52 protein-coding genes (2 of these 52 only partly in view) are annotated in these 57,039 nt (G+C 64.5%); 21 read left to right on the top strand and 31 right to left on the bottom strand.

The features are described 5' to 3' along the window. Window positions 1–642 carry the 5' end (the start) of a fatty acid cis/trans isomerase gene (locus tag CLAM6_RS01585; RefSeq protein ID WP_052384484.1) on the bottom strand. Its footprint begins 1,857 nt before the window's first position, so the window shows 642 of its 2,499 coding nt (coding positions 1–642); the start codon lies at window positions 640–642; its stop codon lies beyond the left edge, outside the window. Between the two features lie 269 nt (window positions 643–911). Between CLAM6_RS01585 and bufA2 the strand changes: the two genes are divergently transcribed. The 8 genes from bufA2 to CLAM6_RS01545 all read left to right on the top strand — a co-directional run bounded on the left by bufA2 (window position 912) and on the right by CLAM6_RS01545 (window position 7,569). Continuing rightward, entirely contained in the window at window positions 912–1,178 is a 267-nt protein-coding gene (gene bufA2 / locus CLAM6_RS01580) for a BufA2 family periplasmic bufferin-type metallophore (protein WP_197738697.1), read from the top strand. Between the two features lie 213 nt (window positions 1,179–1,391). After that, window positions 1,392–2,381 (top strand): MNIO family bufferin maturase, encoded by a 990-nt coding sequence (gene bufB, locus CLAM6_RS01575; RefSeq protein ID WP_052384485.1) that lies wholly within the window; start codon window positions 1,392–1,394, stop codon window positions 2,379–2,381. Continuing rightward, complete coding sequence (locus CLAM6_RS01570; RefSeq protein ID WP_043333191.1) at window positions 2,378–3,214, top strand: HvfC/BufC N-terminal domain-containing protein; 837 nt, start codon at window positions 2,378–2,380, stop codon at window positions 3,212–3,214. Before bufB (CLAM6_RS01575) ends, CLAM6_RS01570 begins: the two co-directional genes overlap by 4 nt. 120 nt (window positions 3,215–3,334) lie before the next feature. Continuing rightward, entirely contained in the window at window positions 3,335–4,273 is a 939-nt protein-coding gene (locus tag CLAM6_RS01565; protein WP_225347492.1) for a pseudouridine synthase, read from the top strand. Window positions 4,274–4,488: 215 nt separating this feature from the next. Then, window positions 4,489–5,373: a tRNA cyclic N6-threonylcarbamoyladenosine(37) synthase TcdA gene (gene tcdA, locus CLAM6_RS01560; protein ID WP_043333192.1), complete on the top strand. Its 885-nt coding sequence runs from the start codon at window positions 4,489–4,491 to the stop codon at window positions 5,371–5,373. A 73-nt stretch (window positions 5,374–5,446) separates the two neighbouring features. Beyond that, window positions 5,447–5,704: a DUF1653 domain-containing protein gene (locus CLAM6_RS01555; protein WP_225347491.1), complete on the top strand. Its 258-nt coding sequence runs from the start codon at window positions 5,447–5,449 to the stop codon at window positions 5,702–5,704. 221 nt (window positions 5,705–5,925) lie between these two features. After that, window positions 5,926–6,444, top strand: a complete 519-nt coding sequence (gene purE, locus CLAM6_RS01550) for a 5-(carboxyamino)imidazole ribonucleotide mutase (RefSeq protein ID WP_043333193.1) — start codon at window positions 5,926–5,928, stop codon at window positions 6,442–6,444. A 3-nt stretch (window positions 6,445–6,447) separates the two neighbouring features. Continuing rightward, entirely contained in the window at window positions 6,448–7,569 is a 1,122-nt protein-coding gene (locus CLAM6_RS01545; protein ID WP_043333194.1) for a 5-(carboxyamino)imidazole ribonucleotide synthase, read from the top strand. Window positions 7,570–7,662: 93 nt separating this feature from the next. Here the strand turns inward: CLAM6_RS01545 and bfr are convergent, their stop codons facing one another. Next, the gene (gene bfr / locus CLAM6_RS01540; protein WP_043333195.1) at window positions 7,663–8,142 is read right to left on the bottom strand and encodes a bacterioferritin; all 480 of its coding nucleotides are present in this window, start codon (window positions 8,140–8,142) and stop codon (window positions 7,663–7,665) included. Here bfr and CLAM6_RS01535 point away from each other — a divergent pair. Beyond that, window positions 8,113–8,319: a hypothetical protein gene (locus CLAM6_RS01535; RefSeq protein WP_152965315.1), complete on the top strand. Its 207-nt coding sequence runs from the start codon at window positions 8,113–8,115 to the stop codon at window positions 8,317–8,319. The genes bfr and CLAM6_RS01535 overlap by 30 nt on opposite strands. 231 nt (window positions 8,320–8,550) lie before the next feature. On the opposite strand, the gene CLAM6_RS01530 is transcribed toward CLAM6_RS01535, so the two are convergent. Then, window positions 8,551–8,754 carry a bacterioferritin-associated ferredoxin gene (locus CLAM6_RS01530; protein WP_043333196.1) on the bottom strand — a complete coding sequence of 68 codons (204 nt, stop codon included), beginning with the start codon at window positions 8,752–8,754 and terminating at the stop codon, window positions 8,551–8,553. 617 nt (window positions 8,755–9,371) lie between these two features. On the opposite strand from CLAM6_RS01530, the gene CLAM6_RS01525 reads away from it, so the two are divergent. Beyond that, window positions 9,372–10,196: a hypothetical protein gene (locus CLAM6_RS01525; protein ID WP_043333197.1), complete on the top strand. Its 825-nt coding sequence runs from the start codon at window positions 9,372–9,374 to the stop codon at window positions 10,194–10,196. A 115-nt stretch (window positions 10,197–10,311) separates the two neighbouring features. On the opposite strand, the gene CLAM6_RS01520 is transcribed toward CLAM6_RS01525, so the two are convergent. From CLAM6_RS01520 to lptF, 3 genes are read right to left on the bottom strand one after another with little or no spacing between them, the layout of a single operon-like run. Next, on the bottom strand, window positions 10,312–10,776 hold the full coding sequence (locus tag CLAM6_RS01520) for an RDD family protein (RefSeq protein WP_043333199.1): 465 nt from the start codon (window positions 10,774–10,776) through the stop codon (window positions 10,312–10,314). Beyond that, window positions 10,769–11,851, bottom strand: coding sequence for an LPS export ABC transporter permease LptG (lptG, locus tag CLAM6_RS01515; RefSeq protein WP_043333200.1), 1,083 nt, complete (start codon window positions 11,849–11,851; stop codon window positions 10,769–10,771). Before lptG ends, CLAM6_RS01520 begins: the two co-directional genes overlap by 8 nt. Then, a complete protein-coding gene (gene lptF, locus CLAM6_RS01510) occupies window positions 11,851–12,945 on the bottom strand; it encodes an LPS export ABC transporter permease LptF (RefSeq protein WP_082388186.1) in 1,095 nt (364 codons plus the stop codon). Before lptF ends, lptG begins: the two co-directional genes overlap by 1 nt. Before the next feature lie 412 nt (window positions 12,946–13,357). Between lptF and CLAM6_RS01505 the strand changes: the two genes are divergently transcribed. From CLAM6_RS01505 to CLAM6_RS01495, 3 genes are all read left to right on the top strand, one after another. Further along, window positions 13,358–14,878: a leucyl aminopeptidase gene (locus tag CLAM6_RS01505; RefSeq protein ID WP_043333204.1), complete on the top strand. Its 1,521-nt coding sequence runs from the start codon at window positions 13,358–13,360 to the stop codon at window positions 14,876–14,878. 145 nt (window positions 14,879–15,023) lie between these two features. Then, window positions 15,024–16,118: a branched-chain amino acid aminotransferase gene (locus tag CLAM6_RS01500; RefSeq protein WP_043333205.1), complete on the top strand. Its 1,095-nt coding sequence runs from the start codon at window positions 15,024–15,026 to the stop codon at window positions 16,116–16,118. A gap of 234 nt (window positions 16,119–16,352) precedes the next feature. Then, window positions 16,353–16,823: a DNA polymerase III subunit chi gene (locus CLAM6_RS01495; protein WP_043333207.1), complete on the top strand. Its 471-nt coding sequence runs from the start codon at window positions 16,353–16,355 to the stop codon at window positions 16,821–16,823. A gap of 15 nt (window positions 16,824–16,838) precedes the next feature. Here the strand turns inward: CLAM6_RS01495 and CLAM6_RS01490 are convergent, their stop codons facing one another. After that, window positions 16,839–19,793: a cache domain-containing sensor histidine kinase gene (locus CLAM6_RS01490; RefSeq protein WP_153635081.1), complete on the bottom strand. Its 2,955-nt coding sequence runs from the start codon at window positions 19,791–19,793 to the stop codon at window positions 16,839–16,841. 262 nt (window positions 19,794–20,055) lie between these two features. Between CLAM6_RS01490 and CLAM6_RS01485 the strand changes: the two genes are divergently transcribed. After that, window positions 20,056–22,899, top strand: coding sequence for a valine--tRNA ligase (locus tag CLAM6_RS01485; RefSeq protein ID WP_043333211.1), 2,844 nt, complete (start codon window positions 20,056–20,058; stop codon window positions 22,897–22,899). Window positions 22,900–23,050: 151 nt separating this feature from the next. Here the strand turns inward: CLAM6_RS01485 and CLAM6_RS01480 are convergent, their stop codons facing one another. Beyond that, complete coding sequence (locus CLAM6_RS01480; protein WP_043333213.1) at window positions 23,051–23,557, bottom strand: META domain-containing protein; 507 nt, start codon at window positions 23,555–23,557, stop codon at window positions 23,051–23,053. A 532-nt stretch (window positions 23,558–24,089) separates the two neighbouring features. Between CLAM6_RS01480 and CLAM6_RS01475 the strand changes: the two genes are divergently transcribed. Then, window positions 24,090–24,773: a phosphatase PAP2 family protein gene (locus CLAM6_RS01475; RefSeq protein ID WP_225347490.1), complete on the top strand. Its 684-nt coding sequence runs from the start codon at window positions 24,090–24,092 to the stop codon at window positions 24,771–24,773. A 41-nt stretch (window positions 24,774–24,814) separates the two neighbouring features. On the opposite strand, the gene CLAM6_RS01470 is transcribed toward CLAM6_RS01475, so the two are convergent. The 4 genes from CLAM6_RS01470 to CLAM6_RS01455 form a co-directional block, all read right to left on the bottom strand. Continuing rightward, window positions 24,815–26,041, bottom strand: coding sequence for a GGDEF domain-containing protein (locus CLAM6_RS01470; RefSeq protein WP_167333688.1), 1,227 nt, complete (start codon window positions 26,039–26,041; stop codon window positions 24,815–24,817). 285 nt (window positions 26,042–26,326) lie between these two features. Next, entirely contained in the window at window positions 26,327–26,767 is a 441-nt protein-coding gene (locus tag CLAM6_RS01465; RefSeq protein ID WP_043333215.1) for a VOC family protein, read from the bottom strand. Window positions 26,768–26,941: 174 nt separating this feature from the next. After that, window positions 26,942–29,329 (bottom strand): FdhF/YdeP family oxidoreductase, encoded by a 2,388-nt coding sequence (locus tag CLAM6_RS01460; protein ID WP_084589344.1) that lies wholly within the window; start codon window positions 29,327–29,329, stop codon window positions 26,942–26,944. A gap of 15 nt (window positions 29,330–29,344) precedes the next feature. Then, window positions 29,345–30,136, bottom strand: coding sequence for a formate dehydrogenase accessory sulfurtransferase FdhD (locus CLAM6_RS01455; RefSeq protein WP_052384488.1), 792 nt, complete (start codon window positions 30,134–30,136; stop codon window positions 29,345–29,347). 336 nt (window positions 30,137–30,472) lie between these two features. Here CLAM6_RS01455 and trhO point away from each other — a divergent pair, with 336 nt between their 5' ends. Next, complete coding sequence (trhO, locus tag CLAM6_RS01450; protein ID WP_084589345.1) at window positions 30,473–31,567, top strand: oxygen-dependent tRNA uridine(34) hydroxylase TrhO; 1,095 nt, start codon at window positions 30,473–30,475, stop codon at window positions 31,565–31,567. A 69-nt stretch (window positions 31,568–31,636) separates the two neighbouring features. Here trhO and CLAM6_RS01445 read toward each other — a convergent pair whose 3' ends face one another. From CLAM6_RS01445 to CLAM6_RS01410, 8 genes are all read right to left on the bottom strand, one after another. Continuing rightward, complete coding sequence (locus CLAM6_RS01445; protein WP_084589346.1) at window positions 31,637–32,524, bottom strand: LysR family transcriptional regulator; 888 nt, start codon at window positions 32,522–32,524, stop codon at window positions 31,637–31,639. Window positions 32,525–32,691: 167 nt separating this feature from the next. Then, entirely contained in the window at window positions 32,692–32,823 is a 132-nt protein-coding gene (locus CLAM6_RS01440) for an entericidin A/B family lipoprotein (protein ID WP_043333217.1), read from the bottom strand. A 151-nt stretch (window positions 32,824–32,974) separates the two neighbouring features. Further along, window positions 32,975–33,106, bottom strand: a complete 132-nt coding sequence (locus tag CLAM6_RS01435; RefSeq protein ID WP_107335644.1) for an entericidin A/B family lipoprotein — start codon at window positions 33,104–33,106, stop codon at window positions 32,975–32,977. 23 nt (window positions 33,107–33,129) lie between these two features. Beyond that, window positions 33,130–33,261, bottom strand: coding sequence for an entericidin A/B family lipoprotein (locus CLAM6_RS01430; protein ID WP_084589348.1), 132 nt, complete (start codon window positions 33,259–33,261; stop codon window positions 33,130–33,132). Window positions 33,262–33,326: 65 nt separating this feature from the next. Further along, window positions 33,327–34,322 (bottom strand): zinc-dependent alcohol dehydrogenase family protein, encoded by a 996-nt coding sequence (locus CLAM6_RS01425; RefSeq protein ID WP_043333218.1) that lies wholly within the window; start codon window positions 34,320–34,322, stop codon window positions 33,327–33,329. Window positions 34,323–34,502: 180 nt separating this feature from the next. Next, window positions 34,503–35,282 carry a sulfite exporter TauE/SafE family protein gene (locus CLAM6_RS01420; protein WP_225347489.1) on the bottom strand — a complete coding sequence of 260 codons (780 nt, stop codon included), beginning with the start codon at window positions 35,280–35,282 and terminating at the stop codon, window positions 34,503–34,505. Window positions 35,283–35,486: 204 nt separating this feature from the next. Next, a complete protein-coding gene (locus tag CLAM6_RS01415; RefSeq protein WP_152965327.1) occupies window positions 35,487–37,559 on the bottom strand; it encodes a TRAP transporter permease in 2,073 nt (690 codons plus the stop codon). 363 nt (window positions 37,560–37,922) lie between these two features. Continuing rightward, window positions 37,923–38,930, bottom strand: coding sequence for a TAXI family TRAP transporter solute-binding subunit (locus tag CLAM6_RS01410; protein WP_043333219.1), 1,008 nt, complete (start codon window positions 38,928–38,930; stop codon window positions 37,923–37,925). Between the two features lie 404 nt (window positions 38,931–39,334). On the opposite strand from CLAM6_RS01410, the gene CLAM6_RS01405 reads away from it, so the two are divergent. Further along, window positions 39,335–39,763, top strand: coding sequence for an HIT domain-containing protein (locus tag CLAM6_RS01405; protein WP_043333221.1), 429 nt, complete (start codon window positions 39,335–39,337; stop codon window positions 39,761–39,763). Window positions 39,764–39,952: 189 nt separating this feature from the next. On the opposite strand, the gene CLAM6_RS01400 is transcribed toward CLAM6_RS01405, so the two are convergent. From CLAM6_RS01400 to CLAM6_RS01375, 6 genes are all read right to left on the bottom strand, one after another. Continuing rightward, window positions 39,953–41,167 carry a nickel/cobalt transporter gene (locus CLAM6_RS01400; protein WP_052384491.1) on the bottom strand — a complete coding sequence of 405 codons (1,215 nt, stop codon included), beginning with the start codon at window positions 41,165–41,167 and terminating at the stop codon, window positions 39,953–39,955. Further along, window positions 41,157–41,918, bottom strand: a complete 762-nt coding sequence (locus CLAM6_RS01395; RefSeq protein WP_084589350.1) for a DUF1007 family protein — start codon at window positions 41,916–41,918, stop codon at window positions 41,157–41,159. Before CLAM6_RS01395 ends, CLAM6_RS01400 begins: the two co-directional genes overlap by 11 nt. A 122-nt stretch (window positions 41,919–42,040) precedes the next feature. Beyond that, entirely contained in the window at window positions 42,041–43,570 is a 1,530-nt protein-coding gene (locus tag CLAM6_RS01390; RefSeq protein ID WP_084589351.1) for a sigma-54-dependent transcriptional regulator, read from the bottom strand. A 16-nt stretch (window positions 43,571–43,586) separates the two neighbouring features. Next, window positions 43,587–45,671, bottom strand: a complete 2,085-nt coding sequence (locus CLAM6_RS01385; protein ID WP_052384492.1) for a sensor histidine kinase — start codon at window positions 45,669–45,671, stop codon at window positions 43,587–43,589. 139 nt (window positions 45,672–45,810) lie between these two features. Next, window positions 45,811–46,248, bottom strand: a complete 438-nt coding sequence (locus tag CLAM6_RS01380; protein ID WP_043333222.1) for a hypothetical protein — start codon at window positions 46,246–46,248, stop codon at window positions 45,811–45,813. Then, window positions 46,248–46,871 carry a hypothetical protein gene (locus CLAM6_RS01375; protein WP_043333224.1) on the bottom strand — a complete coding sequence of 208 codons (624 nt, stop codon included), beginning with the start codon at window positions 46,869–46,871 and terminating at the stop codon, window positions 46,248–46,250. Before CLAM6_RS01375 ends, CLAM6_RS01380 begins: the two co-directional genes overlap by 1 nt. Window positions 46,872–47,283: 412 nt before the next feature. Between CLAM6_RS01375 and CLAM6_RS01370 the strand changes: the two genes are divergently transcribed. From CLAM6_RS01370 to CLAM6_RS01360, 3 genes are all read left to right on the top strand, one after another. Further along, entirely contained in the window at window positions 47,284–49,281 is a 1,998-nt protein-coding gene (locus CLAM6_RS01370; RefSeq protein ID WP_043333226.1) for a BCCT family transporter, read from the top strand. Window positions 49,282–49,645: 364 nt separating this feature from the next. Beyond that, window positions 49,646–50,125 carry a Dps family protein gene (locus CLAM6_RS01365; RefSeq protein ID WP_043333228.1) on the top strand — a complete coding sequence of 160 codons (480 nt, stop codon included), beginning with the start codon at window positions 49,646–49,648 and terminating at the stop codon, window positions 50,123–50,125. Window positions 50,126–50,324: 199 nt separating this feature from the next. Beyond that, entirely contained in the window at window positions 50,325–51,437 is a 1,113-nt protein-coding gene (locus CLAM6_RS01360) for an App1 family protein (RefSeq protein ID WP_043333229.1), read from the top strand. A gap of 135 nt (window positions 51,438–51,572) precedes the next feature. Here the strand turns inward: CLAM6_RS01360 and CLAM6_RS01355 are convergent, their stop codons facing one another. From CLAM6_RS01355 to rmuC, 5 genes are all read right to left on the bottom strand, one after another. Beyond that, window positions 51,573–52,046 (bottom strand): DoxX family protein, encoded by a 474-nt coding sequence (locus CLAM6_RS01355; protein WP_043333231.1) that lies wholly within the window; start codon window positions 52,044–52,046, stop codon window positions 51,573–51,575. A gap of 78 nt (window positions 52,047–52,124) precedes the next feature. After that, a complete protein-coding gene (locus tag CLAM6_RS01350) occupies window positions 52,125–52,931 on the bottom strand; it encodes an HvfC/BufC N-terminal domain-containing protein (protein ID WP_052384493.1) in 807 nt (268 codons plus the stop codon). Next, window positions 52,928–53,854 (bottom strand): MNIO family bufferin maturase, encoded by a 927-nt coding sequence (gene bufB / locus CLAM6_RS01345; RefSeq protein ID WP_225347488.1) that lies wholly within the window; start codon window positions 53,852–53,854, stop codon window positions 52,928–52,930. The genes CLAM6_RS01350 and bufB (CLAM6_RS01345) overlap by 4 nt, the downstream gene beginning before the upstream one ends. 109 nt (window positions 53,855–53,963) lie before the next feature. Then, entirely contained in the window at window positions 53,964–54,260 is a 297-nt protein-coding gene (locus CLAM6_RS01340) for a BufA1 family periplasmic bufferin-type metallophore (RefSeq protein ID WP_043333233.1), read from the bottom strand. 347 nt (window positions 54,261–54,607) lie between these two features. Then, complete coding sequence (rmuC, locus tag CLAM6_RS01335) at window positions 54,608–56,548, bottom strand: DNA recombination protein RmuC (RefSeq protein ID WP_242007728.1); 1,941 nt, start codon at window positions 56,546–56,548, stop codon at window positions 54,608–54,610. 217 nt (window positions 56,549–56,765) lie between these two features. Between rmuC and CLAM6_RS01330 the strand changes: the two genes are divergently transcribed. Continuing rightward, a protein-coding gene (locus tag CLAM6_RS01330; RefSeq protein ID WP_043333235.1) for a type 1 glutamine amidotransferase domain-containing protein crosses the window boundary here: on the top strand, window positions 56,766–57,039 show its 5' portion. 314 nt of this gene lie beyond the right edge of the window; the window shows 274 of its 588 coding nt (coding positions 1–274); its start codon is at window positions 56,766–56,768; its stop codon lies beyond the right edge, outside the window.

The raw sequence follows: 57,039 nt of genomic DNA, 5'->3' as shown, positions 1-57,039 counted from the left end.
CTCTTCATCGCTGACCTGTGGCAGGGCGTAGGGCATGCCCCAGTCAGGATGGTCTTCGGCGAACTTGTCGTAGCCCTCGACGGGGGCACACACCTGACTGCGATTGAGCGACAGGTCGAAGCGGTCTTCCGGCAGCAGGCCATCTTCCGTCACCGGCAGCGGCGCCTTGCGCTTCTGGCTGAGCGCACGGAACAGCACACTGCCCTCCAGATTGGCGGCCGGAGAGTCGAAGCGCTCATTGAGCACCGGCGAGAAGTCCATGCTGCGCCACTGTTCGGTGGTGTCCGCGTCCTCGAACATGCGCGTCAGATTGGCCGCCAGCAAGCGCGTGCCATCGTAGACCGGCGCCGGATTCATGCCGCGATCGATCCCGGCGGCCGATGACATCTTGAGCTGACAGGGAGCGTCGTAGCAGCCATGACAGACCACGCAGCGCGTCTCGATCACCGGCTTGACCTCATCCTCCCACTGGCGCCCGGCAAGACTGTCGTGTGACACCACCCGCTCACGCGGTGACGCGGGGCCGAAACGCTCATCGAGCTGATGAATCGCGACGGCACTGCAGCCCCCCAACAGTAGAACGAGCACGATGCTCCAGCGCCAGCGCGGTATGCGCCACAGGCGTCGAAGTAGGTCCGGCATGGGGAACTCCAGCAAGAGGAAGGGATATCGGCAATCGGGCAGATGATGGCGAAAGCGTACCATAAGCAGGCTCACTAATTCGGCAAGACTGCCTTTCCAAGCATAGTGAACAATGATGTCAGATTTTTTTGGCGTTTCCGCATCCAACTGTATTTTGACGGCGTATGACTTCATGACCCGCCTGAACGAGCTGTCTGACGCAAGCGGGTGCCACGATGTTCCTGATCCATAATTCAAAAAATACGGGCCCTGCCCGATAGGAAGCCATCATGACCATGAAGAAGACCGTTACTGCTGCCACCTTCGCCGCCGCTGCCGCCGCGCTGTTCTCCACTGCCGCCCTGACCTCGCTGCCGGTGCACGCCGGTGACAATGCCGTGAAGTGCTCCGGCATCAACTCCTGCAAGGGCACCTCCGAATGCGCGACCGCCAACAGCGCCTGCAAGGGCCACAACGCCTGCAAGGGCCAGGGCTGGTCGTACACTGCCAGCGCTGAATCCTGTGTCGGCGAAGGTGGTACTGTCGTCGAGGGCTGATCCTCAGGCACGCAGAGGCGTCTGCCCTGGCAGGCGCCTCTGGCGAATTACCGACGGGAGGACGGCACACCGTCCTCCCGTTCCTGATTCTGGTTCTGGCTCTGGCTCGGTTTCTGTCCGGGAAGCCTGGCGGGTGTCTTTCAGCTCTCCTGACTCGCCCTCTGCCTCGCCCTTTTCCGCACCCTCTGCCTTCGCTCAGAAGAGGACTCACGCATGACGACAGCTGTCACCGCTCGCCTGCCCACGCCCGCCAGCGCCGGCATCGGCCAAGGGCTGGGCCTGCGCCCCGAGTACTATCACGAGATTCTGACGACGCTGCCGGACATCGACTGGTTCGAGGCCATCAGCGAGAACTACATGGGCCACGGCGCCAGAGAATACGGTGGCCTGAGTACTGGTGGCCTGAGTACTGGTGGCCTGAGTACCGGTGGTCTGAGTGCCGGCGGCAAGCCACTTCATCATCTCGAGCGAGTCCGCGAGCACTACCCCATCGCCTTGCATGGCGTCTCACTGTCCATCGGTGGCAGCCACCCCATCGACAGCCGTTACCTGCGCGAGCTGCGCGCCCTGTGCGAGCGCATCGAACCGCTGTGGGTCTCCGACCACCTGTGCTGGACGCGTACCGGCGCGCATCAGTTCCACGACCTGCTGCCGCTGCCTTATACCGATGCCACCATCGACCATCTGGCCGAACGCATCGATCAGGTCCAGAACGCGCTCGGCCGTCAATTATTGCTGGAAAATGTCTCCAGCTATCTGACCTGGCGCCCTGACGAGATGAGCGAATGGGAGTTTCTGGCCGAGGTCAGCCGCCGCGCCGACTGCCTGATCCTGCTCGACCTGAACAACGTCATCGTCTCGAGCCACAACCATGGCTTCGACCCGCTGACCTATCTGGACGCCATGCCGGCAGAGCGCGTCTGGCAGCACCATCTGGCCGGGCATATCCGGCAGGAGGTCTCCGGCGGCGAGCTATGCATCGACACCCATGACCAGCCCGTCCCGGACACCGTGTGGACGCTGTATGACGCCGCGCGGGAGCGCTTCGGCGATGTCGCCACCATGATCGAGCGTGACGACAACTTCCCGCCCTGGTCGGAGTTGATGCAGGAGTACGCCGAGCTGCGCCGCCGCAGTGGTCGTCCGCTGGCGGATGCTGCGCGCGAGAACCAGACGCCAGACCACGGAGGGCTGCGCGCATGACGCAAGCGAGCCCTGCAGGCGGTGCTGATCGCAGCGCCTTGATGCAACTGCAGGAGACCACGGGCGCCTACCTCGCGACACCGAGCCCTGACACCCGCAGCGCGGCGGCCGAGGCCGTCATCAGTGATCAGCTTGCCAGCGCCGAGGAGCGCCTCGACATCTACGCGATGGCCTATCGGCTGCGGCTCTTCGAGGTCTTCGGCGGGGATTTCGAGGCCGTGCACACCCTGATCGGCGATGACGCCTTCGGGCTGCTGTGTCGTGACTACCTCGCGGCCCACCCGCCGAGTCATTATTCGATTCGCTGGGCAGGCCAGCATTTCCCGGCCTTCGTCGCGGCGCGCGAACCCGAGCGCTCCCTGGTCACCGAGATGGCCGCCTTCGAGTGGGCTTTGGGGCTGGCGCTGGATGTGGTGGACAGCACCCCGCTGAGTGTCGAGCCCCTGCAGACGCTGGCCCCCGAGGAGTGGCCCGAGCTGGCCCTGGCAGCGCACCCGTCCCTCAAGCGCTTCTTGTTCCACTTCGATACGCCGGCCATCTGGAAGGCCATCGACAACGATGAGCCACCACGCGCGCCGGTCGAGTCGGACGCGCCCACGCCCTGGATCGTCTGGCGCCAGCCCACCGCTGGCGCGCCCGAGGTGCACTATCGCTCTCTCGAACCGCTGGAAGACCTGGCTCTCGGCGCCATCCTCGCGGCCGGTGCCGAGGGCCTGAGCTTCGGCCGGCTAGGGAAGCTGCTGACGCCGCAGGTGGGGGCAGAGCAAGCCCCGGGTATCGCGGTCAACCTGCTGGTGCAGTGGCTCGCCGCCGGCCTGCTGATCAGGCCCTGACATCAGGCATCCGCGCGCCCAACACCACGCCGGACATGACAGCCAGCGGCGAAAGCCGGACAATACACGCCGACCCTCATTGCGATGGTCGGCTTTCGTCTTCCTGCTGCCGTGATGCCCATGCCCTCTTCTTCTGATGCTCCGCACTCCGAGGCGCCGACGGCGCCTCAGACACCTGCGCCGATGGCGGACGCCACGCCCACGTCTCTCGAGGCCAAGTCTGCTGAGGTGACTGAGCCGGCTGAGCCTGTTGAGCTGACTGAACCCGCCGAGCCACTCGACATCCTGTTCCAGGATGAGGTGCTGGTGGTGGTCCACAAGCCATCGGGCCTGCTGGTGCACCGCAGCCCCATAGACAAGCACGAGACCGAGTTTCTGCTTCAGCGTCTGCGCGACCAGATCGGCCAGCATGTCTTCCCCGTGCATCGCCTCGATCGTCCGACATCAGGGCTGATGGTGTTCGGCCTCTCGCCCCAGGCGGCGCGCAAGCTGAGCACCGCCTTCGAGGAGCAGCAGGTCAGCAAGCGCTATCTGGCGATAGTGCGCGGTGTCGCGCCCGAGCAGCAACGCCTCGATTACGGCCTGCGCAAGGAAGATGGCAAGCTGCCCAAGGCCGAGATGCCGGAGCAGGAAGCCATCACCGACACGCGCCGCCTGGCACAGGTCGAGCTGCCCATCGCCATCGATCGCTACCCGCAGTCGCGCTTCTCGCTGGTCGAGGCCCATCCGCTGACCGGTCGCCGCCACCAGATTCGCCGTCACCTGTCACGCCGTGGCTACCCGATCATCGGCGACGCCAAGCATGGCAAGGGCAACTACAATCGCTACTTCGCCACGACACTGGAATGCCCCCGCCTGCTGCTGGCGGCTGTCGGGCTTGAGCTTCCTCATCCCGAAGGTGGCTGGCTGAGCCTGTCGTGTCCGCCAGAAGGTGCCTACGCGGCACTGATGGAGCGCTTCGGCTGGCTGGGCCATCTGCCCGAACGCTACGCTGAACATCTGGCAGAGCGCCCGACCAGACACTGGCTCGATGCATCCGCCGACGACCCGGCTGACTGAGCGCGTCCCTGCCGACTGCCACCCGTTCCCCCGAGATTCGCGAGCTGCGCATGACCACCTCTTCCGACACCCCGGACTCGACCGACATGAGCCCAGAACAGCAGAGCTCTGAAAATAAAAGCTCTGAAAGCAAAAGCTCTGAAGAACAGAGCCCTGACCGCAAGCCCTCAGGCGAGCCGTCAACCCACGACAGCACGCCCTCCGCCAGCGAACGGATGCTGGAGAGCTTCTTTGCGGCCGGCGCTGCCAGCCAGGCCCCTGCAGAAGACGACTACGACTTCCGCTTCGGTGGCATCCGCCGCCTTTACGGTGCCAGCGCCTTCGCCCACTTCCGCCACGCGCATGTCGCGGTGATCGGGGTCGGCGGTGTCGGCAGCTGGAGCGCCGAGGCACTGGCTCGCTCCGGCATCGGTGAGATGACGCTGATCGATCTCGATGATGTCTGCGTCTCCAACGTCAATCGTCAGCTGCATGCGCTGGATGGCCAGATCGGTCGTCCCAAGGTCGAGGTGCTGGCCGAGCGCTGCCAGCTGATCGCGCCGCAGATGAAGATCCACGCCATCTCGGCCTTCGTCACGCCGGACAACCTCGCCGAGCTGATCCACGACGACCTCGATCACGTCATCGACGCCATCGACAGCGTGCCCGCCAAGACAGCGCTGATCGCCTGGTGCAAGCGGCGCAAGCTGGGCCTGACCGTGACGGGCGGCGCCGGTGGCCAGCTCGACCCGACGCGCATCCAGATCGGTGATCTCGCCCGCACCGAGCAGGACCCGCTGCTGGCGCGCGTTCGCTCACTGCTGCGTCGCGACTACAATTTCAGTCGCAACCTGAAGCGCCGGTTCGATGTCGAGTGCGTCTATTCCGACGAGCAGCTGACCTACCCCGGCGCCGACGGCGAGGTGTGTGCCACCAAGCCCGGCGACAGCGCCACGCGCCTGGATTGCGCTGGCGGCTTCGGCGCGGCTACCTTCGTCACCGGCAGCTTCGGCTTCACCGCCGCTGCCCGCGTGCTGGCGCGCATCGCACGCCGCGGTGCCAAGGCCACGCCTGTCGCTGATGAAACGTCTGTGGCTGATACGCCGAACGCTGCCGACTGATACGCCTGCTTCTCGCTGTTGGCTTCACCGCTTCTTGCTTCTCGCTTTTGGCTTCACCCTCAAGGAAATCGCCATGACTGACCTGCCTGCCATGCCGCCGCTGCCGGAAAATCGTCCCGTGCCGGGCCTCTACCGCCACTACAAGGGCGCGCAGTACGAAGTGATCGGCACCAGTCGCCACAGCGAGACCGAAGAGCTGCTGGTGGTCTATCGTGCTCTTTATGGTGAATGCGGGCTGTGGGTGCGTCCGCTGAGCATGTTCATGGAGAACGTCGAGATCCAGGGCGAGCCGGTGCCACGCTTCGCGCTGATCTCGGCTTGGTCCTGCTGATCCGCGGCCTTGCCGCGCCCACATCCTGACCGACCAGACAGGTACATGCCGCCTGTCGGTCGCGGTGCTATACTGCGCCGCTTGTTTTTCCAGACATACGCATTGAGCCGCTTGCGGGCATGATCTGCCCGCGCGGCTCGGCCACGCCCACACAGCGCACTGCCCGGCACGTCTGGCAGGCACTGTGAGCTGGTTCATACCACGTCAAGAGCGGAGGAAGCATGAGCGCACTGGTTGGTGTCATCATGGGATCAAAATCGGATTGGGCGACCATGTGCCATACGGTCGAAACCCTGGAAGCGCTGGGGATCGAACACGAGGTCAAGGTCGTCTCTGCCCATCGCACGCCCGACCTGCTGTTCGACTATGCCGATACCGCTGCCGAGCGTGGCCTCGAGGTCATCATCGCCGGTGCCGGTGGCGCGGCGCATCTGCCGGGCATGTGTGCCGCCAAGACCTGGCTGCCGGTGCTGGGCGTGCCGGTGCAGTCCAGCATGCTGTCAGGTGTCGATTCCCTGCTCTCCATCGTGCAGATGCCCGCCGGCATCCCCACCGGCACGCTGGCCATCGGCCGCGCCGGCGCCGTGAATGCCGCGCTGCTGGCCGCCAGCCAGCTGGCCAACAAGTACCCGGCCATCCGCACCGCGCTGATCAACTTCCGTGCCGAGCAGACCGACCGTGTGCTCGACAACCCGGACCCGCGCCCCGACGCACCCAGCCTGTCCCACGGAGGCGAGTAAGCCATGAGCCAGCCGTTCCGCTTCGGTATCGTCGGCGGCGGTCAGCTGGGCCGCATGTTGGCTCAGGCCGGCGCCGCCCTGAATGCCCGCTTCACCTTCCTTGATCCTTCGGATTCGCCCTGCGGTCGCGTCCACGGTCATCATCTCTGTGCCGATTGGCAGGATGATGCGGCCCTGACGCAGCTGGTGGCGGCCTCTGATGCCATCACCTTCGAGTTCGAGAACGTGCCGGCGGACGCCGTCGCGCGTCTGGCGGCCGAGCGCCCGACCTTCCCACCGGCTGGCGCACTGGATACCGCGCGTGACCGCTGGAGCGAGAAGTCGCTGTTCATGCGTCTTGGCATCGAGGTGCCGCCGCTGGCGCTGGTCGACAGCCAGGCTGACCTTGAAGCGGGCGTCGCGACCATCGGTCTGCCCGCCGTGCTCAAGACACGCACGCTGGGCTATGACGGCAAGGGCCAGAAAGTGCTGCGCGAGATGGCCGACGTCGCCGACACCTTCGCCGAACTCGGCAGCGTGCCGCTGATCCTGGAAGGCTTCATCGCCTTCGATCACGAAGTCTCGGTGATCGCGGTACGCGGTCGCGATGGCGAGACACGCGCCTGGCCGCTGTCACGCAATGAACATCGCAGCGGCATCCTGCACTGCTCAACGCCGCTCGACTCCCACGGCCTGCAGGCCGAAGCCGAGGCGGCTGCCTTCAAGGTGATGCACGAGCTCGACTATGTCGGCGTGATGGCCTTCGAGTTCTTCGTCGTCAGAAACGACGATGGCAGCGAGCGCCTGCTGGCCAACGAGATCGCACCGCGTGTGCACAACTCGGGTCACTGGAGCATCGAAGGCGCCGTCACCAGCCAGTTCGAGAATCACCTGCGTGCCGTCGCCGGCATGCCGCTGGGCGAGACCACACTGCTCACACCCTGCGCGATGCTCAACATCATCGGCCGCATGCCGGAACGTGACGCCGTGCTCGCCATCCCCGGCGCGCGTCTGCACGACTACGGCAAGGCGCCGCGTGCGGGGCGCAAGATCGGCCACATCACGGTTCTGGCCGCCGACAAGGCGAGCCTCGACGCCCGCATCGCGGCTGTCGAAGCGCTGCTGGTCAATGAACTGGGCAAGTAAGCCGGTTCTGCGCCACTGAAGACAAAACGCCCCCGCTGCCATCGGCAGCGGGGGCGTTTTCGTTTCTGCACGACTCAGCGAGCCGCCACGGAATCAGTCGATCTCGTGGTGGATCTGCTTCTGCAGGTAGAGCTCGATGCCGACCTTCTCGATCAGGCCCAGCTCGGTCTCCAGGTGATCGATGTGCTCTTCCTCGTCGTCGAGGATCTTGCGGAACAGGTCACGCGAGGTGTAATCGCGAACCTGTTCGGCGTAGGCGATCGCTTCCTTCAGATCACCATGTGCCTGGTGCTCCAGCGCCAGATCGCACTCGAGCATTTCCTTGGTGTTCTCGCCGATGCGCAGCTTGCCGAGGTCCTGCAGGTTGGGCAGACCTTCCAGGAACAGGATGCGCTCGATCAGGGTGTCGGCGTGACGCATCTCTTCGATGGACTCGTCGTATTCCCACTTGGCCAGGCGCTTGAGGCCCCAGTCCTTGTACATGCGCGCATGCAGGAAGTACTGATTTATGGCGACCAGTTCGTTGGCCAGTATGGTGTTGAGATGCTCGATGATCTTGGGATCGCCTTTCATGTCGCCATTCCTCTCTTGTCAGGGTTGCTGCTTGCGTCAGGTTCTGTGCTGCGCCTGATGACGGCATGCATCAGCCGCAGCGCGGGCACGTCAGGCGTGCCCTATCGATCAGGTGCGGCAAGTATGGCGCAAAAACATGAATTTTTCGAGACATACCAACAAGTTATCGACTTTTAGGCGCAAATGGGAAGGATTGGTATCCGCGTTGTCATGTGGCGACCGACACCGGATTGCCTGGCGCCCATACGAAAACACCCGCCACCCGGTCTTGAGACCAGATGGCGGGCGTCAGGCAAGCGAGCACTTGCCGGGAGTCGACGAGAACAGATCACGCAGCTGGGCAGCGCGGCGACTGGGCGGCGACTGGAGTGTCAGTCGCCGGCAGGCGAGCCTCGGCTCGAGCCTGCATCACACCGCGTAGGCGAGATCCTCTGCCGGCATCATTTCACGCGCAACCGCTTCGCGAGTGATGGTCTTGGCCATGCAGGCACATTTGCCGCACTGGGTCGCGCAGCCGGTCTGCTCACGGACTTCGCGGAAGCTGCGCGCTCCCTGTTCCACGACTTCGCGGATCTTGTGGTCTGACACACCTTTGCACAGACAGACGTACATGGCTCACCTCGCTCACTCCAAGTGAGACAAATGTAAATGATTCGCAGAAACATGCGCAACACCTGACTGCAAAAAATTCTCATTCACACGTTATATCAAATACTTAGCGAGGCGATTTCTGGCCGGTTTGCGGTTGCGGAACACACGATGTCATAAGCAAGCCATATCAGCCTCACAAAGCGATTGCCGTGGGGAAAGCCAGCACCGTATAAAGAATGATGGCCCGTGGCTGACAGAAAGCTAGGGTTGCGATTTCACACGAGGCCGCTAGTATGTATAACGATTTTTTATGCAATTCGAAAAACAATCGCACCAAAACATAATGAGTCATCGCTAGCCGATCACTCAGGCGGGTCACTCGAACGCAGCCCAGCTCCTCGCTCACGGGAAGCGCCGCGTCACGATGAAGGCAAATGACTGCCACGCCCCGCCAGGCAATCAGGAAAGAACATGAACAGGACACTGCAAGAGATTCCGTCGCTCCGCCTCCTCATGGCCATGACCCGCATCGGCATGCCGATGATGGGCGCCATGCTGAAGCCGTGACCGGCCTGAATCCGTCTGCTGTTGCCCTATCTGCCGATTTCCGAACGCCAATCCGCAAGGAGCCCGATATCATGTCAGTACAACTCGCCACCGCCGATCATCACGCCACGTCCCACCTGCCACTTGATCTGGACGCCGTCCGCGACGCCGGCAGCTGCTTCGGTGACCACCACCGTCTGCCGCTGACCCCGCTGCTGCGCAATCTCTATCGTGAAGCCCGCCGTGAAGGCCTGGTGGATGAGCATTGCAACGCGCGTGAACTGATGAGCCATATCGCTCTGCCCCATGACCACGTGGTCACCCAGGAAATTTCCGACCGTGTCTGGCGCTACAACGTCGGTTACTCCAACACCGGCGAGAGCACGGAACAGGGCGACCTGAGCGCGGCGCTGGACTCCCTCAATGAGCGCACCCTGGATGAGCCGCTGCCGGGCGCCCTGCAGCGCCTGACCGAATCCTGGCTGTACCTGCCGGGCGAGCTGGAAAGCCCGCGCCAAGCCAGCGCCGACGTGCTGTGGCTCGACAAGCAGGGCCGTGCTCGCTACCGCCTGGATCAGGCGCGTCACTGGTTCGCCACCCTGCGCGATGAAGCCGTCGACATCGATGGCTGGCTGGCATGGCGCCTGACGCACCTGCCGCTGACCAGCGCGCCGGTGCTCGATACCGTCAGTGCCTTCACGCGTCTGGCGCGCCTCGATCACGATGGCCAGCGTCCGATCGGTCAGCTGTCCTTCGTGCGCTATCGCGAGGGCGTGCGTCTGGAAGGCATGGGTACCGCGGTGATCGACCTGCCGCGCGAGCTGCCCGAGACGGCGGCACAGGAAGACAGCCTGGTGGTGTCACGCACCAGCGTGGAACGCATCATCACGCGCCTGGATGGCCTGCTGGGCGTCTGATCACGCCCTGCACTCGCGGAAAACACAACGCCCCGCCAGTCATCGACTGGCGGGGCGTTTTTTTATCTGGCTGAGATCACGTCTGGCTGAGGTCACTGTCTTCATGCACGGTGCCTCACTCGCGCCGCAGCTTGGGCACCACCACCACACGAGTGCCGGAGGCGATGTCCTGCCAGCTGCGCTGCTCAGGGTCCCACAGCTGCCAGACGTACCCCAGCCCGCAGGCGCCCAATGACAGCCCGGCAACCACGAAGCGTATCAGGCACTGCTGCAGCGTCGGGACATGACCCTGTGGCGTCTCGATGCGCAGCCGCCAGGCCTGCATGCCCAGCGTCATGCCACTGCGGCTCCAGCAGCCGCCGAAGAAGGCGAACATCGCCACCAGCAACAGACTGCGGAACAGCGGTGACTGATTGGCCTCACCGCCATTGACGGCAACCCCGATGAAACCCAGCACGATCAACAACGCCATCACGAGGAAGGCGTCATAGACCACGCCGCCCAGACGCCGCATCAGGCCCGCAGGGCGCGCACCCTGCGGGTCGAGACGGCGGCGAGAGTGCGGGGCGCCCTTAGCCACTGCGCCGGATCAGCAGCAGGCCGATCACATAACAGGCCAGCATCGGCGCCAGCACCGCCCAGATGGGCGCGAAGCCGAACACCACCGAAGCCGGGGCGAGCAGGTCCTGCAGATACTTGAACAGCAGGCCGACCACGATGCCGTAGAAGACCCGTGTCCCCGCCGCCACCGTGCGCAAGGGCCCGAAGACGAAGGAGGCGGCCACCAGCACCAGCGCCGCCAGCGTCAGCGGCTGCAGAATCTTCTGCCAGAAGTAGAGCAGCGGCTGATTGGCCGACAGCCCCTGGTCCTGCAGGTAGCGGGAATAGCGCCACAAGTCGGAGGCTGACTGCTGCTTGGGGTCGCTGATGACCAGCTTGAGCAGGTCCGGCGTCAGCTGGGTGTCCCACTCGCGGGTCTCCTGCTGAGCCACCGTGGTGGCGCTCGGCTCGCCATTCTGGGACTCGAAGGTGGTGGTCTGCACCGCCTCCAGCGTCCAGCCATCGTCCTGCCAGACGGCGCGCCTGGCGTAGAGCGCCTGGGTCAGATGGCGCTCGTCATCGAAGCGATAGCGGGTGACGTTGAGCACCACATCATCGCTGCGTATCGAGCCGAATCGGTAGTAGTCGTTGCCCTCGCGCTGCCAGCCGCCACCCTCGGCATAGACGGCGCCTGCGCCCTGCTGCTTCTCGGCGCGCCAGGCGTCGGCCTGCAGTTCGGTAACGGGGGCGACATATTCACCGACCGCCATGGTGATGGCGATGACCAGCCCCAGCGGCTTCATCACGCCCCACAGAATGCGCGTCAGTGAACGACCGGCGGCGCGCATGATGGTCAGCTCATTGCTCGAGGCCATGCTGCCCAGCCCGATCAGGGCGCCCAGCAGTACGCCAACCGGCACGAATTCGTAGAAGCGCGATGGCAGACGCATCAGCAGATAGAGGAGTACTTCAAAGGCGCCGTAGTCGCCTTTCACGTCCCCCAGATCATTGATGTAGGTGATCATCAGGTCGAGCCCGAGAATCAGTACCTGCACCACCAGCATGGCCACCAGCACATTGCGGGCGATGTAACGGTCGAGACGATCAAGCAGCATCAGCGGCCACCTCCGCGGTTGTCGCGCCAGCTCAGCCAGATGCCGAGCGCCAGATAGACGCCGTGAATGGGCCACAGGCCGATGGCGGCCGGGTACTTCTCGGATGCGACGGCATTCTGCGCCGCGATCAACAGGCTGAGATAGGTGATGTGCACGAAGATGGCCGGCAGCAGACGCGCGAAACGCCCCTGACGCGGATTGACGCGTGCCAGCGGCAGGCCGATCAGCATCAGGATCGGCACCATCAACGGCAGCGAGATGCGCCACTGCAGCTGGGCCTTGGCCTCCGGGAGATCGGAAGCCCAGAGCTGCGCCGTGGTCGCAAGCTCGATGTCCTCCTTGAGGGCCGCGGCGTCCTGCCCCTCGGTGATGCGCACGCCGTAACGATCAAAGCCCAGTCGCTGGGCGATCGCCTTGCCCGGCTCCACCCCGTAGCGCGTGCCGTCGCTCAACACCAGATAGCGGCTGCCGGTCTCGGGGCTGACTTCCTGGAAGGCACGCTCGGCGCGCACCACCGATTGGCTCGGTTCGCTATCGGGCGTGCTGGCGGCATTGCTGTCACCTGCCTCGGCGATGAAGACGTTTTCCAGCTCGCTGTTGTCATCGCTCATGCTCTCGGCATAGACGGTGCGATTGCCGATCTCCTGGAAGCGTCCCGCGCCGAGAATCGAGAAGTCGGTCTTCTGCTTCTGCTGCTCGAGCAACAGCTCATTCTTGAGTGCGCCGGCAGGCGTCAGATAGAGGCTGCAGGCCGCGACCAGCGCCGTGATCAACAGCGCCGGCAGCAGGGTGACACGCAGCAGGCGCTCCGGGCCGACGCCACAGGCGACCAACACGGTGATCTCGCTGTTCATGTACAGCTGACCGAAGGCCAGCAACACGGCGAGGAAGAAGGACAGCGGCAGCAGCAGTTCAAAGAAACCCGGCAGGTGATAGAGCATCAGGCTGCCGAGTATCGACGCCGGGAAATCCCCCTCCGCCGCATCACTGAAATAGCGGATGAATCGGCTGCCCATGATGACAAGCATCAGCACCCCGGCCACGGCGGCCATGGTGGTGAGTATCTCGCGTGTCAGGTAGCGGAAGATGATCAAGTGGAACTCCTGTTTCCCGCTCGCAAGCGAGCGTGTTGACCAGATCGATGATAGCCGGTGGAGGAATGGTCGTGATCACATGAAGGCATCATCCCCCTCATGCATGGTGCGCAGCCTTTGCGTACACTGGCGGCACGGGTCTGAAGACTGGACGGGAGCGGCTCCCCCTCATGCAGCAGCATTATCCAGAAAGGATGCTGCCTTGTCGCGGCTCCAGGCATTGCACGTGGACAGCCTGACATGATGGACTGCCCTCACTCGTGCATGCCAGCTCAGCTTGTCATGAGCGGTCTGCGCCCCCATCCAGACCATGACCCCGATGTCGCCGCGAGCCGGGCACGCCTGGCCTGACGACATCCTTCATCCTTGTACTGTTCATCTTCGTACCCTCACTCGCGCGCGTGGAGTTGCCATGGAATTTCCTGTAGTCACTGCCAATCCGGCCCAGCTTGAAACCGCCTGCATCGTGGTACCTGTCATCGAGGGCGACCTCACCGGTGCTGCGGCACGACTCGACGATGCCAGCGAGAAGCTGATTTCCCAGCTGATCGAGCGCGGCGACTTCAAGCCCGAGCTCGGCAATACCCTGCTGGTGCCCTTCGCTCCGGGCCTCGGCGCTCAGCGCCTGCTGCTGGCCGGTTTCGGCAGTGAGGAAAAGCTCGACGAAAGCCGTTACAAGCGTGGCCTCGACGCCGCCATGACCGCTCTGCTCAAGCTGCCCATCGAAGACGCGGCCTTCGCTGGCCTCGAGCTGAATCTCGAGCTGCGCGAGGCTGACTGGATGGCGCGCATGATCGCCGAGAGCGCGCTGCGCACTGCCTATCGCTTCACCGAGATGAAGAGCAAGCCGGGCGAGCCCGTCTCTCTGACCCGCCTGAGCGTGGTTAGTGCCGACAAGCAGCGTCAGGCCGAACTGGAAGCCGGCCTGCGCGTCGGTGCCGCCATCGGCATGGGCGTCAATGAAGCGCGCACGCTGGGCAATCTGCCGGGCAACATCTGCACGCCGCGCTACCTCGGCGAGCGTGCCGAGCAACTGGGTGCTGCCTCCGATGGCGCCCTGAAAGTGACCGTGCTCGGCGAGGAAGAGCTCGAGGAGCTCGGCGCCCTGTCCCTGCTGTCGGTCGGCCGCGGCAGTGAAGAGCCGAGCCGCCTGATCGTGATGGAATACCGCGGCGCGGAAGACGAGAACGAAGCCCCGCACGTGCTGGTCGGCAAGGGCATCACCTTCGATACCGGCGGCATCTCGCTCAAGCCGGGCGCCGGCATGGACGAGATGAAGTACGACATGGGCGGCGCGGCCAGCGTGTTCGGCACCATGCGCACCGTGCTGGAACTCAAGCCCAAGCTCAACGTGGTGGCCATCGTGGCCAGCGCCGAGAACATGCCGGACGGCCGCGCTACCAAGCCGGGCGACATCATCAAGACCCTGAAGGGCCTGACCGTCGAAGTCCTCAACACCGACGCCGAAGGCCGTCTGGTGCTGTGTGATGCGCTGACCTACGCCGAGCGCTTCGAGCCGGCCAGCGTCGTCGACATCGCCACCCTGACCGGCGCCTGCGTCATCGCGCTGGGCAATCACGCCACCGGTCTGATCTCCAACGATGATGACCTGGCGCTCGACCTGCTCGACGCCGGCGAAGAAGCCTGGGACCGCGCCTGGCACATGCCGCTGTGGGACGAGTATCAGACGCAGCTGGATTCCAACTTCGCCGACATCGCCAACATCGGCGGTCGCGAAGCCGGCATGATCACCGCAGGTTGCTTCCTGTCCCGCTTCGCGGACACATTCCCGTGGGCGCATCTGGACATCGCCGGCACCGCCTGGATGTCCGGCAAGCAGAAAGGCGCCAGCGGCCGCCCGGTGGGCCTTCTGACCCAATACCTGCTGGATCGCGAAGCGGAACTCAGCGCCCCGCAGGAAGAGACCGTCTGAGGCTTCGCATGCTCTCGATAGCGTGCTAGCGTTGAGACACGCGGGTCGCGACGCCACTCGGCACCGCTGACCCGAGAGGTCCTATAAAAATGATTCGACCCCCGGCGTTCCGCGTCGGGGGTCTCGCTGCTACGGAGACACCCACGTGACCAAAGGCTTCGACGTCCGCGCGTCCACGCAACCGGCGGATGCTGCCGTTCGTGACACCATTCTGGCCAATCCCGGCTTCGGCCGTCACTTCAGCGATCACATGGCCCATGTACGCTGGACCGCCGACGGCGGCTGGCACGGCCATGAAGTCCGCCCCTACGGCCCGCTGAGCCTCGACCCCGCCGCCTCGGTACTGCACTACGCCCAGGAAATCTTCGAAGGCATCAAGGCCTACCGTCATGAAGACGGCTCGGTGTGGACCTTCCGCCCCGAGAAGAACGCCGCACGTTTCCGCAACTCCGCCCGCCGTCTGGCACTGCCGGAGCTGTCCGACGAGGACTTCGTCGGCTCGCTCAAGGCCCTGCTCGCGCAGGACAGCGCCTGGGTGCCGACTCCGGCCAGCGTCAGTGACGAATGCAGCCTCTATCTGCGCCCGTTCATGATCGCCAGTGAAGCCTTCCTCGGCGTGCGTCCGTCGCGTGAAGTCGATTACTACGTGATCGCCTCACCGGTGGCGGCCTACTTCAAGGGCGGCATCAAGCCGGTCTCCATCTGGCTGTCCTCGCACTACAACCGTGCGGCCGCCGGCGGTACCGGTTTCGCCAAGTGCGGCGGCAACTACGCGGGCTCACTGGCCGCGCAGAGCGAAGCTTCCGCCAATGGCTGTGACCAGGTCGTGTTCCTGGACGCCGCCGAGAACAAGTGGGTCGAGGAATTGGGCGGCATGAACCTGTTCTTCGTCTTCAAGGACGGCCGTCTGGTCACGCCGCGCCTGACCGGCACCATTCTGGAAGGTGTCACCCGTGACTCCATCCTGACCATGGCGACCGATCTGGGCCTGACGCCGGAAGAGCGCCCTATCAGCATCGACGAGTGGCGTGAAGGCATCGCCTCCGGCGAGATCACCGAGGTGTTCGCCTGCGGTACCGCTGCCGTCATCACGCCGGTGGGCGAGCTGGTCAGTGAAGAAGGCCGCCTCGACCTGACCGCCAACGCCGGTGATGTCGCCATGCGTCTGCGCAGCCAGCTGCTGGATCTGCAATACGGTCGCGCCGAAGACACGCGTGGCTGGATGACGCGCCTGGCATAGGTGGCTGAAATAAGTGCTCTGGTATCAGTGCACGGGAACAAGCCCTCGAGCCTGCCCCTGTGGCTTGAAGGATGACCAAAACCCCAAGGCCCGCCTCGAAAGAGGCGGGCCTTGGGGTTTCTGGCGCACGGATATCTGACTGCGGAAAAATGTCACGGGAGGCAGGCTGCATCGAAGCCGCGCGGCGAGTGCGGTATCCTGAGCGCTCGAGAATTCCTTGCCCGAGCGGTGCCCATGACCCAGATCGACTTCTACATCCTGCCCGACACCACGCTGGAAGCCCGGCTGGAATTCGCCTGCCGGCTGGCCGAGACCATCCACGCCAAGGGCTTTCGCCTGCATGTGCATGTCGAGGACGAGGCGATGGCGCGTCAGTTCGATGAGCATCTGTGGCAGTTCCGCCCGGAAAGCTTCGTGCCCCATGCGCTGGATATCGATCTCGACATGGCCGCCCGCGAGGCCGAACACGCCGATGACGTGCCGCGCCCGCCGGTCACCATCGGCTGGCAGGACGCCCCGGCGCCGGGTATCGAGGCGCTGCTCAACCTGCACCCCGAGATTCCCGAGTGGTTCTCACGCTTCGAGCGCGTCGCCGAGATCATCAATCAGCATCAGGATGTTCTGGTCACCAAACGCGAATGCTGGCGCACCTACAAGTCACGCGGCTATGCCGTGCGCTCGCATCAGCTCAAGGGCGTCAGCTGAGCGGACCGGCTTTCGTTACATTCCCAGAGCCTGGGCAAGCTTGAAGTTATCCTGCAGATGCGAAAGCCAGCGCTCGATATCGGCCATGCTCGGCGGGCTCTCACCGCTGTCGAAGAAGGCCTCGGGCAGGCCGCCTGCGGTCTCGCTGGCGTCACGCTCCCCGATACGCACGGCCCACAAAGGCAGTTCGCGCGGCATGCGCTGGATTTCGGCGAACAGCGCTACCACGTTCATGTCCGGCACATCGCCGAAGATGACCAGACACGGGCTGACATCTCGCACCAGGCGCAACGCCTGGGCCGCACTGCTGGCGATGATGATCTCCAGATTGGCGACGTGACTGCCGATCACCTCGAGGCGCAGACGGTCCTGCGCCCGCGTGCTGATCACCAGCCAGCGACAGGGCACCGGCAGCACCTTCTCCGCCGACCACGCCGCCTGGACAACGCGCTCATGGGCGCTGACATCCGCCAGCGGCAACCAGACCCGGAAGCTGGCGCCCTCGCCCAGCTCGCCCCGCGCCGTGATGTCACCGCCCATGCGGCGGGCGAGCTCCCGCGACAGCGCCAGCCCGAGCCCGGTGCCCTCGATGCCTGAATCTTCTCGTCCCAGACGCGAGAACGGCTGGAACAGCTGGACCGCCTGCGCGGAATCAAAGCCGAAGCCGCCATCGGTGATTTCCACCCAGCCCATCTCCACTCCGCTGGCATTGCGCTCCTGGCCGATGGCCAGGCGGATCCAGCCCCCCTCGCGGTTGTACTTGATGGCGTTGCCCATCAGGTTGCCGAGAATCTGATCCAGGCGACGCTGGTCGGCATTCAGCCACAGTGACTCGCCTTCCAGTGCCAGCGATAGCGTCAGGTTGGCGCTCTCCAGACGCGGCTGATATTGCCCTGCCAGCCGGATCAGCTTCTGGCCCACCGAGAGAGGTTGGCAGTCCAGCGGCAGATCACCGGCTTCCAGACTCGACATCTGCAGCACGTCCTCGATCAGCGCCGACAGCTGTGCCGCCGCATGACTGGCCTCATCCACGTAGCGGCGCTGCTCGCGGGTCAGATCGGCTTCCTCGCAGAGCAGATCCGTGAAGCCCATGATGGCGTTGAGCGGCGTGCGAATCTCGTGACTGAAACTCGAGAAGAAACGCGACTTGGACTGGCTGGCCTCGGTGGCACTGTCGCGGGCCGCCTCCAGCAGCTTGAGTGACTGCTTGTGGCGCTGGATATCCAGCGCAAGCCCGGTGGCGCGCTGTGGCCGCCCCTCATGATCACGCCGGGTGATCTGGCCGCGAATCTGCACCCAGACCCAGTGACCACGCGCATGCCGATAGCGCACGTCACGTGCCTCGGCCCAGCTCTCACCGTGCATGACTCGCCAGCGCGCCTCGAGCAGGCCGACGAGGTCTTCCGGGTGCGTCATGGCGTCAAGGTCCGCCAGATGCATGCTGGCGCGGACCGGCAGCCCCAGCATCAGGAAGAAATTCTCGTGCAGGTAGAGATCGTCCTGATCGAAGTCATAGCGCCAGGTGGCATCGCCGGAGGCCGCCATCACCATCTCGACGTGCCGCGCACCTTCGGCGCGTTCAAGCTCGATCTGGTCGCGCCGCTGAGCCGCTTCGCGCAGCGCCTCACCGGCCTGATCCAGCTCCTGCAGCTGGAAGCGCTCGCGCACCACGGGCTGACCGCGACCGATGCGCAGCGCCATGTCGCTGAGGCGTGCCAGTGATTCGGACAGGGTGGCCGCCATGGCCTCGGCCCGCCACCGCATCACTACCAGCAGGGCGAAGAAGAACAGAATCAGTCCCACCAGCATCACGTAGCCCAGCTGATTGAAGCGTTCATTCCAGATATCGATGCCGCTGTTGACCTGCTGCGCATCCACCACCGCCAACAACCGCCAGTCGGTGCCCGGCACCGATTGCCAGCCGACCAGCCGCTCACCGGCGAGCAAGGAAACGCTGCGCACGCCCTGCGCCTCATCCGAGATGCTGCGCAGCAGGTGCGCCATGGCCGGGGAGTTCTCGACATCATGCGCCGTATCGAGGAAGCGATCGTGCAGCAGCGGCATCGGCACCACTTCAGGGGCGGGCTGGGGGCCGAAATCCTGCTCGCCGACACGCGGCATGGCCATGACGACATCGTCACTCACCAGAATCAGATAGGCGCCCCAGGGCAGCTCGGCATTCTCGAGCCGCTCGACCAGAGAATCGAGGGTGACGTCGATGCCGACCACGCCTTCGAGGAAGTCGCCGCGATGGACCGGCATCAGCGTCGAGACCAGCCAACCGCTGCCGACCGGATCCTGGTAGGGCGGCGTGATGACGGCGCCACGACTCGGGTTGTTGCGGTCATCCGCCAGGTAGTAGAAGCCGTAGCTGGTGAGGTCTACACCGGGCGTGAAGATGTTGCGGGTATCGGTCCACGGCGATATGCGGAAGTAGCCGTCGTAGCCGGAGAACCAGATCTGGCGCAGCTCGGATTGCGTGGCGAGCATGTCCGACACCTGGGCATCCATTGCCGAGAGGCGCACCACCTTGTCGTGGTCCTGCAGATAGCTGGGCACCAGCGAGGAGTAATAGGAGCCGGCGCCACCATCGTTCTCGGCGACGTACAGGGTGCCGTCGCCCGCGCTCATGTGACGCTTTAGCTCCTGCTCGCGCTGGCGGGACGTCACGGGGGTGTCCATGTGACGCAGAGTGCTGCGCGCCAGCTGGCGGGCATCGATGCGCCAGTCGTCCGCCAGCAGGCTGATGTGCTCTGCCTCGTAATGGGTCAGCTGCTCGAGCTGGGTATTCACCAGCTCACTGCGCGTGGAGTCCTGCTGCCCGGAGACCAGCCAGTGCAACACCAGATAGCAGCCCAGCAGCGCCACCTCGAGCACCAGCAATGGCACCAGCGCATGACGCAGCAGTTCATGCCAGACCCAACGACGTGTCGGACGAGGGGCACCGTCCGTGGGGCGAGGCTTGGACATTGCGGCTCCGCGAGCGTGAGAGAATGGGAAGTGTGCGAGGCGGCAAGCCTCGGCTCATGAGGTCGCAACAGGATACGGCATCAGTGCGTGGATGTTGCCTGCTTTGTGAAAACAGCGTCTGCCAGACGCCACGAGTGCCTGCCCGCCAAGACCGAATGACGCCCGTCATCAGCGGCGCTATAATCGAGCCCATTTTCTGCCTGCGCTGACCGCTCCTTGAGCCGGCGCGGGACGCCCCGCCCAACCGGATCAATGCAGACCCATGGACAAGACCTACCAACCGAACGCCATCGAGACGCGCTGGTACGAGCGCTGGGAATCCGACAACCGCTTTGCGCCGTCAGGCCAGGGCGAGAGCTTCTCACTTGTCATCCCGCCGCCCAACGTCACCGGCTCCCTGCACATGGGCCACGCCTTCCAGGATTCCATCATGGACACCCTGGTCCGCTGGCGCCGCATGCAGGGTCGCAACACCCTGTGGCAGGTAGGCACCGACCACGCCGGTATCGCCACCCAGATGCTGGTCGAGCGCAAGGTCGCCGCCGAAGAAGGCAAGACCCGCCATGATCTCGGCCGCGAAGCCTTCACCGACAAGATCTGGGAGTGGAAGGAAGAGTCCGGCGGCAACATCACCCGCCAGCTGCGTCGCATGGGCACCAGCATCGACTGGAAGCGCGAGCGCTTCACCATGGATGACGGCTTCTACAAGGCGGTGCAGGAAGTCTTCGTGCGCCTGCACAAGGAAGACCTGATCTACCGCGGCAAGCGTCTGGTCAACTGGGACCCGACCCTGCACACCGCGATTTCCGATCTCGAAGTCGAGAACCGCGATCAGCAGGGCAGCTTCTGGCACTTCCGCTATCCGCTGGCCGATGGCGTCAAGACCGCCGATGGCAAGGACTACGTCACCGTCGCCACCACGCGCCCGGAAACCCTGCTGGGTGATACCGGCGTGGCCGTCAATCCCAAGGACGAGCGCTACGCAAGCCTGGTCGGCAAGTTCATCGAACTGCCGCTGGTCGGCCGTCGTATCCCCATCGTCGCCGATGAGCACGCCGACATCGAAAAGGGCTCCGGTTGCGTCAAGATCACCCCAGCCCATGACTTCAATGACTACGAAGTCGGCAAGCGTCAGGGCCATCTGCTGATCAACGTGATGAGCCAGGATGCCACCATCCTGGATCGCGCCGAGATCTATGACCTCCAGGGCCGTCCGCAGCCTGAAGAAGATGCCAGCCTACCGGCCGCCTACGCCGGTCTGGATCGCTTCGTCGCCCGCGAGAAGCTGGTCGCCGACATGGACGCGCTGGGCCTGCTGGAGCAGGTCGAGGCCGTCAACAACACCCTGCCGCACGGTGACCGCTCCGGCGATGTCATCGAGCCGCTGCTGACGGACCAGTGGTTCGTGGCCGTAGAGGAGCTGGCGCGTCCGGCCATCGAAGCGGTCGAGAACGGCGACATCGAGTTCGTGCCCAAGAACTACGAGAACATGTACTTCGCGTGGATGCGCGACCTGCAGGACTGGTGCATCTCGCGTCAGCTGTGGTGGGGCCACCGCATTCCGGCCTGGTACGACAACGACGGCAACGTCTATGTCGGCCGCAATGAAGAGGAAGTCCGCGCCGAGAACAACCTGGGTGCCGACGTCGAACTGCGTCAGGACGAAGACGTCCTCGACACCTGGTTCAGCTCCGCGCTGTGGACCTTCGGTACCCTCGGCTGGCCGGCGGACACGGAAGAGCTCAAGACCTTCCACTCCACCGACGTGCTGGTCACCGGCTTCGACATCATCTTCTTCTGGGTGGCGCGGATGATCATGTTCACCCTGAAGTTCAAGGGTGAAGTACCGTTCCGCAAGGTCTACGTGCATGGTCTGGTGCGCGACAGCCTCGGTCAGAAGATGTCCAAGTCCAAGGGCAACGTGCTTGATCCCATCGACCTGATCGACGGCATCGGCATCGAGGAGCTGGTCGAGAAGCGTACCGGCAACATGATGCAGCCGAAGAAGGCCAAGGCGATCGCCAAGGCCACGCGCAACGAGTTCCCGGAGGGCATCGAGCCTCACGGTACCGATGCGCTGCGCTACACCCTGCTGTCACTCGCCTCCACCGGGCGTGACGTGAAGTTCGACATGGGCCGTCTCGATGGCTATCGCAACTTCTGCAACAAGCTGTGGAATGCGGCGCGCTACGTGCTGATGAATGCCGAGGACCAGGATTGCGGCGTCAACGGCGAAGCCGTCGAACTGTCGCTGGCCGATCGCTGGATCATCGCGCGCCTGCAGCAGACCGAGCAGCAGGTCACCCGCGCGCTGGAAGAGTTCCGCTTCGACCACGCCTCCCAGGCGCTCTACGAGTTCATCTGGAACGAGTACTGCGACTGGTATCTGGAGCTGTCCAAGCCGGTTCTGTGGGACGACAACGCCAGCATCGAAGCCAAGCGCGGCACGCGTCGCACCCTGGTGCGCGCCCTCGAGACCATCCTGCGCCTGATCCACCCGATGATGCCGTTCATCTCCGAGGAGATCTGGCAGCGTATCGCACCGCACGCGGGCAAGCCGGTGGAAGGCGAGAGCATCATGAGCCAGGCGTGGCCGCAGGCCGAAGCCGACCGGATCGATGAGCAGGCCATCCGCGATATCGAGTGGCTGAAAGGCATCATCATCGCCATCCGCAACGTGCGCGGCGAGCTCAACCTGTCACCGGCCAAGCCGCTGGAAGTCTTCCTGCAGAACGGCGCGGCTGGCGATGCCGAGCGTCTGGAAGCCAACCGCCTGTTCCTCTCCAAACTGGCACGTCTGGAAAGCATCACCTTCCTGGCGGCAGGCGACGAAGCCCCGATGTCCGCCATCCAGCGCGTCGGTGAGCTGGAAGTGCTGGTGCCGATGGCAGGCCTGATCGACAAGGAAGCCGAGCTCAAGCGCATCGACAAGGAGCACGAGAAGCAGCAGAAGGTCATCACCGGCCTCGAGAACAAGCTCGGCAACGAGAAGTTCGTCGGTCGTGCACCGGCTGATGTGGTCGAGAAGGAGCGCGCCAAGCTGGCCGACGCCCAGGCGGAACTTGCGCTGCTGGAAAGCCAGCGCGTCAAGATCGAAGCGCTGTAAGTCACGCACGCGCTTCACGCAAGCAAAAGCCCCCTGCACCGAACGGTGCAGGGGGCTTTCTCGTTTCTGGCAGCCCGCTCGCGAATCGCCCTCCCAGGCACGCCGGATGAGCGCATCGAGATGAGCTCATCGAGAAAAGCGCGCCGAGCAATTACTCGGCGGGGCCTTCCAGCGGCATGAAGGTCGCCAGCAGATAGCCGGTGTCATCCATCACGCGCAGCCGAGCGCTCTCACCGCTGCCGATGATCTGATAACTGGCCACATCCTCGAGCATACGATTGAAGGCGTTGGACTGCTCAGGGTTGGGGCACATCTTCATGGTCGAGGCCAGCGGACCGATATCCAGCGTCTGACGCGACTCATCCAGCACCACCGGCCCCATCAGGCGGTTGCAACCATTGCTGCCGACCAGACGCAGACGGTCATCCTCCTCGTCTGCCAGCTGCTGCTGACTGGGAGGCTGCAGCAGGAAGTTGGCGGCCTCTTCACTGGCATCCGTGGCGGAGAAACTCCATTGGGTGCCCACCAGAGCAGGAGCAGCGGCACCCGATGAGTCACTGCCCTGCGGAGGCTGTGTCATGGCCGCGCAGCCAGCCAGCAAGGAGATAGCGAACCCCACGGAGGTATAACGCGATAGACGACGCACGGTAATGGACATGGATGACTCCTGTGGCGCCCGCCAGTGGCATTGCCGGCAACGGCAGTCACCCGGCAGACGGAAAGAACGGTGGGTAAGGAACGGACATGACAGCAAGGGTAGCGATCATGCGCACGGCTGTCATGAACGACAGGCCCTCACGACATGCGCCTGAGTGTCACCTGCCGGACTGCTGCAGGCTTGCCACCAGCGCGATGGACGCAACCATCTGTCCACCTCGCCAACTTTGAAAACAGTGTTTTCAAAGCAAAGCCTGCACTAGAATTTCGACCAGATCGCCACTCAGCGTCGCCTGTCTCGAGTCCTCTGGCCACCGAGCCAACGAGCTACCGGCCTGAGTGAGCCTATACCGACATGAGCCCCGCAGAGCTGACACGACATGACTCCCGCCGCCCCCGACAGTCCTTCCTTGCACGCCGCTGATACTGCGTCTTCACAGCGAGTCAGTGGTTCGCAGCAGGCCCCGCACGTGCAACCCTCACCCCCGCCCCGCTCGCAGAGGTCGAAGACAGGATTCAACCTGCGACGACTGGTGCTCCTGAATTCGCTGGGAGTGGCGCTGCTGGCGTGCTGGTGGGTACCGGCGCTGAATTTCTGGCCCACCCTCGACAGCGATGTCTTCTGGGACTTCAACCAGTTCATCACACCGCTCAATCCGCACTGGGACACGCTGCTCGGCATTCTGAACACGCGCGCCTTCGACGCCGTGGCCTTCGCCATGATGGGGGTATTGTTCTGCTGGGCGATGCTCAATGATCAGCAGCCTGCCCGCTATCGCCGCTGGACCAGCATCGGCATCACCATGCTGCTGACGGCGGGCCTGCTCTCGCTGTTCGTGCTGCGTGCCATCAGCTATGGCCATGCCAGCCCGACGCGCTTCTTCAGCCACGCACAGCATCTCTCCGAACTGGTGTCCTTCAAGACCAAGGATTCGGCGTCGAACAGCTTCCCGGGGGATCACGGCCTGATGCTGATGGTATTCGCGAGTTTCATGCTGGCCTTCGCACCGCGCCGCATCGCCCTGTGCAGCCTGGCGTTCGTGGTACTGCTGAGCGCTCCGCGGATCATGGTCGGCGCTCACTGGTTCAGCGATGTCTATCTGGGCTCGCTCAGCATTGCACTGATCGCGTTGCCCTGGGTGCTGTGCACACCACTGGCGACCACCGTTGCCCGTGGCATGGAGAACGCGCTGGCCCGATTGAAGCAGCGCTCCTGAAGCAGCATTCGTGAACCTGCACTCAAGAACCTGAACTCAGGTCAGCCGGCGAGGGGTGTCCGCGAGAAAGGGCTGGAATCCTTGTGGTGCCGCTTTTCCTGGCGGTCATCCTCCTTGTCGCGAGCGCCCTCCTCCACGGCCTCTGCCTTGCCAAGCCCGCCGCCGTCATTGCCGGGGGGCGGGGGGCTGACATCGGGCGTGGCAAAGCCTGTCATCTCGTGTTCCCCACCGGCCACCACCTGATCACGCCCATTGTGCTTGGCGTGATACAGCCGCCTGTCGGCCAGCTGCATCAGCTCATCCAGCGAATCGACCTCATGACTGATGGCAACGCCGATGGAAACCGTGACCGGCACCGGCGTGCCGGCGAAGACCGGAGGAGACTTGGCCAGCAGGGAGCGCATGCGTCCCGCCACGGAAATGGCCTCGGTGCGCCCGATACGTGGCAGCAGCACCAGGAACTCCTCGCCACCGACACGCCCGGCGCGATCGCCCTGACGAAGCGTAGCCGTCAGCAGGCGGCCCAGATGACGCAGCACTTCATCACCGACGGCATGGCCATGCAGGTCATTGACGCGCTTGAAGTTGTCCGCATCCAGCATCAAGACCGCACAGGGCACTCCGTCACGCCACCAGTCCTCGGCGTGGCGCAATATCTGGCGGCGATTGAGCAATTCGGTCAACTCATCACGACTGGCATCCTTCAGATACTGGCGCTCGAAATGTTCGGTAAGCGCCAGCATGCGCCACAGGAAGGTGACCATCATCAGGAAGACCGCGAACAGATTGGTCGATTGCAGCACCCAGGCCGACAGGACGCCGCCCTCATGCAGGACTGGCGAGACCATCAGTGCCGAGACAGCCGCCATGAACAGCATCAGGGTCGTCACCACTCGAACACGCGCCGCCAGCGGGGCCAGGTGAATACCGGCCATCACGATGAAGAAATAGTACTCATAGCCCGCCGAGAGCCCGAAACAGAAAACCGAGAGCCAGGCCATCAGCGTCAAGGCGCTCATCATCAGGGCCAGGCCCAGCGTCAACTGATGCGCCCGGTGCAGCATCACGCCCAGCACGGACACGAGCGCCATGATGCCGCTGACGAATGCCAGCCGCGGCTCGTTGAAGAGAGTGAAGAAGGGAACCCACACCACGAAGAGGCCCATCAGCATCAGATAGACCCAAAGATAGGCATGGTAGAAACGACGATGCTCCACGGCGAGCAATCGTGGTTCATGACGTAGCCAGGCGCTTATGACTCTCGGCATCAGGCAGTCCTTGCCAGCTAGGCAGTGTCCGCGTGGCGGTCCCTCACGCGACTCAAGGAGGTGCAACATCGCGGCAGGCGGGCAGCAAGAGAAAGGAAGAAGGTATAGCTGCCTGCCGCGATGACACTCCACAAAGGCCGAGCACGACATGTCACACATCATGCTGCGGGGCTTATGAACTTCATTACATCATAAGCCCTGCTGGGCGATGCACCAGTCATAATTCGGCTATTGCGTTGCCTGAATGCGACGTTTACGCACACGTCAACATGCGACCTTGCTTGCTTACCAGCTGCCCGTGTTGCTCATGGAGGCCCAGGGTTCCTGCGGCGCAAGGGCGTCACCGGCCTGCAGCAGCTCCAGCGAAATCCCATCCGGGCTCTTCACGAACGCCATGTGGCCGTCACGCGGCGGGCGATTGATGGTCACGCCGTTGTCCATCAGATGCTGACAGGTGGCGTAGATATCCTCGACGCGATAGGCCAGATGGCCGAAGTTGCGCCCACCTTCGTATTCTTCCGGGTCCCAGTTATGGGTCAGTTCCAGCATCGGCGCCTGCATCTCGCGGGCACGTTCGGCATCCTGCGGGGCTGCCAGGAAGATCAGCGTGAAGCGGCCCTTCTCGGAATCCTTGCGCGAGATCTCGACCATGCCGAGCAGGTCACGGAAGAAATGCAGTGAAGCGTCGACATCACGGATACGCAGCATGGTGTGCAGATATTGCATGGATCACTCTCTTGAACGGTGGTTGGGGCAGCACTGAGGACGGAAAAGACGTGTGCCGAGCGTAGCTGGCTCGGCGCACGGGAATATTCTAGACACACGACTGCCGCGCGACGAGTCTCCTCGCGGCACGGCAGTGTGGTGATGCATGCACCCTGCTGCTGACATCTCGCGCCGTCAGGCGATGCGTGAACTGCGCTCCAGACGCACGGGCACCGCCTTGGAGGATGGCGTACCGGTATCAGCGCCGTGGCTTTCCAACGCGACCAGCACGTTGGTTTCCGGATAGTAGGCCCCGATGCAACCGGCCGGGATGTCGTACTCGACCAGACGGAACTGTGGCGCACGTCGCTCGCTGCCGTCCGGACGCGGCTCGCCGAGCATGTCGACCCAATCACCGTCGGCCAGCCCCAGCCGCGCCAGGTCTTCACCATTGATGAAGATCACCCGCCGCTGACCCGACACGCCGCGATAGCGGTCGTTGTAGCCGTAGACGGTGGTGTTGTACTGATCGTGACTGCGCATGGTCTGCAGCGTCAGCCAGCCGTCACGCCGCGCCAGCTGTTGATGCATCACCGACTCCGGCAGCGGCATGTGCGAGAACTCGGCCAGGCCGCTGGAGGTCGGGAAGGCAAGCTCGCGTACCGGATTGGCGAGGTGGAAGCCGCGCTTGTGTGCCAGCCGTGAATTGAAGTCCGCGAAGCCGGGAATGACCACCGCGATCTCGTCACGGATCAGATCATAGTTCTCGCTCAGGGCCTGCCAATCGACCGGATCACTGATACCTCGCGCCGGCAGCACGCGCGCCAGGGTGGCACGCGCGATCGCCGCGATGATGCCGGGCTCGGAGCGCAATTCAGGGCTGGCCGGTGCCTTGATGCCGGCGCTGGAGTGCACCATCGACATCGAGTCCTCGACGCTGATGTGCTGGGAAGCCACCTGTGAGGAGCGATCGATCTCGCTGCGACCGAGACACGGCAGAATCAGTGCATCGGTCTGCTTGCCCATCACCAGATGACTGCGGTTGAGCTTGGTGCTGATCTGGACGTTGAGCTCGAGGTTGCGCATCGCGGCCTCGGTCCGCTCGCTGTCCGGCGTGGCGCGCGTGAAGTTGCCGCCCAGCGCGATGAAGGTCTTCGCCTTGCCCTGCTCCAGCGCCGCTAGGCTCTCCACGGTGTTGTAGCCCGGCGTACGCGGCATGCTGACGCCGTAGCGCGCTTCCAGCGCATCGATCAGCCAGGCGGGCGCCTTCTCGTCGATACCCATGGTGCGATCGCCCTGGACGTTGGAATGGCCACGCACCGGACAGGCCCCGGCGCCGGGACGGCCGAAATGCCCGCCGAGCAACAGCAGATTGACGATCTCGCGCACACTCTCGACGGCATGCAGATGCTGGGTGATGCCCATCGCCCAGGTGCAGATGACGTTGTCGGCGCCCGCGAAGATGGCTGCTGCCTCCTCGAGCTGAGCGCGCGTCAGGCCGGACTGGTCCTCGAGGGTTGCCCACTCGGTCGCCTCGACCAGCGCCTGCCAGGCCTCGACGCCGCGGGTATGCGCCGCGATGAAGCTGGCGGCGCGCGTGAATTCGCCCCGCGCCTCCATCGCGAACAGCGCCTTGGCCATGCCGCGCACCGCCGCCATGTCGCCGCCCATGCGCGGCTGGTAATAGCGATGGCTGATGGGCTGGCTGGAGAGGGTCATCATCTCCAGCGGCGACTGCGGGTCGGCAAAGCGCTCCAGCCCCCTCTCACGCAGCGGATTGAAGCTGACGATGCGCGCGCCACGCCGTGAGGCACGCCGCAGATCGCCCAGCATGCGCGGGTGATTGGTGCCGGGGTTCTGACCGAACACGAAGATGGCATCGGCGTGCTCGAAGTCCTCCAGCAGCACCGTGCCCTTGCCGACGCCGAGACTCGCCTTCATGCCGACACCGCTGGCCTCGTGGCACATGTTGGAGCAGTCGGGGAAATTGTTGGTGCCGAACAGACGCACGAACAACTGGTAGAGATAGGCCGCCTCGTTGCTGGCACGCCCCGAGGTATAGAACAGCGCCTCATCCGGCGACGTCAGCGCGCTGAGGTGCTCGGCGACAAGCTCGAAGGCCGCGTCCCAGCTGATCGGCATATAGCGATCACTGGCCGCGTCGTAGCGCATCGGTTCGGTCAGACGCCCCTGATCCTCGAGCATGAAGTCGTCCCAACCCAGCAGCTCCGTGACGGTGTGCTGCGCGAAGAAGCGCGGCGTGACACGCTTGGCGGTCACTTCCCAGGCCACCGCCTTGGCGCCGTTCTCGCAGAATTCGAAGGAGGAGCCGTGTTCCGGGTCTCCCCAGGCACAGCCGGGGCAGTCGAAGCCCTTGTCCTGATTGGCCTTGAGCAGGGAGCGCACGCTCTTCCACGGCGCCCTGGAGTGACTGACATGCTGACCGACGCTCTTGAGTGCGCCCCAGCCACCCGCCGGCCCGGAATAGGCGGCAATGCGCGGATGACGCGTCTGTTGCGCATCCTCGCGGGGCAGGCTGGCAGACGCAGGCGTCTCGATCTCGGGGGCAGCAATGTCGGTCATGTCAGGATCCACTGGCTAGGATGAACGGGGGCGATCAGCGTGACCGCTGAGCAATTCGAGTCGACGCCCGCGGTGGGCACAGATCAGATTGAGGTCGCAGGCGCGGGCGGTCTCGACGGCGAGTCGCGAGGGCACCGCCAGGGTGATCAGGGTCGGAATGCGCGCACGGATGGTCTTCTGCACCAGCTCCAGGCTGCAGCGGCTCGACACCAGCAACGCCTCGGGCCACACACCGCTGTCGAGGCTCATGCCGATCACGCGGTCCAGCGCATTGTGGCGACCGATATCGGCGCCCTGCGAGATCAGACCGCCTTCGGCGTCCAACCCCAGCGCCAGATGCATGCCGCGGCGCGTGGCGCGCTCCAGGCGTTCCAGCCCGCGCATCAGCGCGTCGGGTGCCAGCGCTGCCCGTGGCGGCAGACGCATGAGTCCCGCCATCAGCTCCGCTTCGTCCTGCACGCCACAGGCGCCGCAACTCGAGACACTGCTCTCACGCCGCTGATGACGCTCGGCCTTGCGCGCCAGCGAGTCACTGACCTCAAGACGCACCGCCAGCCCATGACGGAGCCGCGAGAGATGGATCGCCGAGACCTCGTCACGCCGCGTGATCCAGCCCGCGGTGAAGGCATGCCCCAGCGCCAGCGGCTCAAGGGCCTCTGGACTGGCCAGCAAGGTGCCCATCGCGGTGTCATTGAGCGCCAGACTTACCGGCAGCTCCGATGGGCCATCCAGCTCGCGCAGCGGCACCTCGCGGGCATCCGCATAGCCTGCAGCGCCTGGCGCCTGTTGATAGAGCGAATCTTTCATTACGGCTCTCCGTGGCGCAGATGCGTGGCGAGAATGGCGCGCGCAACCCTCAGCCGACCTCTGCGCAATATGGGAATATCCTACCGTCATGCCGTGAGGGCGACCAATTGAGCCGAGCCGCCAATTGATAGACACCACCAATGAAGATGGCGTCCGGCCGGTGACAGGCATGCGGGCCATCGCAGTGGGCGAGAAATTCGCGCGCGAGTCGCGTAAAATGCGTCGCCGACCCTTGAGGGTGCTCCTGCTGTCGCGCTATCACCCGCCCGCCGGCCGCTCTCATCTCTCGATCATCCTGCTCCGGATTTACGTTCCGGCCCGCATGAGGACCTTCGCATGACCGACACTCCCGACCTGACCGCCGCGTCTGATCAGGCCAGCGCCCCGCAGCTGACCAGCACGTCTGCCTCCAGCCGCCCCAGCCCGCTGGCGCCGCAGCATGTGGTCTGCGCGCTTTACAAGTTCGTCACCCTCGAGGACTTCGAGGCGCTACGCGACCCGCTGCTGGCGGTGATGAACGAGCACGCCATCCGCGGCACCCTGCTGCTGGCCCGCGAAGGCATCAACGGCACCGTGTCCGGTTCACGCGCGGGCATCGATGCGCTGCTCGCCTGGCTGACCAGCGACCCGCGCCTGGCCGAGCTCGACACCAAGCAGTCACTGGCCGAGCAGGCGCCCTTCCTGCGCGCCAAGGTCAAGCTCAAGCGCGAGATCGTCACCATGGGCGTCGAGGGCATCGACCCACGTCACACCGTCGGGACCTATGTGGAGCCGAAGGACTGGAATGCGCTGATTTCCGATCCTGAGGTGCTGCTGATCGACACGCGCAATGACTATGAAGTGGAAGTGGGGACCTTCGCCGGTGCCGTCAACCCGAACACCACTGCCTTCCGTGATTTCCCGGACTACGTCTCGCGTGAGCTGGACCCGGCACAGTACCGCAAGGTGGCGATGTTCTGCACCGGCGGCATCCGCTGCGAGAAGTCCACGGCCTATCTCAAGGAGCAGGGCTTCGATGAGGTCTATCACCTCAAGGGCGGTATCCTGAAGTATCTGGAAGAGGTGCCCGAGGAAGAGACGCTGTGGCAGGGCGAGTGCTTCGTGTTCGATGAGCGCGTCACCGTCGACCATCAGCTGCGCCCCGGCCAGTACGATCAGTGCCATGCCTGCCGCCTGCCGATCACCGAGGAAGACAAGCAGAGCGAGCGCTACCAGAAAGGCGTCAGCTGCCCGCGTTGCTACGACAAGCTGAGCGATGCCCAGAAGGCGCGCTTCGCCGAGCGCGAGAACCAGATTCGCCTCGCCAGAGAACGTGGCGAAGCCCACCTGGGCATGGATGCCGTCGCCCAGATGCAGGCGCGGCGCGATGCCAAGCAGCAGCAGCGTGAAGCCGCCCGCCGTGCCGCGCTGGAAGCCAGCAAGAAGAGCTGATAGCAGCCAACGCCGCTTTCGCTACCTGAACACCCCGTCTCGACGGGGTGTTCTGCGTTGCAGGCTCGCTCAATCGGCCACACCCGCCGAGTGAGGCAGCGAACGCAGCAGCTCCAGCACGGCATTTAGCCGTCGGCTACGCTGCTGACCACTGCGCCACAACAACCCGACCGTCTCGCCCTCACCGGGCAGCCGACGCGCGATCAGCCCTTCACCAAGCCGCGAATCGGCCAGGTTTTCCGCCAGCACGCTGACCCCCAGGCCAGCCTCCAGCATCACGCCGAGGCCGGAAATCGAATTGGCCTCCAACAAGGGCGAGGGCTGCAGTCCCAGCAGCTCGAACTGCTGATTGAGGCGTCGCCGCTGCTGCATCTCCGGCGTCAGCAACACCAGCGGATAGTCACGCAGGCACTCCCACTGCGGCGCGTCGGGCAGGCGGAAATGCGTCTGACTGGCGATCAAGGCCGAATGCTCCGGATAGAGCGGTCGACAGGCAAAGCCGCTCATCGCGGGCGCCGCGGGGTAGCCGACTGCGAGATCCAGCTCGCCATCCTCGAGTCCCTGGGCCAGCGATGAGGTCGACAGCTCACGCAGGCGCAGCGAGAGCTGCGGAAAGGCCTCGCGCAGCCGCGGCAGAAACTCACCGACCGCCGCCAGCGCCGACGGCACCACGCCCAGTGACAGGCGGCCGGTCAGCACCGCGTCCGGCGACAGGTCTCCCTTCAGCTCATCCAGCTCGGCGAGAATGCGCCGTGCGTGGGTCAGCACGCGCTCCCCTTCGGGCGTGAAGCCCTCGAAGCGGTGGCCGCGCAATATCAGCGCCGTGCCCAGCTCCTCCTCGAGCTGCTTGAGGCGCGCCGACAGCGTCGGCTGGGTTACATGACAGACCCGCGCTGCGCGACCGAAATGGCGCTCACTGGCCAGTGCGACCAGAAAACTCAACTGTCGATGATCCATGTCGGGCCCTTGGCTCGCGGTGGCGGGAGTGACGTACGCTGAGGGCGCATGTCGTCAGCGCTATGATGACGCAAGGCGGCCCGTCAGTCAGCCTGAGCGGCGACCAGACACGAAAACGCCCGGCACAATGGCCGGGCGTTGGATATCACCACTATCCGGGGCGTCGCTTATTGAGCGGCGTCCTGGACAGCTTCGCCGGCATGCTCGACATCCTGGCCGGCACCGTCAACGGTGTTGCAGCCGGAAAGCGCGGCCAGAGTGAAGAAAGAGGCGAAGATGAGTGCAATGGTGCGGGACATGGTCATGCTCCTTGCGGTAGTGAATATCGAAAAATCTCGTAAAGGCGCCAGCTCCTGCGCCTCTACCCTCATACCTTGGGCCGCCCCATGGGCTTTCAAGGGGTGAGATTCATGTTTTGTTCACTCGCCGCCCATGTCATGGACAGTGCCATCAACTGGCCGATTCCTCGATGGAACCCCCAAGGTGTTCGAGATCTTCCCCGAAACCTTCCACGGTATTGCAGCCACCCAACAGCAGGCCGAACAGCAGCGCGGTGCCAGTCATCATCATGAATCGTCGCATGGGCATTCCTCTCTTTCGGGCAATCAGCTGGCGGCGTTGTCGATCGAACCGCCCAGATGCTCCAGGTCCTTGCCGAAACCGGCCACGGTATTGCAGCCGGCCAGACTCACACTGGCCACCAACAGGGCAGCCACCATCAAACGCGTCATTCTCATCACTTCTCTTCCTGATCAACGGCCAATGAAGGTAAGACACCCTCACTGACCGAAGGTGCCAATACTCAACGATTTACCAGCAGAATCTTGCCCAGCGCCTCGCCGGACTCCAGCAGCTCATGCGCCTTGGCGACGTCACGGAAGCTGAACTGGTGCTCGTCGAGCAGCGGACGAACCGCACCGGCCTCCAGCATCTCGCTCAGGGCGTTGAGCAGCTCCGGCTGGTCGTCCATGCCGATACCGGTCAGCAGCGGTACCGAGCGGAAGATGACGTGCAGCGACAGGTTCTTGGAGTGCAGCTGGGTCAGGTCGTGGGTCGAGCGGGTATTGATGGAGCACAGACGACCGGAGGTCGCGGTGGCCTCGATGGAGCGATCCAGGTTGTCACCACCGACGGTGTCGAAGACCAGATCGAAGCCACGCCCGGAGGTCAGGCGCGTCACGTAGTCCGCGACCGCTTCCTCGCGGTAGTTGATGATCTCGTCGGCGCCCAGCTGGCGTGCCAGGTCCGCCTTGGCTTCGCTGGACACGGTGGTGGTGACATGCGCGCCGAGATACTTGGCGATCTGTACCGCGACATGGCCGACGCCGCCGGTGCCGGCGTGGATCAGCACGTGCTCGCCTTCCTTGATCTGACCGCGCGAGACCAACGCTGTCCAGGCCGTCAGGAACACCAGCGGCAAGGCCGCGCACTCTTCCAGCGTCAGCGCCGCCAGGCTCGGGCGCTTCACGATCACACGGGTGTCGGCGATCATATAATCGGCCAGAGCACCCTGCCAGCCCTTCACGCCACCGGCACAACCCAGCACTTCATCCCCGACGGAGAAGTCCGATACGCCTTCGCCGACGGCATCGATCACCCCGGAGACATCGCCATTGAGAATGGCCGGGAATTCCGGGTGCGACTTGACCAGCCCGCTGCGCAGCTTGGCCTCGATGGGGTTGATGCTGGAAGCCGTCACCTTGATACGCACCTGCCCCCGCGCCGGTGTCGGGGTCTCCAGTTCGCGCTCGACGAACACTTCGGGACCGCCGTACTGCTCGATGACCATGGCTTGCATGAGGAAAGACTCCTGAACGATGAAGGAAGAGACGCCATAGCCGGGCTCGGCGCCATCATGAATAGGGGGGTGAGCGGCGTGCCGGTGTGTCGACAGGACAGACTGGCATTTCGCTCAGATTACCGCGAGCTTACTCCGTGTCTAACATAAGGTCAGCATCAGCTCAGCATCAGGCCAGCATCAGGTCAGCGCCAGCTTGAGCACGATGATGAAGATGACCGCGACCGTCAGCCACTTGACCCACCGCGCGCCCGCGGGACTCATGTTGACCCGCGCGCCGAGGAAGGCACCGCTCATGTTGCCGACCGCCAGCACCAGACCGTAGGCCCAGCGCACCTGACCATCGAACACGAACACCGCCAGCGCCGGCAGGGTATACATCAACACGATGAAGACCTTGAAGACGTTGACCTGGGTCAGGTCGATCTTGAGCAGCCGGTAGAGCACCACGATGAACAGCACGCCGACACCGACCTGGATGAAGCCACCATAAATGCCGATGCCGAACATCGCCAGCAACACCACGGGCGTGATGCGCTCCGGCGTCAGTTCACGGGTGTCGATGCGCGGCGTCGGCAGCAGCATCATGATCGAGCACACCACCATCACCACGATCAGGACGCTCTCGAAGGCCTCGGCACTGATGCGGGTCGCCAGCCAGGCGCCCAGCATGGCGCCTGCCACGGCGGGTACGGCCAGCCGCCAGGCCACCCCCATGTTGTGAGCGCCCGCCTTGAGGAAGGTGCTGGTCGCGGTCGCACTCTGCAGCGCGATCGCCACGCGGTTGGTGGCATTGGCCTGCGCAGGCGGCAGGCCGAGAAACATCAGCAATGGCAGCGTCAGCATCGAGCCACCCGCCGACAGCACATTGATGAAACCGGCCACGCCACCCAGTGCGATCAGCGCCACTACGCTGATCAGATCAAGGCCGCTGGTCAGCCCTGCAACATCCGACATCATGCCGACATTCCTTGTCCCGCCATCCCGTTGAGTGAAGACGCCCGAGGCGGACAGGCCCCAGAGCGCGCGATGCCCGACACACCACCCTCGCGTGACTGAGCGGGGGAAAGTGATGCCGGGCATCGTTCATAGCATATCGCGTCGCGTCACGCCTGCTTCAGCCACATCGACTGACGCGTCTGGCGCTCATCCGACACGCCTGGCTCAGTGCGCCAGCGCTTCCTGCCGGCCACTCTGACGCACGCTGTAGGTCAGCACGCCCAGGAAGATGACCAGGCCTGCGAGGTCGTAGGTCAGCTGACCATGCGGCCACAGCATCAGCGCACCGAGCGGGAACATCGCCAGACGCAGCCACCAGGGCAGCTCGTGCTCCAGATAGCCTTCCAGGCCCGCGACGATGGCGTAGATCCCGAACAGCGCGAACACGAACACCGTCAGCATTTCGCCGATGTCACCGGAGATCAGCGGGCTCCAGGCGAACAGCAGCGGCACGATGTAGAGTCCCTTGGCGATCTTCCATGCCATCAGGCCGGTCTTCATCGGCGGTGTGCGGGCGATCGCGGCTGCCGCGAAGGCGGTCAGGCAGACCGGCGGCGTGACGTTGGAATCCTGGGACAGCCAGAAGATGATCATGTGCGCACTCACCAGTGCCATGGTCAGCACGTGCGGCGACAGCGCCTGCTCATACAGCTGGCTCTGGAAGGTATCCGGCACCAGCGCCAGCAGTTCGCGGGCGGCGTCCATGCTCATCGGCGCACCCAGCAGGTCCAGCTTGTCCGGTGCTGCCAGCATGAAGATGGCCTTGGCCTGCTCCGGCAGGTTGCCCGCCGCCAGCAGATCCACCAGCTGGGAATGGGCGATCAGGTTGTAGAGCGCCGGGGCGGACAGCGTGCCCAGCACGATATAGGACGCCGTCACCGGCAGGCCCATGCCCAGAATCAACGAGGCCAGTGCGATCAGGATGATGGTGATCAGCAGGCTGCCACCCGCCCAGTCGGTGATCATCAGCGAGAAGGTGTTGCCGATACCGGTGGTGGAGACGACGTTGACGATCAGGCCGACGGTGATCAGCAGAATCGCCGTGGTGGTCATGTTGCGCACCCCGGCCAGCATCGCCTCGATGATGTCGCCGAGCTTCATCGGATTCTTCGACAGCCACGAGGCCGCGATGACGGACAGGATCGCGATGCCGGCGGCGTAGGTCGGCGTGAAGCCGTAGATCAGCGCGCCGACCAGCACGAACAGCGGTGCCAGATAGTGCCAGCCATCCTTGAGCACGTCCTTGAGACGCGGGCCCTGCGGGTCATCCAGCGCCGTGGCGTCGGAGCGCTTGGCCTCGATGCGCACGAACATGGCCACCGACAGGAAGTAGAGCAGCGCCGGCAAGGCGGCCACGCCGACGATGGTCAGGTACGGCACCTGGGTATAGGACGCCATGATGAAGGCGCCCGCGCCCATTACCGGCGGCATCAGCTGGCCACCGGTCGAGGCGGCGGCCTCGACCCCTGCCGCGAAGCGCGCCGGGAAGCCGGCACGGCGCATCAGCGGAATCGTGATCACACCGGTGGAGACGGTGTTGGCGACACTCGAACCGGACACCGAGCCCATCAGGCCGGAGGCGAACACCGCCACGAAGCCCGGCCCGCCCTTGAAGCGACCTGCCGCGCAGCGCGCCAGATCGATGATGAAGTCACCCGCGCCGGACTTGACCAGAAAGGCCCCGAACAGGATGAACATGAACACGTAGGACCAGGAGATGCGCGCGATGGAGCCCAGCATCCCTTCGCCGCCGATGAAGCTTCTGAACAGCACCGTCTCCCAGGTCAGGCCCGGGAAGTTGAACACGCCGCCGACATACTTGCCCCACCAGGCCACGTAGGTCAGCGCGATCAGACACAGCACCGGGATGAACCAGCCGGTGGTGCGACGCGCGAACTCGAGGATCAGACCGACCGCGACGATGGAGACCACCCAGTCCGCGGTGGAGAACACCACGCCGCGGTCATAGAGCGCATCCTCGAAGCCGATCAGATAGAGGCCGCAACCCAGTGCCGCCAGCCCCAGCATGACATCCACGCCCAGCACCCAGCGCTTGGCACCATCACTGGCCGGCGTCAGCATCGGAATGGTCAGCGCGCACAGCAGACCGAACAGGCCGTAGTGCAAGGCGCTCACCCACAGCTCCGACAGGGTCGAGACGGTGTTGAAGTACAGGTGCGCCAGACAGATGACGATGGAGATCACGAAGACGGCACGCCCCAGCCAGGGCAGCTCCATGCGCCACGGCGCAGCTTCGGCGGATTCGTCGCGCACACCGGAGAGATCCGGCTCCTGCGCTTCGCTATCAGTGGGACGAGAGGGCTCTGGCGAGCGGGAATCATGCATGGCGTTGCCTCAAAACGGGATCAGACAGCGATGGCGCAGCGGCGACTTGCGTCACCATGCGCCCGGGCTTGCGAGGAGAATACGGGCTTCTACAGCAATCAATCGTGGGCACTGCTCTGGTCCTGCGCCTCACCTTGCCCACGCGGGGCAGTGTCATGGCGCCGGACCGGCGGTGGTTTATTGGTCTGGGAAACTGCGCTGCCCTCACCGCCGCCAGAGGCGAGCGATGAGGGCAGCGGGAACATCAGGAGTGGATCACTCGGCGATCAGGCGCGCCGGAATCTCGATGCCCTGCTCCTTGAAGTAACGTGCGGCACCCGGGTGCAGCGGCAGCGGCAGGCCCGCGATGGCCTTGTCGATGGCCATGGCCTTGGTGGCCGGGTGGATGTTGTTCAGGAACGGCAGGTTCTCGTACATGGTCTTGGTGATCTGATAGACGTCTTCTTCGGAGACATCATCACGCACCACCAGGATGTTCGGCTGGGCGATGGTGTTGATCGCCTCGTCCTGGCCCGGGTAGGTGCCAGCGGCGATTTCATACGGAGTCCACAGTTCGAACTGGGAGTTGACCTTGGCCAGCTGCTCTTCGGTAAAGTCCAGCGTGGTGATCTCGCCGCCCAGGTTGGCGTAGGCACGGGTCACGGCGGAGGCCGGTGCGCCGGCCGGAATGTTCATGCCGTCGATGTTGCCGTTCTGCATCGCGTCGGCGCTCGGGCCATAGCCCATGTAGGCCAGATCCATCTTGTCGGCATCGATGCCCAGCTGCTCGAGGATGAAGCGACCCGAGCCTTCGGTACCGGAGTTCTTCTTGCCGATGGAGAAGCTCTTGCCGTAGAAGTTGGTCATGTCCTCGATGGTGCCGGACTTGACCTCATCATTGCGGGCCACGAAGTGCTCGACGTTCTGCCATAGCATCGAGATGCTGCGCAGGTTCTTGTGCGCCTTGTTGACCGGCGGGGTGCCATTCCATGCCCAGGCGCCGTAGAGGCCCTGGATGATGCCGAACTGGGCCTGGTCCTCTTCCATCAGCTTGAGGTTCTCGCCGGAACCGGCAGAGGAGATCGCGGACACGGAGATGCCGGCGGTCGGCTCGAGCTTGACCTTGATCAGCGTGGAGAGTGCCACGCCGACCGGGTAGAAGGTGCCACCGGTGGTGGCGGTACCCATGATGTACTTGCCTTCCGCCTGAGCCACGGCACTGAGACCAAGAGAGGCTGCGATGGCGAGACCGAGACCGGCCTTGAGGAACTGGCGCTTTTGCATGGAGTGACTCCTTGGCGAACCTGCCGGGCGCAGGTTGAGCATTCTTGTAATGTGGGTAGGCAGACGGACATTGCGGCTGAGCAGGCTCTGGCCCTGGGCGGTGCTGGCCATGTCGCGACCGACAATGCGCAAGGTAGCCCTCTTTTGCGTGGGGCGTTCGTTGCGAGCCTCTGCATCAGCGTAGGAAGAAGGTTAGCAACTGTCCGCGCGGCGCGATATTTGGCGATGGGGGCATTGCGCAGCCCTCACAGCGCGCACGGGCAATCCGCAAAGTGGCAGGATTCTGCCGATCTGGTCACACTGAGGGCATTCGCGGGCGTTCACGCCAAGGAGTCCGCCACGATTCGGGTTACCCTTTGCCCTCGACTCACGCCCGCCCTGCTCCATCCGATCAAGGAGAGACGATGACCCCCTTCAGCCTTCACCCGCAGCTGGACGCCGACACTCACTTCGTGGCCGACCTGCCGCTGTGCACCGTGCGTCTGATGAACGATGCGCGCTATCCGTGGCTGGTACTGATTCCGCGCCGCGATGCCATCCGCGAGATCTACGAGCTGGACAGCAGCGCCCAGCAGCAGCTGTGGCAGGAAACCACGCAACTGGGCGAGTTGCTGATGACGGTAAGCGGCGGCGAGAAGCTCAATATCGGCGCACTGGGCAACATGGTGCCGCAGCTGCACATGCACGTGATCGCCCGCCGCAGCGATGATGAAGCCTGGCCGGGGCCGGTGTGGGGCGTCGGCACGGCCGAGCCCCACGACAGCGAAGCGCTAACGGTGCTGGTCGACACCCTGCGCATGAAGATCGCCGAGCTGCCGAGCTATTCCTACTGACAGCGTCACCTGCGCTGTCACTGATACTGACACTGACATCTACGCTCTCGCAGACACTGTCATCTGCGCTCTCACATCTACGACAACGGGGCCCGATGGGCCCCGTTGTCGTATCTTTCTGGTAGTAAGCAGCAGCTAGTAAGCGGCACGCCTGCCTTGGCGGCGCTGGTCTCACTCCTCGCCTGAGCTCTACCCTGATGACCTCGGACCCAGAGGGCTCTGGAGGGAGGTGCCCGGCGCCGAGCGATCAAACGGCGAAGCACCGCGACCGGTGGGAGAGTCCAGCGCCTTGAGACTGCTGGCGACCAGCAAAGCGCCAAAGACCGTGATGATGATGCCGCCGAGCAGACCGACCAGCGCCGCCCACGGCCACTGACGACGCGCGCGGCTGCCCGGGTGCGACCCACCCAGGCGCGAGCCGGCCGCCACCAGGCGTCCACTGGCCTTCATGATCAAGGTGGCCATCGCCACGCTACCCACCGTCAGCGCGGTGCCCAATGACATCGCCAGCACCGCCAGTACCCCGCTGCCGACCATGTTCAACGCCAGCGCGGCCAGCAAGACCAGAATCGCGCCGGAACACGGCCGCAGGCCGATCGCCAGCACCGCCATGCCCATGGTGCGCCAGTCGCCACTGGCCTGCTCCGCCGTCACGCCATGCGCATGGCCGCAACCGCAGTCATGTCCGTGTGAATGAGCGTGGCCGTGAGAGTGAGAATGTGAGTGGTCGTGGCCAGGCGACGGCTCGAACGCCAGCCCCTGCATCGCTGGCGCCTGCGGCGCTCCCACGCTTGAGACAGGCTGTGCCCTGACAACACGCCATAGCGTGCGAGCGGCGCGCCACAGCAGCAACAGCCCCAGCACCAGCACCCCGAGATGACTGAGCAGGGTGACCTTCTCGACCTGCCCGAGCACATCACGCCCCGCCCAGTCGAGCAGCCCCGCCCCGAGGCCAACCAGCACCAGCGCACTGACGCCCTGCAGCAAGGCTGCCAGCAACGACAACCACAGCGCACGGCGTCGAACGATGGGCTGACTGACCAGCAGCGTACTGATCACGACCTTGCCATGCCCAGGGCCCGCGGCATGCAGCACGCCATAGGCGAAGGACAGCCCGATCAGCGCCCAGGGCGTGCCCGGATGCGCGGCAAGCTCACTCATGGCGCGCCCCAGCGAGCGCTGGAAACGCGATTGCTCGGCAAAGATCCACCCCAGCGCCTCGCCCCAGCCCTGCACCAGGCTTGGCCAGAGCGCCATGCCCAGCACAAGCAGCCCGCAGCCGACCGCCAGCCAGCCTGCCAGGCGCCGCCCCCGCGACGAGGCCGGTTTCAGCAGGCCATCGCGCATGCCCTTGAGGCTCTTGATATCGCCAAGCCCGCTGGTGTCCTTCGGCTCACTGCTCATCAGCCACCTCACAGCTGACACTGCCGACCTCGGCGAAGTACTGGCCGAGATCCATCGGTGCGGTGGCATTGATATCCAGCATCGAGGCCTCGGCGACCTTGGACGGGTCCGGGTCGGCCGGCGTGATGCCCGGCGTGCAGCTCAGCGCCGAGTCCTGCCCTTCCAGCCCGCTCACCACCAGCCCTTGCTGCACGGCGATGGCATCCGGGTCATGCAGAATCTCGATGTAATAGGTGGGGTCGTAGATACGATAACTGAGGGTGTGGCCAGCCATCGCCACCGGCTCGGCCAGCGGCAGCTCCATCTGGAAGGCGACACGCTCACCCTTGAGCCAGGTGGTCTGGCGCGTCGCCTTGCCAAGCGCCACGGGTTCGCCGTCCAGCGTGACATGGGTGTAATAATCGAACTGCGACAGATTGGCCAGAATCTCGCTGCCCAGCACATCGAGGCGCTGCTCCATGCTGGTATCGTCCTCGAGCGCGGCCAGCTCCTGACGCAGCGTCAGGCTGTAGAAGGGGTCGAGCAGCCAATACTGGCGCATCGCGACGGCCCGCCCCTGGTCATCGAGGCGCAGCGTCACCCGCAGATCGACCCAGCCGTGCGGATGCGCGGCGGCGGGCTGACTGGCCACCAGGGTGCCCAGCATCAGCAACGGCGTCAGCCAGACCGCGGGACGCAGGCTGTGACGAGATGGAAAACGCGCCAGCGCGGACGACAGCGCCGCCACCAGGCGATGAACAGCAACAGACATCGGGAAACTCCGGCAGAACGTCACGGGGACGACAGGAAGGGATTGGCAGGATGTTACTTCATGACAAAACGGGCGACATCCCGACGCAGCCCGAGGACACCTTCGACAGGCAGCGGTGACGGTCAGTTCGCCGAATCATCATGGCCATGACGAAAGTCTTCACGGCGCAGCCCGTATTTGTGCATCTTGAGATTGAGCGTACGCCGCGGCAGTGCCAGCTCCTCCAGCACCTGAGCGATGTTGCCGCGTGCGCGGGTCAAGGCGGCGCGAATCAAGGTCGACTCGAACATCGCCACCTGTGCCGCCAGCCCATGCTCCTCGCTGCTCGCCAGCGCCTCGTCGCTCGCCCCATTGCCGGCCTCGCCTGCGTCCTGCTCCGCTGAGGCATTGCCCGGTGAGGATGACTGCCGCGTCGTGGGCGATTCCCCCAGCACCACGCGGCGACTGGCGGCCTGACGCAGCTGCCACAGATTGCCCGGCCAGTCCGCCGCCATCAACGCGGCCAGCTCACCGCTGGCGAAGGGTTGCGCCTCCACCTCATGCACCTCGGCGGCCTGACGGCTGAAATGCGCCATCAGCAACGGGATGTCCTCGCGCCGCTCGCGCAGGGCGGGTGTCGTCAGTTCGATCTCGGCCAGTGCATGCCCCAGAGTGCGCGTCAGCGGCCCGCTTGCCATCACGTCGCCCACGCTGCACTGCGCGCTGCACACCAGCCGTGGCGCCTGGCGGGCGCCGTCCTCACGCGTGGCGATCCAGCCATCCAGCCACTGCCATTGCGCGCCACTCAGGTGGTCCACCTCATGCAGCAGCAAGGTATTGGCCGCAGGACATGCCGCGAGCGCATCCTCGATCGCGCCCGCCAGAGCCTCCGCGCCCTCTGCCCTGGCTTGCGACAGGGGCGCGCATTCCACTCGTGCCAGCAAGGCCGTCGCCGCCGTCGGCATGGCAGCAGATAAGGCCGTCGCCTCGGCAGGCGGCGCATGCTCGGCCAGTGCCAGCGCCAGAGTGCTGCGCCCGCTGCCCGCCTCGCCGCTGATCCAGACGCGCGCCGGGTGCCCGCGCAATTCAAGCAGTCGCTCACGCAGCTGGCGAATCTGACGGCTCTCGCCCCGCAGCAGACCACTGAGGCCGCGCACGCTCAAGCGGCGGCGCAGGCGTTGGTTTTCATCACTCAGGCGCCGCCCCGCCAGCGCCTGACGCAGCTTGAGCTCCAGCGCTTCGGGGTCAAACGGCTTCTCGATGAAGTCGCGCGCGCCGCCCTGCATCGCGGCAACGGCCGTGGCGACATCGCCGTGACCGGTCATCATCAGCACCGGCAGCTCCGGTGCCTGCAGCGCAAGCCGCGCCAACAGCGTCAGGCCATCCATGCCCGGCATGCGGATATCGCTGATCACCACGCTGACCGGCTCGGCGGCGGCCAGGGCTTCCAGCAGCGCCTCGGCGCGCGAGAAACAGCGCAGATGGATCTCGGCCAGCTCCAGCCACTGGGCGAGGGATTCGCGCACCGCCGGGTCGTCATCCACCAGCCATACCGGCGCCTCACGGGTCAGATCACTGTCCTGCTGCAGGCGCAGCTCTGCCGGGTCCAGGCCCGTGGCGGCAAACTCCTCTGCGCCCTCGAAGCCATCGCTGTCATGCGTATAGCCTGTCATTCGTGCGTATACCCCGTCATGTCACGGATTGCTGCCCGCTGCCTTGTTGTTCGGTGCCGTCGGCTGCATGCGTTGCCTCCGACGCCGGCGTGCGTAGCCACAATTCGAAGCAGGCGCCGCCCAGCGCAGAGCCCTCAGCCAGCGAGGAGCCCTCAGCCGGTTCAGACACTGAAGCGCCATCGGCCAGACGCAGCTGGCCACCCAGATCGCGCGCCAGGCCATAACTCAGAAACAGCCCCATCCCCATGCCTTCGCCGACCTCACGCGTGGTGGTGAAAGGATCAAACAGCGTGGCACGCAGCGCAGGGTCGATGCCGGGGCCGTTGTCCTCGATGCGCAGACATCCACCAGGCTGCCCCTCGAGGCTGGCCACTGTCGGCCAGGCCTGCCAACTGAGGCGCAGTCGCGGGGCCGTGCGCTCGTCGCTCTGCTGATCGGCCTGCTGTGCTTTCTGCTGCCCTTCCAGCGCATCGAGCGCATTGCGGATCAGGTTGGTCAGCAACTGCTCGAGACGCACCTGTTCGCCCATCACGATGATGTCCCGGGGCAGCGCGTCCTGCTCCACCGTCAGGTCAAGGGCGGTGACTCGCTCGGCGAGCAGCTCCAGCGCGAAGTCGATACGCGGCGCCAGCGCCAGGGCGACGGGCGCCTGCTGACTGGCCGGGCGCACAAAGACCCGCAGCTGGCGAATCATGTCGGCCAGACGCTCGGACAGCTCACTGATACGCGTGAAGTTGCTGGCGGCGGATTCGGCGGCACGCGCGGTCAGCTCGGGGCGCGTTGCGGCGGAGGCGATGCCCCGCGCCAGCAGCTTGCCGCCGCTGGCGGCGTAGGTGCGAATGCCGACCAGCGGCTGATTGAGCTCATGAGCGATACCGGCCGCCATGGTGCCCAGCGCGGCCAGCTTGCCGGCCTGCACCAGCTCATCACGCGTGGCCTCGAGTTCGCGCGAGCGCTGGGCGACCCGCTCCTCGAGGCGCTCGTTGATCTCGCGCATCATCACCGCTTCACGCCGAATCAGCCCCAGGCGCGCCTGTCGCTCGCGCATCCACAGCGCCATCATCGCCAGCCCCAGGATCACGGCGAGCCCGACCAGCACCACATTGCGCGCCTGGATATAGAGTGGCCGCAGCGGCATCAGAAAATGCAGTTGCCAACCCAGCGGCCCGCTGGCCAGCGACTCATCCAGATAGCGCTGACCCATCGCCGCCGTCGGCAGCCGCGCGATCTCCGACGCCGCCAGTTCGTGGTTGTCGCCCAGCACCAGGCTGCCGTCCTCCAGCTCCCGCGACAGCGGTGTCAGCGGCGCCCCGCGAAACTGCTGCTGTGCCCGAATGCTGTCCAGCGCCTGCGGCTCGATCGCCTCCAGCGCGCGATATTTCCAGTTGCGCCGCGAGGCCAGCAGCACGATGCGATTGACATCGGCGAGCAGCACCGTCTCCCCCGCCTGGCGCCAGGTATCCTCCAGCGCCTCCAGCGAGACCTTGACCACCATGACGCCCAGCGGCTCGCCCTCGGCCCCGAGTACCGGCGCCGAGACAAAATAGCCGGGACGCCCGGTGGTATTGCCGACGGCGAAGAATTCACCGCGCCCGCGCGCCAGGGCATCGATGAAGTAGGGCCGGTAGTCGTAGCGATAGCCGACGAAGCTATCTGGCTCATCGAAGTTGCTCGCGGCCACGGTCATGCCGTCACGGTCGGTCAGGAAGATGGCCGCCGCGCCGGAGGCACGCGCGACACGCCGCAGATGCTGGTTGAGATCACTGCTCGAACCGAGGGGAGCGGCAGCACTGGCAGCGTCGCGTTCGTTTGAGGGGATAATAGGCAGCGTTGCCGCAGGCGGAACGCCCTGCTCGCCAAGGGCGATACGCACACGGGCCTGGCGCGCCAGCAATTCCGGCAGCCACTGGAAGCGCGATAACTCGGCATTCAGGGTGCTGGCGTAGAAATTCAGGCGAGTCGCCGCGTGCTGGCGAGCATCACGCTCGCCACGCGCCAGCTCCCAATGCCAGAGAGCAAACAAGGCCATCAGCCCGGCCAGCAGACTGGCCGAGAGTGCCAGCCAAGCCAGACGCCGACGGCGCAGCGCACTCAGCGTCATGGGCCATCACACCGCGCGAGCGCGGGCTCGCCCGGGCTCCGGCACTGCCCGCCTGCAAAGTGGTGGGCAAGGCCAGAGAGGCGACGCCGAGGGCCGCCTCGTGGGGTTGCCATGCGTGGGATTGGCATGCGCGGGGCGGTCACGGCGCGCCGATCACCGGCACGGTGCGCGCATCCAGAGCCACGGCGACCTCCACCAGCAGGTTGTCGAGGCGGCCCGGCGCGATATCGGCACCATTGCTGTCACCGCTCACGCTGAGACGAATCTGGCCGTTGACCTCGCTCACCCAGGCCTCGAGCGCCAGCGGCGGCCGGGCAGCATAGCTGGCATCGAGGCGCTCGAGGTCAGGGTCTGCCCGCTCGATGATGAAGCCACGCTCCGCCAGCGTCGTCAGCAGGGTGACGAAGACCTGCTGGGAGGTCAGGGTGCCGCTGTTGGGGGCGATCACCGCGGTGCGCGAGTCCGGCGCATGGGTCGGCTGATTCATGCAGCCACCCAACACCAGCAGGCCGGCGAGCAGCGTCGCAAGCCCCAGACGCTGCCACAGCGAGCGTGGAGATGCCTTGCGCATGTTCATCAGCGAACCTCCCGTGGATCACGACCCGCCAGCGCGGCCTGCAGCTGACGCTCGATCTGGCGGCAGCTGTCGCTGTCATTGTGAGGACGGGCATCGATGACATAGCCGCCCTGATTGATGACCTGCTCATCGCGGATCACGCGCACGCGCTCATCCGGCGCGACCAGCGAGATGCGCTCGAAGCTGATCGGGTCATCGCGGAAGGTGTCATTGCCGACGCCCACGCCGAAATCATTGCCCGCCGCGACGCCATAGCCCACCGAGAAGCCGATGCGCGAGCCGAAGGGCCCATCGATCGCGCCCAGCCCCGGCTGGTCCACCTTGCGCTCACCCGTCACCACGCCCAGCGCCTGTTCGCTCTCGCGGATCTTGTAGCCACGGGCCTCGACGACCTGCGCCGCGGCACGCAACCACTGATTGGCATCGCCCTCACGCGGGAAGATGCAGGCTTCGGGCAGGCCAGCGCTGTCATTCGCGGCCAGCGGGTCCTTGCCGGACAGGGCCGAGCAGCCGCTCAGCAGCACCAGCCCGATTGCGAGCAGTGTCATGCGCGACAGGCGCGAGCGCGCTGACGTGTCAGCCACGCTTGGCCGTGCGGAAAATTCGGGAAGTCGATGGAGCATGCGAACGTCTCCGGTCAGCCACTTGAGCCGGCGCGACATCACGATTTTCACACCATGAGACACACCAGAGGCACTAGACTGACACATAAGTCTTGTAGGGTTTCTGCATAATTATGGTATCGAGACAGCGGGATACCCTGGATGCAGGAAGCCTCATCTTAGCGCCCAGCCATGCCAGCGCCTACCGTATCCAGCCCCCGACAATGCAAGCCAAGACCGTACCGCCATTGCCATTTCGCACGATGATCACGCAACGCCAGCACTGTCAGGGCCGCTCGCTCGGCGCGCAAACCGCCGGTCAGCGCGCGCAACACTGGTTACATATGGAAACGATATCGCGCGGACAACTCACGACGCTACAGGTTCAATAAGTTACCATTATCGACGAATAGGCAATCAGGGAGAGAAATTTATGTCAGAAAATGCCGACCAGCCCACGGTCGCCAAGATCAATCCGCCAGTCTTCTTCGGCTCCGCCGTGGTGATTCTGGCGTTCGTGATCTTTACGGTCGCCATGCCGGATACCGCGCAGACCGCCTTCGGTCATGTCCAGACCTGGATCATCGACACCGTCGGCTGGTTCTACCTGCTGGCCATGGGCGTGTTCGTGATCTTCACGCTGGGTCTCGCCTTCTCGAGCTATGGCGACATCAAGCTGGGGCCAGACCATTCCGAGCCTGATTTCAGCTACGGCTCCTGGTTCGCGATGCTGTTTTCCGCGGGCATGGGCATCGGCCTGATGTTCTACGGCGTCGCCGAGCCTGTCTTCCACTTCACTGCGCCTCCGGTTGGCGATGCCGGCACCGTCGAGGCCGCGCGTGAAGCCATGAAGACCACCTTCTTCCACTGGGGCATCCACGCCTGGGGCGTCTATGCCGTGGTGGCGCTGGCGCTGGCCTACTTCAGCTTCCGCCACAACCTGCCGCTGCGCATCAGCTCTGCGCTGTATCCGCTGATCGGCAAGCGCATCCATGGCCCGATCGGCCATGCCGTCGATATCTTCGCCGTATTCGGCACCATGTTCGGGGTCGCGACCTCGCTGGGTCTGGGCGTGCTGCAGGTCAGCTCCGGTCTGCATTACCTGTTCGATATCGACAACGACCTGACCACCCAGATCATCCTGATCGCCATCATCACCTGTCTGGCGACCGTTTCCGTGGTCATGGGTCTGGACGGCGGCATCCGTCGTCTCTCCGAGCTGAACCTTGGTCTGGCACTGGCGCTGATGCTGTTCGTGCTGTGCGTGGGCCCGACCATCTTCCTGCTGCAGACGCTGATCCAGAACATCGGTGGCTATCTCAGCGAAGTGGTCGACAAGACCTTCAACATGTTCGCCTATATCCCGGAAGATGGCCCGTCCAAGTGGCTGGGTGGCTGGACTCTGTTCTACTGGGGCTGGTGGATAGCGTGGTCCCCGTTCGTGGGCATGTTCATCGCGCGTGTCTCGCGTGGCCGCACCATCCGTGAATTCGTCTACGGCGTGCTGTTCGTGCCGATGGGCTTCACCTTCCTGTGGCTGACCTTCTTCGGCGACAGCGCCCTGCACATGCTGCTGACCGATACTGCGGGCAACCTGGCAGAAGCGGTCTCCGCCGACGCGTCCGTGGCACTGTTCAAGTTCCTGGAGCTGTTCCCGTTCGGTAGCATCACCTCCATGCTGGCCACTCTGCTGGTCGTGACCTTCTTCGTCACCTCCTCGGATTCCGGCTCGCTGGTCATCGACATGCTGACCTCCAAGGAAGGTGACGAATCTCCGGTCTGGCAGCGTGTCTTCTGGGCCTTCTCCGAAGGTTTTGTCGCCGTAGCGCTGCTGATGGCGGGTGGCCTGGGTGCTCTGCAGACCGCCTCGCTGGCCTCTGCCCTGCCGTTCGCGATCATTCTGATGTTCGTCTGCTACGGCCTGCTCAAGGCACTGCGTCTCGAGGGCGTCAAGCAACGCTCCATGCAGCACCTGAGCAACACGCCGGGCCACACCGCCGGTGGCGCACGCAGCTGGCAGAAGCGCGTCCAGACCCTGGTCGAGACGCCGCGCCAGAAGAACGTCGAGCAGTACCTGATCAACACCGTCACGCCGGCACTGGCGGATGTCGCGAAGGAATTCGAGGCCCAGGGCCTGGATACTCGCGTCAATGACGAGGATGACCGCAGCTATCTGCAGGTCAGCCACGGCGAGGAAGTCGACTTCGTCTACGGTGTGCGGGTGCGCGAATATGCAGCACCGGCCTTCGCGCTGCGCAACGTCAGGCGCAAGGGCACCAGCGACGTGGAACGCCATTACCGCGCCGAGGTCTTCCTGCGTGAAGGTGGCCAGACCTATGACGTCATGGGTTACACCAAGGAGCAGGTGATCGGCGACGTGCTGGACCAGTACGAGAAGCACATGCACTTCCTGCACATGGCGCGCAACTGACGCCTGAGCGTTGCAGAGGTGATGACAGCTGATGACATGGCTGTCGCAAAGGCCCCGCCCCGTGCGGGGCCTTTGCGTATGTGGCCGATATCAGAATGTCCGAGTCGACGACATTGACTGCAATATCAGTGTGCGACCTTGAAAACCACGTGCGCGCACCACATCTCTTTCCAAGCATTCATCTACGGCTTGAGGGTGGTGCGCCGGCGACGATAGGGGTGGCCGATGAGGGCGATACAGTGAATTCGTTACCCTGCATCCCGCCCAGCCTCTACACTGGTGGCATACTGGCAGCACGGCTCGCCACCTGCATCTCCACTTTCCCCACAATGCCGTTCACTTCACATTTTTCAGGAGAGTCTTCATGTCCAACGATACCAATGCCATCGGTTTGCACACTGCCAGCGCCACTCAGCTGGCCGAGCACCTCAACATCCTGCTGGCCAACTACCAGACCTTCTACATGAATGCCCGTGGTTACCACTGGAACGTGAAGGGCAACCAGTTCTTCGAGCTGCACGTGAAGTTCGAGGAAACCTACACCGACTTGCTGACCAAGGTCGATGAGATCGCCGAGCGTATCCTGACCCTGGGTCACGAACCGCTGCACGCCTACAGTGACTACGCGCGCGTCGCCACCATCAAGGAAGACACCCACGTCAGCGACGGCACGGCTTGCGTCAAGGGCCTGCTGACCGGTTACAAGTCCCTGATCGAACTGCAGCGCGAGATCATGTCCGTCGCGTCTGACGCCGACGATGAAGGTACCGCTTCACTGGTCGGTGACTACATCCGCGAGCAGGAAAAGACCGTGTGGATGCTGTCCGCCTACCTGGGCGAGTAAGCGATCAAGCCAATGCAGCGCCAGGACATGACAGTGCGGATCACTGATGCTGTTGTCTGACGCTGTAATTGACTGACACTGGGCCGCGAGGCATTCGCGCAGTGTGAACGCCGCCTTTCGACCCTGCACACGCGGGACTCGGAAGGCGGCGTTGTCATGTGGCCATGAAGGCCCGCCAGATACCGACCAGGAGGGTTGCATGTCACTGCCGCTGACACGTCTGCTACGCAAGCTGCTGCATGTAGCTGCCAAGCCCATGCGCCACGCCCAGGGCAAGGATGGCTATGTCATTCACGCCTATCGTGGCTATGGCTCGCATAGCGAAGCCTTTCTGATGGGGCGCATCTTCCGCCAGCCCGGCTCACGCAGCCAGTTGGCTCCCGGCGCCGGGCGCGACCTGATGGATGTCGGCCGCCGCATGCTGCGCTGGGGCAAGAGCGGTGTCGAGGTAGAGGTCGCGCTGGGGGACAACCGCATCACCGCCATCACCGACCGCGATGGCTACTTCAGCGTGCATCTACCGCTCGATGAGCCGCTGGAGCACCAGGGGCAATGGCATACCGCCCGCATCACTGCGTGTCCGCCGAAGCAGCCCCCGGTGGAAGGCGAGGCGCAGGTCTATCTGCCGCCCATCAGCACACGCCTCGGGGTGATCAGCGATATCGACGACACCGTGATGTACACCGGTGTCGCCAACAAGCTCAAGATGCTTTACCGCCTGTTCATCGAGTCCGCCGAGCGCCGCACCGCCTTCCCCGGCGTGGCCGCGCTCTATCAGGCGCTCCATGAGGGTGATGACGGCCAGCAACAGCGTCCGCTGCTCTATGTGTCGCGAGGTCCGTGGAGCATCTACGAGATGTTGGAGGTCTTCTTCCAGCACAATCGCATTCCGGTCGGGCCGATCCTGTTCCTGCGCGAGTGGGGGCTGACCCTGCAACGCCCGCTGCCCAGACGTTCCGAAGACCACAAGCAGGCGCTGATCGAGAAGATGCTCGGCCTGTATGACGAGATGCAGTTCCTGCTCATCGGCGACAGCGGCCAGCATGACCCGGAAGTCTACGCCGAGGTCGTGCGCCGCTATCCCGGTCGCATCTGCGCGATCTACATTCGCCAGATAGGCGATTCGGACTCGCGCAAGGCCGAGCTGGACCAGCTCGGCGAGGAGCTGGCCGCTCTCGGCTGTGTGATGCTGTTGAGCACCGATAGCCTCGACATGGCGCACCACGCGCATGCCAACGGCTACATCGATGCCGCCAGCGTCGAGATGGTACGTGCCGAGATCGAGCATCAACTCGCCGACGAGCCGGCCTGAGCGCCTCGATAGCCAGCGGATAGATGGCTGGCACTATCGCGGTACTACAACGCAAGACGGAGACCCCAGGGTCTCCGTCTTGCGTTGTGCGCGACTGATCTCTGCCTCACCGAACGACTCTGCCGAATGACGGCCTCAGGCGGTGCGTGAGCGAATCAGCTGATCGAGCGACAGGCGTCCCGGGCCTTGCAGTACCAGCACCAGCAGGCTGGACAGCCACAGACCATGAGTGACCCAGGCGTGGGGATAGACGAACAGCTGGATGGTCAGCGTCATGACGGCCAGCCCCAGCGCCGCGAAGCGCGTCCCTAGCCCCAGCCACAGCATCAGCGGAAACAGGTGCTCGGCGATGGTCGCCAGCCAGGCGGCCAGTATCGGCGAGACCAGCGGCAAGGCGTATTCATGCTCGAACAGAAAGAAGGTGCTGTCCTTGATCGTGAAGCCGTCGACCTTGGTCTGCGCCGACATGAAGAATACCGCGCCGACGATGATGCGCATCAGGATCAACAGCGCATCCATCCGCAAGCTTTCCAGCCAGACGAACACTTTCAGGACCTGCCCCGCCACACCGGTACGAACCGCAGGCGTCGTTGATGATTCAAGGCTCATGATGAGGCCTCCTCAAGGGTGCGCCAGGGCGCGAAGGGTCAAACAGAAAAGAGCCGAGCAGAAAAGAACCAGGCAGGATCAGGTCGGCGCGCGGAAGGCACCACTTGCCAGCAGGGGGGCCAGCAGCGGCCCCAGCTCCTGCTCGGGGTGCGCGTCCGCGAGCCGCGCTGCCGCGCCCGCCAGCGTCTGCCCCGCCAGCAGCAGTTCGAGCAGCAAGGCAGCGGCCTCGCACAGCACCGTGACCTGCACCTCCAGCGCTGGGCGCGTGATCAAGATCCGCTCCGGCCGCGCGATATCCAGACCTTCAAGCGTCGCGTCGGCATGCTGATGGCGCTGCCAGATCTCGAGCACCGCATGCTCCAGGTGCAGCAGACAAGCCGCGGGGTGCGCCGAGAACCTGAGTTCCATCACCGCCTCCGGCGGCAACCCCGCCAGCTGGGTCGGCACCAGGGCTTCGGCGTCCGCCGCGTGATAGGCCACCAGACGAGCGGCCTCGAAGCGGGCCAGGTCCACCGCATAGAACGGCAGCTGAGCGGCCGACACCTGACGCGCCTCGACCAACGTGGTCAGGGTCGTATGCAGGGTCTCGGCAAGCCCGGCCCCGTACTCCATCATCAGCGGTGAGCGCGGCAGATGCTGGCGGGAATGATCGTGGGCCAGGGCCGCAAAGAAGCGCTCGCCCACCACCTGACGGGTCACCGGATAGGCCTCTTCCAGCGCACTGATCAGGCTGGCCCAGACATTGTTGCGATAGACATCGAAGCGCTGCTGATGGCCTGCCTCGATACCGGGCAGCGCGGCATCAGGCTGGGTAAGTGCCTCGATGAAGGCGCGCTGCCAGTCGGGCTGGCGCTCAGCGCTGGCATGCCGCTCGAGAGAGGTCATTGGCCGCCCTCCATGCCGGAGCGCGTCAGCTGCTGCGCCCGTGTGCTGTGCAGCAACGCCTGAGCGCGCGTGGTCTGCCCCAGCAAGACCTCCAGCGCCGGCACCTGGGTGTCCCATTCAATCAGCGTCGGACGCGGCCCGATGCGATTGATGAAGTCGGCATACAGCGCCCAGACCTCATCGCAGACCGGCGCGCCATGGTTGTCGATCAGCAGGCCTTCACGCGAGTCCTCGCCATGCCCCGCCAGATGGATTTCCCCGACGGCGTGGCCCGGAATTGACTCCAGCCAGGCCGCGGGATCGATCCCGATGTTGTGCGCCGAGACGAAGACATTGTTGACGTCGATCAGCAATCCACAGCCACTGCGCTCGACCAGGCGAGTGAGGAAATGCGTCTCGGGAATCAGTTCCGCCCCCAGCTCGCGTGCATCGAAACGCAGATAGTGGGCGGGATTCTCGATCAATACCTGACGGCCCAGGGTGTCCTGCAACTGCATCAGGTTATCGCTGACCCGTGCCAGCATCGCGTCCGTCAGCGGTACCGGCAGCAGGTCGTTGTAGAAGTGGCCGCTATGGCCGGCCCAGGCCAGGTGTTCTGACACGCTGGTGGGCGGGTGACGCTCGCAGAGCGTTTTGAGGCGCGCCAGATGCGTGGCATCCAGCGGGCGCTCCGATGCCAGCGACAGGCCGACACCATGAATCGAGAGCGGGTACTCCTGCAGCGCATCCAGCCGGGCATGAGGTGCCCCGCCGGCGCCCATGTAGTTCTCGGCATGAATCTCGAGAAACCCCAGCGCCGGACGCGACGACATCAGCTCACGCACATGCTGCGCCTTGAGGCTGATACCGACGGCCATCTCGTCGAGGGACGGATAGGCCGTACCGAAATCCGGACTGCCGGAGGAAGGGGATGGCTGGTGCATGAAGACCTCTCGAGGCGGCGAACATCCGGTGGCGGCGTGGCGCCAGGCCACCGGATGTCAAGTTCGGGGGGATGCTCGGGAAGTCCGAGCCAGCCCCGAGGCGTGATGCTTACTTGATTTCTTCCAGGCTGCCGGTGCCATTCGGCGTCTCGATGGAGGTGCAGGTGCCTTCCGGAACCAGCTTCCAGGCATTGCCCTGATAGTCGACGGTGGAAGTCCCGGCACACGAAGTGCCCGGGCCAGCGGCGCAGTCATTCTCACCGGCCAGCGACACGCCGTAGCACTTTTCCATACCCGCCGCGTGGGCCGGGAGGGAGACGACAGCGGTAGACAGAGCGACAGCGGTTCCGAGTGCGGAGGCCAGGGCAAAAGCGGTCTTGGCGGACTTGTTCGTCTTGGTAGACATGGGCACATCTCCTGAGAAAATGCTCTTTAATGAGCCAAACGTTATTTATCTATCACTTTCGCCCCTGCGCTGCGGGCTCAATCCAACTTACGGGGGGCTTGGGAAGATGGATGCAGAAAAAATCGAAATTATTGCCGCGACTCGACAATATCGCGCTGACCGCACTCCCCTCATCGCATGCGGAAACGATACCCCGCGCTTGCGTTGACCTCGCCATGCAAACGCAAGCGGCCCCATATAGGGGGCCGCTTGCGTCGACTGTCATCTGCTGTCTGAGGGCATGTCGCAACGTCTGTTGTAACGTCAGTCGCAACGACTGCCTGCAGTGCTGCAGGCGATGAGGGCGATCAGCTATCGCCCTGCCACTTGCGCTCCATGAGCTCCCAGCGCGAGAGCGACGCAGGCGCCTGCCCTGCCTCGGTGTCCAGTGTCTCTGTGTCCAATGCCTCGGCATCCGGTGCTTCGGCACCCGGTACTTCGGCACCCGGCGCTCCGGTACCCGGTACTTCGGCGCCCGGCGCTCCGGCGACATCCTGGTCTTCGCTGGCTGCCGCTTCTTCACTGGCCGCCGCTTCTTCACTGGCCGCCGCTTCTTCACTGGCAGGCGGCTCGGGCGCGGGCTGGCGATCAAGCGCCGACGACGCGGATTTCGGCGGCTGATCCAGCGCCTGCTCGGGTTGATGCAGGGTGTCACGCGACTGGCGCACCAGCGCTTCCGGCAGTGGCTTCTTCATGCGCGCACCGAGTTCCAGCAGCTCCTCGGCACGGCTGATCAGGTTGCCGCGCCCGCTGGCCAGCCGCTTCATGGCGGTATCATGCGCCTCGCGCGTGCGACCCAGCTGAGTGCCCAGCTCCTCGAGGGATTCGGCGAGACCGCGGAACTTGTCGAGCAACGCTCCGGCGCGCTCGCCGATCACGCGTGCATTGTCGTTCTGGCGCTCCAGACTCCACAGACTCGCCACGGTGCGCAGGCTGGCCAGCAAGGTGGTCGGCGTCACCATCACCACGCCCTGGGTGAAGGCATCCTGGAACAGGCTGTCATCGTGTTCAAAGGCCAGCGCGAAGGCCGGCTCCATCGGCAGGAACAGGAACACGAAGTCCGGCGAGCCCAGCCCCTCGATAGCGGGATAGTTGCGCCGCGCCAGTCCGGTGACATGGCCGCGCACCGAGGTCAGATGCGCGCGCAGTGCGCGTGCGCGCGTCACGTCCTCCTCGGCGTTGACGTACTCGGTGTAGGCGGTCAGCGAGACCTTGGCATCGATGATCAGGTGCTTGTTGTCCGGCAGGTAGACGATGGCATCCGGACGCTGGCGTCCGCCCTCGCCGGTGAACGACACCTCGCGCTTGAACTCGATGCCATCACGCAGACCGGAGCGCTCCAGCACGGTTTCCAGAATCATCTCGCCCCAGTTGCCCTGCATCTTGCTGTCGCCCTTGAGCGCCCGCGACAGGTTGGCCGCCTCCTCGGTGATCTGGCGGTTGAGCCCCGCCAGCTGGTCGAGCTGACTCTTGAGGCTGGTGCGCTCGCGCACCTCCTCGCCATGCAGCTGCTCGAGGCGCTGACGGAAGTCGCCGACCTGTTCACGAAACGGCTTGAGCAGCTGCTCGAGCTGGGCACCACTGGCGGCGGTGAAGCGCTGCTGGCGCTCCTCGAACACCTTGCCCGCCAGCTGCTCGAATTCCTGACTCAGGCGCTCGCGCGAGTCGTTGAGCAATGCCAGCTGCTGCTCGTGATGGCTGGCCTCCTGACGCTGGCGCGTCACCAGCGAGGCATGTGTCTCGCGCAGCTCGGCGTAGCGCTCGGTCAGTGTCTCGAGACGCTCTTCACGCTCCAGCAGCTGCGCCTCCAGCACTTCCTGCTGGCGGGTCAGGCTGCGTGCCAGCGTCTGCTGTTCACTCAGGGCGCGTGACTGTTCATCCAGGCGCCCCTGCAGCGATTCGCGCAGCGTGGCGAGTTGCTCCGTCAGCGCATCGCGCGCCTGGCGCGCTTCCTCCAGCGACTGGCTCAGATAGTGTTGCTGCTGCTCCGCCTGCTGCCCATCCAGTGCGGCACGTTGCTCGATCAAGACTGCCCGCTGCTCAGCCTGTTGCTGGCGCTCACGCGACTCGTCCAGCGAGGCCTGCCACGTCTGCTGTATCGACTGCTCCTCCTCCTCCTCACTGCTTTCCTGCAGCGCATGAAGCTGCTCGCGGGTTCGCCGCCAGCCCAGCCCCAGGGCCAACGACAGCATCAACAGCACGCCGACCAGCAACCACATCACGGCGGAAGATTCAGAAAGCAGCGACATCGGGCACTCCATGGCCTGTGAAAACGCAGCGGGGTCACCCCCCCTTGAAAGTCAGTATCGCGCATCCATGTCTTGAGTGTCAGGGCACGAAAGGACGGGAATTGCCTGCCATCATCGAGCGATGCTCACTGCGGTGAGTGACGTACGCCGAGAGCAGAATTCTCCCCTTCTCTGCCCAGCACGCTCGCAAGAGCCGAAGCACGGAAAGGAGATTCGCATGACACAGCAGACCGATCAGCAGACACGTCAACAACTGCAAGGTAAGCGCGTGGCCATTCTCGCGACCCATGGCTTCGAGGAATCCGAGCTCGCGGTGCCGCGCGCCGCACTGCAGGAGGCGGGTGTCGAGGTAGATATCGTCTCGCCGGAGAAAGACGGCATTCGCGCCTGGGCCGAAACCGACTGGGGCGAGAAGTACCAGGTCGACACCCCGCTCAGCGATGCCAGCGAACACGATTATCACGGCCTGGTGCTGCCGGGTGGCCTGTTCA

This window comes from Cobetia sp. AM6, from assembly GCF_009617955.1.
Lineage (GTDB): Bacteria > Pseudomonadota > Gammaproteobacteria > Pseudomonadales > Halomonadaceae > Cobetia > Cobetia amphilecti.
This window is presented reverse-complemented; position numbering and strand designations above follow the sequence as displayed.

Bases quoted from the DNA above. Each gene is read 5' to 3' on its own strand.
- bufA2 (WP_197738697.1), top strand. From the start codon at position 912: ATGACCATGAAGAAGACCGTTACTGCTGCCACCTTCGCCGCCGCTGCC.
- bufB (WP_052384485.1), top strand. From the start codon at position 1,392: ATGACGACAGCTGTCACCGCTCGCCTGCCCACGCCCGCCAGCGCCGGC.
- CLAM6_RS01570 (WP_043333191.1), top strand. From the start codon at position 2,378: ATGACGCAAGCGAGCCCTGCAGGCGGTGCTGATCGCAGCGCCTTGATG.
- CLAM6_RS01565 (WP_225347492.1), top strand. From the start codon at position 3,335: ATGCCCTCTTCTTCTGATGCTCCGCACTCCGAGGCGCCGACGGCGCCT.
- tcdA (WP_043333192.1), top strand. From the start codon at position 4,489: ATGCTGGAGAGCTTCTTTGCGGCCGGCGCTGCCAGCCAGGCCCCTGCA.
- CLAM6_RS01555 (WP_225347491.1), top strand. From the start codon at position 5,447: ATGACTGACCTGCCTGCCATGCCGCCGCTGCCGGAAAATCGTCCCGTG.
- purE (WP_043333193.1), top strand. From the start codon at position 5,926: ATGAGCGCACTGGTTGGTGTCATCATGGGATCAAAATCGGATTGGGCG.
- CLAM6_RS01545 (WP_043333194.1), top strand. From the start codon at position 6,448: ATGAGCCAGCCGTTCCGCTTCGGTATCGTCGGCGGCGGTCAGCTGGGC.
- CLAM6_RS01535 (WP_152965315.1), top strand. From the start codon at position 8,113: ATGCTCGATGATCTTGGGATCGCCTTTCATGTCGCCATTCCTCTCTTG.
- bfr (WP_043333195.1), bottom strand. From the start codon at position 8,142: ATGAAAGGCGATCCCAAGATCATCGAGCATCTCAACACCATACTGGCC.
- CLAM6_RS01530 (WP_043333196.1), bottom strand. From the start codon at position 8,754: ATGTACGTCTGTCTGTGCAAAGGTGTGTCAGACCACAAGATCCGCGAA.
- CLAM6_RS01525 (WP_043333197.1), top strand. From the start codon at position 9,372: ATGTCAGTACAACTCGCCACCGCCGATCATCACGCCACGTCCCACCTG.
- lptG (WP_043333200.1), bottom strand. From the start codon at position 11,851: ATGCTGCTTGATCGTCTCGACCGTTACATCGCCCGCAATGTGCTGGTG.
- CLAM6_RS01505 (WP_043333204.1), top strand. From the start codon at position 13,358: ATGGAATTTCCTGTAGTCACTGCCAATCCGGCCCAGCTTGAAACCGCC.
- CLAM6_RS01495 (WP_043333207.1), top strand. From the start codon at position 16,353: ATGACCCAGATCGACTTCTACATCCTGCCCGACACCACGCTGGAAGCC.
- CLAM6_RS01490 (WP_153635081.1), bottom strand. From the start codon at position 19,793: ATGTCCAAGCCTCGCCCCACGGACGGTGCCCCTCGTCCGACACGTCGT.
- CLAM6_RS01485 (WP_043333211.1), top strand. From the start codon at position 20,056: ATGGACAAGACCTACCAACCGAACGCCATCGAGACGCGCTGGTACGAG.
- CLAM6_RS01480 (WP_043333213.1), bottom strand. From the start codon at position 23,557: ATGTCCATTACCGTGCGTCGTCTATCGCGTTATACCTCCGTGGGGTTC.
- CLAM6_RS01470 (WP_167333688.1), bottom strand. From the start codon at position 26,041: ATGCCGAGAGTCATAAGCGCCTGGCTACGTCATGAACCACGATTGCTC.
- CLAM6_RS01465 (WP_043333215.1), bottom strand. From the start codon at position 26,767: ATGCAATATCTGCACACCATGCTGCGTATCCGTGATGTCGACGCTTCA.
- CLAM6_RS01460 (WP_084589344.1), bottom strand. From the start codon at position 29,329: ATGACCGACATTGCTGCCCCCGAGATCGAGACGCCTGCGTCTGCCAGC.
- CLAM6_RS01455 (WP_052384488.1), bottom strand. From the start codon at position 30,136: ATGAAAGATTCGCTCTATCAACAGGCGCCAGGCGCTGCAGGCTATGCG.
- trhO (WP_084589345.1), top strand. From the start codon at position 30,473: ATGACCGACACTCCCGACCTGACCGCCGCGTCTGATCAGGCCAGCGCC.
- CLAM6_RS01445 (WP_084589346.1), bottom strand. From the start codon at position 32,524: ATGGATCATCGACAGTTGAGTTTTCTGGTCGCACTGGCCAGTGAGCGC.
- CLAM6_RS01440 (WP_043333217.1), bottom strand. From the start codon at position 32,823: ATGTCCCGCACCATTGCACTCATCTTCGCCTCTTTCTTCACTCTGGCC.
- CLAM6_RS01435 (WP_107335644.1), bottom strand. From the start codon at position 33,106: ATGCGACGATTCATGATGATGACTGGCACCGCGCTGCTGTTCGGCCTG.
- CLAM6_RS01430 (WP_084589348.1), bottom strand. From the start codon at position 33,261: ATGAGAATGACGCGTTTGATGGTGGCTGCCCTGTTGGTGGCCAGTGTG.
- CLAM6_RS01425 (WP_043333218.1), bottom strand. From the start codon at position 34,322: ATGCAAGCCATGGTCATCGAGCAGTACGGCGGTCCCGAAGTGTTCGTC.
- CLAM6_RS01420 (WP_225347489.1), bottom strand. From the start codon at position 35,282: ATGATGTCGGATGTTGCAGGGCTGACCAGCGGCCTTGATCTGATCAGC.
- CLAM6_RS01415 (WP_152965327.1), bottom strand. From the start codon at position 37,559: ATGGAGCTGCCCTGGCTGGGGCGTGCCGTCTTCGTGATCTCCATCGTC.
- CLAM6_RS01410 (WP_043333219.1), bottom strand. From the start codon at position 38,930: ATGCAAAAGCGCCAGTTCCTCAAGGCCGGTCTCGGTCTCGCCATCGCA.
- CLAM6_RS01405 (WP_043333221.1), top strand. From the start codon at position 39,335: ATGACCCCCTTCAGCCTTCACCCGCAGCTGGACGCCGACACTCACTTC.
- CLAM6_RS01400 (WP_052384491.1), bottom strand. From the start codon at position 41,167: ATGAGCAGTGAGCCGAAGGACACCAGCGGGCTTGGCGATATCAAGAGC.
- CLAM6_RS01395 (WP_084589350.1), bottom strand. From the start codon at position 41,918: ATGTCTGTTGCTGTTCATCGCCTGGTGGCGGCGCTGTCGTCCGCGCTG.
- CLAM6_RS01390 (WP_084589351.1), bottom strand. From the start codon at position 43,570: ATGACAGGCTATACGCATGACAGCGATGGCTTCGAGGGCGCAGAGGAG.
- CLAM6_RS01385 (WP_052384492.1), bottom strand. From the start codon at position 45,671: ATGACGCTGAGTGCGCTGCGCCGTCGGCGTCTGGCTTGGCTGGCACTC.
- CLAM6_RS01380 (WP_043333222.1), bottom strand. From the start codon at position 46,248: ATGAACATGCGCAAGGCATCTCCACGCTCGCTGTGGCAGCGTCTGGGG.
- CLAM6_RS01375 (WP_043333224.1), bottom strand. From the start codon at position 46,871: ATGCTCCATCGACTTCCCGAATTTTCCGCACGGCCAAGCGTGGCTGAC.
- CLAM6_RS01370 (WP_043333226.1), top strand. From the start codon at position 47,284: ATGTCAGAAAATGCCGACCAGCCCACGGTCGCCAAGATCAATCCGCCA.
- CLAM6_RS01365 (WP_043333228.1), top strand. From the start codon at position 49,646: ATGTCCAACGATACCAATGCCATCGGTTTGCACACTGCCAGCGCCACT.
- CLAM6_RS01360 (WP_043333229.1), top strand. From the start codon at position 50,325: ATGTCACTGCCGCTGACACGTCTGCTACGCAAGCTGCTGCATGTAGCT.
- CLAM6_RS01355 (WP_043333231.1), bottom strand. From the start codon at position 52,046: ATGAGCCTTGAATCATCAACGACGCCTGCGGTTCGTACCGGTGTGGCG.
- CLAM6_RS01350 (WP_052384493.1), bottom strand. From the start codon at position 52,931: ATGACCTCTCTCGAGCGGCATGCCAGCGCTGAGCGCCAGCCCGACTGG.
- bufB (WP_225347488.1), bottom strand. From the start codon at position 53,854: ATGCACCAGCCATCCCCTTCCTCCGGCAGTCCGGATTTCGGTACGGCC.
- CLAM6_RS01340 (WP_043333233.1), bottom strand. From the start codon at position 54,260: ATGTCTACCAAGACGAACAAGTCCGCCAAGACCGCTTTTGCCCTGGCC.
- rmuC (WP_242007728.1), bottom strand. From the start codon at position 56,548: ATGTCGCTGCTTTCTGAATCTTCCGCCGTGATGTGGTTGCTGGTCGGC.